We start from the raw sequence: 47,482 nt of genomic DNA, 5'->3' as shown, positions 1-47,482 counted from the left end.
CGCAAGGTCAACACGATGATCAGCACGATGAAGGCGAAGATGTCCTGATAATTGCTGCCCAGGAAGTTGCCAGTCAGGTCTCCGATGTAACCGGCACCCAGACTCTCGATCAGGCCCAGCAGGATGCCGCCCAGCATGGCGCCGTAGATGTTGCCGATACCACCCAGCACGGCCGCCGAGAAGGCCTTCAGGCCCGGCACGAAGCCCATGGCGAATTGCGCAGTGGAGTAATTGGCAGCCCACATCACGCCGGCAATCGCGGCCAGTGCGGCACCGATGGCGAAGGTGACGATGATGACGCGATTGGCGTCCACGCCCATCAAACCGGCGATGCGCGGGTTCTCGGCGGTGGCGCGCATGGCGCGGCCCATCTTGGTCTTCTCCACGATCAGCACCAGGCCGATCATCGCGGCCAGGGCCAGGATCAGCAGCATGATCTGGGTCGGCGAGATCAGGGCACCGGCGATGTTGACCGGGGTCGAGGGCATGATCTGCGGGAACGGCAGCGGGCTGCGGCCCCAGATCATCATGGCGAAGGTCTGCAGCAGGATCGATACGCCGATGGCGGTGATCAGCGGCGCCAGGCGCGGCGCATTGCGCAGCGGACGGTAAGCGATGCGTTCGATCAGCAAGCTCACGATCACGCACACCGGAATGGCTCCGACGATGGCGATGATCAGCTTGACGATGCCAGGCAGGTCAGGCGCGACCTGCTGCACCAATTTGAGGATCGACAGGCCGACCATGGCGCCCACCATCAGGATGTCGCCGTGGGCAAAGTTGATCAGGTTCAGCACCCCGTACACCATGGTGTAGCCCAGGGCGATCAGTGCGTACATGCTGCCTAGCACCAATCCGTTGATGATCTGCTGGATGAAAATGTCCATGAATAACTCTTCGATCTAAATGGAAACAAGAAAAACACGTGGCTCTGCACCAAAGCGGACACCGCGCGAAAGCATGTCGATTAGCAAAATCCGTTCCCGAAACCCGGGATCGCGTTATCACTCTTCATAAAAAGGGTGCACGCGTTCCCGGCGAGCAGGGCTCGCTGACGGAGGGAATGGAGGGAAATTCAGCCGCAGTAGCCGTGCGGGCGGCTTGGGCCGGGGCTGGCGCATCGACTGGGCGGGCGCCCGGGAGGTCTTCGCCGGAGGCACCGGGCGAGGCCGGTGGGCAGATGCTCGTACATATGGATGTCTCCCGTCTCTGGTTGACGCCGCGTTGGCGACGCCCTGCCCTCTTTGTGAGGGCTAGCGCTCGGCCGCCTTTTGGGCGGTCCGTCGATAATGGTGCGGAATTATACGCAGAAGATTCCAACAATCGAGCACAAACAATCGCCTGTTACAGAAGAAAGTGCGGTAAGACCAATGAATTGTCGGCGACTTCACAACACCTGTCGCGGAAATGAAGAAGGCCTGCATCAGCAGGCCTCTTTGCGCAAACGCCGGACGTGATTTTCGTCCGAATATTCACCCTTTGTCACAGGGCTGATTCAGGCTCATGCCGATTCGGCCGAGGGCGTGCGGGTACCCAAGCCCTTGGGCAAGGGGAAGGTGACGTTTTCTTCAATACCGTCCAGGACGCGCACGCTGCGCGCACCGATTTCCTTGATGCGATCGATCACGGCCTGCACCAGCACTTCCGGTGCCGATGCACCGGCCGTGACGCCGATGCGCTGGCGGCCTTGTACCCATTGCGGGTCGATCAGGGCGGCGTTGTCGACCATGAAGGCGGGCACGCCCTTCTTCTCGGCCAGTTCGCGCAGGCGGTTGGAGTTGGAGCTGTTGGGGCTGCCGACCACGATCACCACTTCCACCTGCGGGGCCATGAACTTCACGGCTTCCTGGCGGTTGGTGGTGGCGTAGCAGATGTCGCCCTTCTTGGGTTCGGCAATGGCCGGGAAGCGCGCGCGCAGGGCGGCGATGATGTCGGCCGTGTCATCCACCGACAGCGTGGTCTGGGAGACATAGGCCAGCAGTTCGGGATCGGCCACCTGCAGGCGCTGGACGTCTTCCACCGTCTCCACCAGATGCATGCCGGCCTCGGTCTGGCCCATGGTGCCTTCCACCTCGGGGTGGCCGGCGTGACCGATCATGATGATCTCGCGGCCCTCGCGGCGCATCTTGGCCACTTCCATATGCACTTTCGTGACCAGCGGGCAGGTGGCATCGAACACCGTCAGGCCGCGCTCGGCCGCCTCGGCCTGGATCGCCTTGGACACGCCGTGGGCCGAGAAGATGACCGTATTGCCGGCCGGCACGTCGGCCAGCTCCTCGATGAAGACCGCGCCCTTGGCCCGCAGGTCGTTGACCACGTAGGCGTTGTGCACGATTTCATGGCGCACGTAGATGGGTGCGCCGAACTGCGCCAGCGCACGTTCGACGATCTCGATGGCGCGGTCCACGCCCGCACAGAAACCACGGGGCTGGGCCAGCAGGATTTCAGATTCGGCTTGTTCCATGGTCATGGTCATTTCCTTGATTCTTCAAAACATTGCGAGGGCCAACTCGCCAAATGACGAGGCTCTTACAGGATTCCGATGATTTTTACTTCGAACTTCAGCGTTTGCCCGGCCAGCGGGTGATTGAAGTCGAAAATTGCGCCATCATCATCGATCGCTCGCAGGATACCGGCAAAACGGCCGCCACCGGGGGCAGCGAAATCGACCAGGTCGCCCACGCGATAGTCCTCATCCATGGAGGAATTCTCTTCCAGCGTGGCGCGCGAGATACGCTGGATCAGCTCTTCGCTGCGCTCGCCGAAAGCCTGGGCCGGGCTCAGTTCAAAGGTCTGCTGCGTGCCTTCGGGCAGGCCCAGCAGGCAGGCTTCGAGGAAGGGAGCCAACTGGCCCTGGCCGAACTGCAGGGTGGCCGGATTTTCGTTGAAGGTGCTGACGATGTCTTCGCCGTCCAGCGAGGCCAGGCGGTAATGCAAGGTGAGATAGGCGTTTTCGGTGACGACGGGGACGGTTGGGCTGGACATGGCTGGGAACGGGCTTGGAAGCGGGAAGGTGCACAAGAGCCCGCTATTGTAAGCCACGTTGGCCCGCTCTGCCGCTGTCAGCTGCATCCGGCTGCGCGGGTGGCGGGCGCATCGGACACTTCCTTGCGGCGGCGCAAGCGCACTGCGGCGGTGCCGGGCTTCTGTTGGACGGTTGCGGCGGGACCGGCTGCCGTCTTTCCTCTCGAACGCAATATGAAAGGAGATTCATCTCATGACCATGTCCATTGTCGATTGGCCCGCCGCACAGCGGCCACGCGAACGTCTGTTGGAGCTGGGCCCGGCCTGCCTCTCCGATGCGGAATTGCTGGCCATCTTTCTGCGCGTGGGCACGCCGGGCAAGAGCGTCATGGAACTGGCCATGGATCTGCTGCACCGCTTCGGCTCGCTCGAAGGCCTGTGCAAGGCCGTTCAGCGCGAGCCCAGTCTGGGCAACGGCCTCGGCCCGGCCAAATGCGCCCAGCTATCGGCCTCTCTGGAGTTGGCCAAGCGCGCCATCCACAGCGATCTGAAGCAGGCATCGGCCCTCAATTCCACGCGCGTCGTGGGCGAATACCTGAAGCTGACCTTCTTCGGCAAGGAACACGAATGTTTCGTCGCTCTCTTCCTGAACATGCGCAACAACCTGCTCGGGACGGAAGAATTGTTCAGGGGCTCGCTGAATCAGACCACGGTCCATCCCCGGGAAGTGGTCAAGATGGCGCTGCGTTACAACGCCGCTTCGGTCATCGTTGCCCACAACCACCCTTCAGGCGACCCGCGGCCCAGTGACTCCGATCTGCGCCTGACCAAGACACTCAAGCAAGCCCTGGAGCTCATCGAGGTGGAATTGCTGGACCACATCGTGGTGGCCGGAACACGCCTGTATTCCTTTGCCGACCACGGCAAGGTGTGAACCGTAACCAGCCAGATCGGCCGCAAAGCCTTTACAGGACTGGGATTGCGCCATTGAGGGTGACAGCGGAAAAACAATGTTTCTTCAATTGTTAAATCAATGAGCCACATCAAGACACAATTGTTTTTCGCAAGTCATTGAAAAAGCAGAGTTTTTTCCATATACTCTCGTTTTTCCCAAATTCGGAAATTTTTAAGGAGTCTCACATGGCACGTGTCTGCCAAGTCACCGGGAAGGGGCCGATGGTCGGCAACAACGTTTCCCATGCAAACAACAAGACCAAGCGTCGTTTTCTGCCCAACCTGCAGAACCGCCGCATTTTCGTCGAATCCGAGAACCGCTGGGTTTCGCTGCGTTTGTCCAACGCCGGCCTGCGCGTGATCGACAAGATCGGCATCGATGCCGTTCTGGCCGATCTGCGTGCTCGTGGCGAAAAAGTCTAATTAGCAGAGTAAAGGAAATCTATCATGGCGAAATCCGGCCGCGACAAAATCAAACTGGAGTCGACCGCAGGTACTGGTCACTTCTACACCACCACCAAGAACAAGCGTACTACGCCCGAAAAGATCAGCATCATGAAGTTCGATCCCAAGGCGCGCAAGCACGTCGAATACAAGGAAACCAAGATCAAGTAATTGATCCCGGTCTCCCGATGAAAGACCCGCAGAATACTCTGCGGGTTTTTTATTGCCTGCTCACGTTGAACGCATTGCGCCGGTCAGCCCGCTGCGCACCGCAGCCCTCCCCTCCCGTTTCGGTTTTTTGACAAAAACCTTCAGGCCTGTACTGGCCGATGACGAAAAAAATCCCCGCAGATCGCTCTGCGGGGATGTCTTCATGCTTTTCCTTCACTTCCGGCTTTTACCCCGGAGCAGCGGCCTGGTCAAAGCCGATCAGGCGTAGCTGCGCAGGCGCAGGGCGAAGTCACGCAAGGCCTTCACGCCGGATGCCTCGGCGCGGGTGCACCAGTCCTGCAGTTGCTGCAGCAGCTGTTCGCGGGTCGAGTGCGAACGCTCCCAGATGGCGCTCAGTTCGATGCGCATCTCATGCATGGTCTGCAGCGCCTTGCTGTGGGCGAACAGTTCCGACAGTTGCTGCTTCTGGCCATCTTCCAGACGGGCCGGCTCACGCTGCAGCAGCTTCCTGGAGGACTTCAGGAAGCGCGATTCCAGCTGGGCCTTCTCGATCAGGTGATCCAGCTCGTCCTTCCAGGCGCTCTTGAGCGAACGGGCGTACTTGGCGGTCACGTCGTAACGGTTGGCGATCACGGACTGCAGGGTATCGAAGTCGATCACCGATTTCTGGCTGTCGAACTTGGGCACCGGTGCCACCTTCTTGACCTTGGCCAGGCCGAAGGTCTCCAGGATGCGGATGTACATCCAGCCGATGTCAAATTCATACCACTTGGCCGAGAACTTGGCCGAGGTGCCGAAGGTGTGGTGATTGTTGTGCATTTCCTCGCCGCCGATGATGATGCCGATCGGGAACAGGTTGGTCGCTGCATCGTTGCAATCGTAGTTGCGATAGCCCCAGAAGTGGCCCAGGCCGTTGACCACGCCAGCCGCCCAGAACGGGATCCAGGCCATCTGCACGGCCCACACGGTCAGACCGATGGCGCCGAACAGCAGCACGTCGATGATCAGCATGATGCCCACACCCTGCCAGCCGTACTTGCTGTAGATGTTGTGTTCAATCCAGTCATCCGGAGTGCCGTGACCGAACTTCTCCATGGTCTCGGCGTTCTTGGACTCACTGCGGTACAGCTCGGCACCCTGCCACATCACCTTGTGGATGCCGCGGGTCTGCGGGCTGTGCGGATCTTCTTCGGTCTCGCACTTGGCGTGGTGCTTGCGGTGGATGGCGGCCCATTCCTTGGTCACCATGCCGGTGGTCATCCACAGCCAGAGACGGAAGAAGTGGCTGGGGATCGCGTGCAGTTCGAGCGCGCGATGCGCCTGGCAACGATGCAGGTAGAGAGTCACGCCCACGATGGTGATGTGGGTCATCACCAGTGTGTAAATGACAATCTGCCAACCGGACGCGTGCAGCAGGCCGTTGGCAACAAAGTCGAGGATCGCATCAAGGGTCATCAGTACAACTCCAAATAGAAAACAACTATCGGACTACAAAACAGGATTATTACTTGTTCCGTGAAAATGGTTTTATTTTCTTTTAATTGCCGGGCATTGTACGCGAATTCTGTGCCTCTGGGACATCAGGAATTTCCTGGCGCGTACTTTGGCGGAAGCTGCGCTCATCCATAATCCGGATGTCGCGCTTGGGATGGGCCACCTGGATGCCGTGTTGCTTGAAGGCAGCCCAGATGGCGCGATTGACGTCGGACAGCACATTGAGCCGTCCATTTTCCGGGTCTGTGATCCAGAACCCCAGTTCCAGATCCAGTCCGTCGGCCCCGATCTTGATCAGCAGGGCTTGCGGGGCGGTCTGCTGGGAGACCCGTTGTACCCCAAGTGCGGCCTGTTCCATGATGGACAAGACCGTTTCCACATCGTCCTGGTACAGAATTGTAAGCTGTGTAGCCAAACGTACAATGCGATGGGTCAAGGAATAGTTTTGTACCGGATTGGAGACAAATAGTTCATTTGGCAACACCGATTCGATCCCGTCCAGCCCTTCCAGGATGGTGTAGCGGGTATTGATCTGGGTGACCTTGCCAAAATATTTATCCACGGCAACCATGTCGCCGATGACCATACTGCGCTCCAGCAGGATCACGAAGCCGGAGACATAGCTGCTGGCAATCTTCTGCAAACCCAGGCCGATACCCACGCCCAGCGCACCACCGAAGACAGACAGCACGGTCAGGTCGATGCCGACCAGCGACAGGCTGACCAGGAAGGCAATCAGGATCAGCAAGGCCCGCATCATGCGCGCCACCACCGTGCGCAGGGAGGAATGCATGCCGCTGAACTTCATGAGGCGGTTTTCCACCACCGTGCCTATCCACAGGGCAATGATGAGCGTCACCAGCACGGAGGCCGCACCTTGCAACATCGTCAACAAGGACACCTTGTGGCGCGCCAGCGGGAAGGTCGTGGTATCCAGATAGTCGACGAAATCCGGCCACAGGCCGGTAATCCACAGCACCACGCACAGCCAGACCAGCAGCGCGATCACCTTTTCCGACAGGTGCAGCAGCGCGCCCACGGTCGCATCCTTCACGAAGATGCCGCGCAATACGTAGAAAACGAAACGCATCGCCACCTGGGCGATGGTCAGGGGGAACATGATTTCCCAGAGCGTGACGGCATGGTGGCCGCGCTTGAGAATGTAATAGGCTCCCGTCAACAGGCCCAGGGCCAGCAGCGGCGAGAGCACGCGGGCGAAGCTCTTGACGCCGATTTGCATGACCAGCGACTGCGCCTCGCCATCGCCCGGCAGCACGAAACGCGCACGCAGCCAGCGCGAGAGGCCGATGCCGCCCACCAGCGAAAGTGCAATCACCACCAGCTGGCGCAGCAGGTCGACGGTGCTGATATCGGTGAAGAGGGAAAGGAAATGATCGGTCATGGCTGGCCGGGTGAAGAATCAGGGCAAATCAGGGTGCCGCCTGGGCATCCTGGCGGTGGCGCTGCCAGTTGCTGGCGTAGCGCGCAGCCAGTGGCGGGTTCTTGCCCAGGATGAGCACGTTCTCGGCGTTCTTGTGCTGGGCCGACCAGGTGAAGTTGTAGCTGCCCGTGATGACGGTGGCCGTCGGCAAGGCCGCATCGATGATGATGACCTTGTTGTGGGCATTGCGGTAATCGGTTTCCAGCCAGACCGGAATGCCGGCCGCGCGCAGCTGGCGCAGGCGGTCTTCGGAATTCTTGTCGAGCTGGCCGGCATCCATCAGCACGCGCACATCGATGCCGCGCTTGCGGGCCGCCACCAGTTCATCCGTAATCGGACGACTGGTGAGCAGATAGGCTTGCATCAGGATCTGGCGCTGCGCAGAGTGAAGCTGGCCGACGATCAGCGCTTCGATGTCATCCCAGGGCGCAAAGGCGGTTTGCACCGTGCCCTGCGCTGCCATCACCGGCGGTGGCGGCAGCGCCTCCCTGGCCTGCAGGCCAGGAGCGGCCGCTGCCAGCAGGGCGGCGGCGAGGCAAGGCAGCAAGCGCCGGCGCATCATGCAGCGGCGCGGCGCTCCAGGACGGCAGCGAAGAAACCGTCCGTCTGGTGCTGGTGCGGCAACAGTTTCAGGTAGTCGCCGGTATCCAGCGCAATCTTCTGCTCGGCCAGCACTTCGCTCATGGGACGCAGCGTGAAGTCGGGATGCGAAGCCAGGAAGTCAGCGATGACTTCATCGTTCTCTTCTTCCAGGAAGCTGCAGGTGCCATACACCAGACGGCCGCCCGGACGCACCAGGCGCGCGGCGCTGGCGAGAATCGAGCCTTGCTTGGCGCGCATCTCGGTCAGCGTTTCCACGCTCTGGCGCCACTTCATGTCGGGATTGCGGCGCAGGGTGCCCAGGCCGCTGCAAGGGGCATCCACCAGCACGCGATCGAGCTTGCCAGCCAGGCGCTTGACCTTGGCGTCGTTCTCATGGGCGATCACCACCGGATGCACGTTGGACAGGCCACTGCGCGCCAGGCGAGGTTTCAGCTTGGCCAGGCGCTTTTCGGACACGTCGAAGGCATACAGGCGGCCGGTATTGCGCATCAGCGCGCCCAGTGCCAGGGTCTTGCCACCGGCACCGGCACAGAAATCGACCACCATCTCGCCGCGCTTGGCACCGACGATCTGGGCCAGCAGCTGGCTGCCTTCATCCTGCACTTCGATGGCACCGTCCTTGAACAGCGGCAGGTTCTGCAGGGCCGGCTTCTTGAACACGCGCAGGCCCAGCGGAGAATACGGGGTCGGCTCGCAGGCCACCGGGGCCTTGGCCAGTTCGGCGATGACGGTATCGCGGTCGGCCTTGAGGGCATTGACGCGCAGGTCCAGCGGAGCCGGACGGTTCATGGCATCAGCCAGTTGCAGGGTGGCTTCCTCGCCCATGCGGGCGACCAGCTTTTCCCACAGCCAGGGCGGCAGATTGCTGCGCATCTGGGGGGCCAGCTGGGTGCGGTCGATCTGGGCCACACGCTCCAGCCACTCGGCTTCGCCTTCCTGCAGGCCGGCGATGGATTCGGCACCGACCGCATCGGCCAGGCCCAGCAGGGCCAGGCGGCGCATCATCGGGCCACTGCCGGATTCGGCGAAGTTGGTCAGGACCGTCTTGTTGCGCAGCAGCCCGTAAACCGCTTCAGCGATCACGCCGCGCTCACGACTGCCCAGGCGCGGATTGTCGCGGAAGTAGCGCGACAGGGTGACGTCGGCCGGGCCGGTGAAGCGCAGCACTTCGCGCAGCAGTTCTTCGGTATGGGGGATGATCGCGGGAGGCAATCTCATGCTAGGTCCTTCAGATTCAATTCAATTCAAGATAAGGGTTGCGCGGCAGCGTTGGCTCGTTGCGCCTCAGGCTTCGGCGGCCAGGCGCGCGCGCGCGCCGTCCAGTGCCAGACGGCCTTGCACGAACCAGCGCACGGCGCGCGGATAGATCACATGCTCCTGTTCCAGGACACGCTCGGCGAGCGTCTCCTCGCTATCCTCTTCCAGCACCGGCACGGCGGCCTGGGCCACGATGGGGCCGTGGTCGAGGTCGGGCGTGACGAAGTGCACGGTCGCGCCGTGCAGCTTGACGCCGGCCGCCAGTGCCTGCCGGTGCGTCGCCAACCCGGGGAAACTGGGCAAGAGCGACGGGTGGATATTGAGCATGCGGCCCTGGTAATGATTGACGAACGGCGCCGTCAGGATCCGCATGAAGCCGGCCAGCACCACCAGGTCCGGCGCGAACGCGTCGATCTGCTCGCGCAGGGCGGCATCGAACTGGTCGCGCGTGGGATAGTCGCGGTTGGCCACGACGGCCGTGGCAATGCCGTGGCTGGCGGCGAATTCGAGGCCGCTGGCGTCGGCGCGGTTGCTGATGACGGCGGCGATTCGGGCAGGCCACCGCTCGGCCTGTGCAGCGCGGACGATGGCTTCCATATTGCTGCCTCGTCCGGAAATCAGGATGACAATGCTTCTCATGGTGTGCGCATTGTACCTGCTGACGGCCCCTCCGCCGCCGGTTTTCACGATGTGAAAGGTCCGGCGTGGCGTAAAAGGTTTATCAAAATGTGAAGAAAATTTACTGGAAGGAATAAAAAACGCGGAACGGCACCTTCTTCTCAGCCCAGTAATCGGCCGCATCGCGGAAGACGTCGAGCAAGGTCTCGCGCGCTTCCTTGTCGAATTTCTGGGTGTTGGGCAGTTGCTCCAGCACCACGACGAAACCGATCTGCTTGCCGGCCTTGTGGGTCAGGTCGGTCAGGCAGTCATGCAGGGCATCGAAGTTCTTGCCGAAGTGCCGGGGAAACTGGAAGGCAGTGGCGATGGTGGTCAGCACCTGCTGCTTGGTCACGGCCTCGGCGCAATAGGCATAGAGAAAGTGCTGCTGCAGGTGCGCGGCCTCCTGCTGCAGCTCGGTCACGCGGAAGGCGCGGATCGATTGCACGATATTGGGCGGCACCGTTTTGAACAAACTCATTTTGCCTTCAGTATTCATAGGCGGGGCTGTGTGGCTGTCGTGGTTGTCGTAATTGTCGTGATGGTGATGGCTGGCCTGCTGTGTGGCTTGCTGCAACAGGACTCGCGCGCCCTGCCCTGCGCTGTACAAGATCAGTCGCGTATCCGGCGGAAGGTCTTGTAATGGTCACTGGTGTAATAGTATTCGCCCGACGTGGCCGGTTCTCCCCCGCTGACGATGCGACGGGCCCCGCGATTGCGGGCGCGCGGCGTCTTGACCGTGTATTCGCGATAATACCCGCGCTTTTGCTTGGGCAAAACCCCTTCATAGTTGCCGAAGACCGCGCCATCCTTTTCATACGGGAAGGGCCCACCCTGACGGATCAGGGCCATGGTCTGCTGGGCTTCGCGCGGCAGCTGGTCAAGGTTGACCTCCGGCAAGTTGCCCGGCACCGGCCCCTTGGCTTGCACCGGCACGGACAGCATCAACGCCGTCAGCAGCACCAGCCAGTAACGGGTGAAGAAGGAAGAAATGAAGCGGGCTCGCATCTGCATCGTCTGCATTGATTCTGTTAATTGCAATTTTGTCAATTAATGGCAACAGCACTCGGTAGATTAACGCGTTGCTTTCGGCTAGGCAACCACGGCAGGCCAGGAACTTGACCGGCAGCAAATCAGGCAGAGGCTTGGAGCAGCTGGGCGGTATCCGGTTCAAAAAAGGCCAGCACCTCCTCGCGCTTGGCGTAGGTATCACTTTCGCCCAGAGCGATCAGCTCGCGTGTGAAGCTTTGTTCAAACAGCAGATAGGACGCCAGTGCCGAACCGCGCGCCTCGGTGGCCCCGATGCCACCCAGCATGGTGCGGATCGGGCGCGGCAGACTGCCGACGTGGCGGCTGGCGATGCTGTCGATGCGCTGCGAGGGCGAGATCACCAGGGTACGGATGGGTTTCAGGGGCGTATGCCGGCGCTGCTCCTCGTTCAGGACCGACAAGGTCTGGTTGACCCGGTTGATGCGTTCGATGTCGGCCGACAAGCCGTCGAGGAAAATGCCCGACATCGCATGTCCGGCCACCTGCGCCAGGCTGGGGTAATGCGGCGTATTGGTAGGGGCCTGCTCGCCCTTCTCGCCCATGCGTCCGGCACCGATGATGAGGACCTTGGTGGCACCGAGGTGGATGGCCGGGGAAATCGGGGCGATCTGGCGCATCGAGCCATCGCCGCAATACTCGCAGCGGCCGTCGATGTACACCGGAATGGCCGGAAAGATGAAGGGAATGGCAGAAGAGGCCAGCAGGTGATCGATGCCGATCTGATCCCGCATGGCCAGGCGCTGGGTGCGCCGCCACGGTTCGATCTCTTGCGCACACTGGTAGAAGGTGATGTGCTGGCCGCTGGTGTAGGACGAGGCAGTCACCGCCAGCGCATGCAACTGTCCTTCGGCCAGGGCAGCATCCAGCCGTGGCAGGTCCAGCAGGCGATGCAGCATGCTCACCAGCGGGGTGTTGTCCAGCAGGGAATTGGGCGGATTGGCGCGCCACTTGCGCAGCAGCCAGCCGAAGGAAAACAGCGACAGCCAGCGCGCCCCCGAGCGGATCACGCCCAGCGAATCGGCGCGGTACACCTGCTCCACCTGGAAATTGCTCCACACCGCCATCAGCTCGCGCACGGCTTCGCCGAAGTCGTCCGCCCGGCAGGCCAGGGCGGTGCCGTTGATGGCCCCGGCCGAGGTGCCGCAGATGATGGGGAAGGGATTGCTGTGTACCGGCCAGCCGGCTTCGAGCAGGATCATCGAGAGGGCGTTGAGCACACCCACCTGGTAAGCCGCCCGTGCGCCGCCGCCGGTCAGGATCAAGCCTGTTTTGTGTTCCATGGTCTCCATGAGGGGAGCTTATCAGTAGCCCCCTCACCGTGGACAAGAGAATTGGCAGGCAAATGCCGTCTATTTGGGCTGCATGCGGATGGCACCATCGAGGCGGATGGTCTCGCCGTTCAACATCACGTTCTCGATGATGGTGCGGGCCAGCTGTGCATATTCGGTGGCACGGCCCAGGCGCGGCGGGAAGGGGACGGCCTGCCCCAGCGAATCGCGCACTTCCTGCGGCATGGCCAGCATCATTGGGGTCTCAAAAATGCCCGGGGCGATGGTCATGACGCGGATGCCGCTGCGCGAGAGGTCCCGCGCCATCGGCAGGGTCATCGCGACGATGGCCCCCTTGGAAGCCGAATAGGCCGTCTGCCCGATCTGGCCATCGTAGGCGGCCACCGAGGCGGTGTGGATGATGATGCCGCGCTCGCCCTCTTCCTGCGCCTCGGTCTTGGCCATGGCATCGGCCGCAAAGCGGGCCATGTTGAAGCTGCCGACCAGGTTGATGTTGAGCGTCTTCATGAACAGCGCCATGCTGTGCGGGCCGTTCTTGCCGACCAGCTTCTCGGCCGGGGCGATGCCGGCGCAATTGACCAGTCCGCGCAGGCTGCCGGCCACTTGCGCGGCACGCACCACGGCCTGGGCATCGTCTTCCGAACTGACATCGCAGCGCACGAAGACGCCGCCCAGTTCGCGGGCCAGCGCACTGCCAGCCTCCTCGTTGAGATCGGCCAGCACCGGCTTGCCACCAGCGGCGGCGATCATGCGGGCAGTGGCCGCACCCAGACCGGATGCTGCGCCGGTGACGATGAATACATTTCCTTCGATACGCATGGAGTCTCCTGTTTTTTATCTGCGCGCAGCCAGGCGGATGGCCTGGCCGGCGAGCCAATGGTGATGGGATACATCAAGGGGCATTATTTGACGAATCGGCCAGCCTGGCAATGCAGGCTTTCCCTTCGCGGTGCGGGGATTATGCGCAGGTCGCCGCACGGCAGACTATCCGTGCGGCGACAATCAGGGCTGCAGTCAGATCGGGTCAGGACACCGTCGGCAGCAAGGGCACCAGCAGCAGCGCCACGATGTTGATGATCTTGATGAGCGGATTGACCGCCGGCCCGGCCGTATCCTTGTAGGGATCGCCCACGGTGTCGCCCGTGACGGCGGCCTTGTGGGCGTCCGAGCCCTTGCCGCCGTGGTGGCCGTCCTCGATGTATTTCTTGGCGTTGTCCCAGGCGCCGCCGCCGGTGGTCATCGAGATGGCCACGAAGAGCCCGGTGACGATCGTCCCCATCAGCAGCCCACCCAGCGCCGACGGCCCCAGCAGCAACCCGACCAGGATAGGCACGATCACCGGCAGCAGCGACGGCAGGATCATTTCCCGGATGGCCGACGAGGTCAGCATGTCCACCGCGCGGTCATATTCGGGACGCCCGCTGCCGTCCATGATGCCGGCGATGTCGCGGAACTGGCGACGCACTTCCACCACCACTGCACCGGCCGCGCGTCCCACCGCTTCCATCGCCATGGCACCGAACAGATAAGGAATCAGCCCGCCGATGAAGAGCCCGATGATCACCGCCGGGCTGGACAAGTCGAAGCTGGCGGTCTTGCCCACGGACTCCAGCGCATGCGTGTAATCGGCAAACAGCACCAGTGCGGCCAGTCCTGCCGAGCCGATCGCATAGCCCTTGGTGACCGCCTTGGTGGTATTGCCCACGGCATCGAGCGGATCGGTGATGGCGCGCACCGAATCGGGCAGCCCCGACATCTCTGCGATACCGCCCGCATTGTCAGTGATGGGCCCGTAAGCATCCAAAGCCACCACGATACCGGCCATGGACAGCATGGAGGTCGCCGCAATCGCAATGCCGTACAAGCCTGCCAGCCAGTACGACGCCAGGATCGCCGCGCACACCGCCAGCACGGGATAGGCGGTGGACTTCATCGATACCCCGAGACCGGCGATGATATTGGTGCCATGTCCGGTGGTGGAGGCTTCGGCGATATGGCGCACCGGCTTGAAGTCGGTGCCGGTGTAGTACTCGGTGATGTAGACCATGAGACCGGTGAGCACGATGCCCACCACGGCTGCGCCCATCAGGGGCGCGCGCAATTCAGGCGGTAACAGCAGCCAGGTGACCGCCGCAAAGCCGACCAACGACAAGCCAGCCGACCACCACAGCCCGGTATAGAGTGCCGACATGATCTTCTTGCCCGGCTGCGCCTTGACCATCGCGCAACCGACGATGGAAGCCAGGATCGACACCCCGCCCAGCGCCAGCGGATAGAGTACCGCGAGGGTTTCCAGGCCCTTGAGCATGAGGCTGCCCAAGAGCATGGTCGCCACCAGCGTAACGACGTAGGTCTCGAACAGGTCGGCGGCCATGCCGGCGCAATCGCCCACGTTGTCCCCGACGTTGTCGGCGATGACTGCAGGATTGCGCGGATCATCTTCGGGAATGCCTGCCTCGACCTTGCCCACCAGATCGGCTCCCACATCCGCGCCCTTGGTGAAGATGCCCCCGCCCAGCCGCGCAAAGATAGAGATAAGGGACGCCCCGAAAGCCAGTCCGATCAAAGGCTGGATGGCATCGTGCAGGCTGGCGGCACGTCCCTGTCCATAGACATAGAGGATCCAGAAGAACAGCGACACCCCCAGCAGTCCCAGCCCCACCACCAGCATCCCGGTGATCGCCCCGCCCCGGAAAGCCACGCCCAGCGCCTCGTTCATGCCGCGCGTGGCGGCCTGGGCAGTACGCACATTGGCGCGCACGGACACGTTCATCCCGATGAAACCGCAGGCGCCGGACAGTACCGCCCCCAGCAGGAAGCCGATCGCAGTGAGCCAGCCCAAACCGGGAATGAGCGCAATGAGGATCAGCAGCACCACCCCCACCATGGCGATGGTACGGTACTGCCGCGCCAGATAGGCCGCCGCGCCCTGCTGGATGGCCAGGGCGATTTCCTGCATACGGGGGTTGCCGCGGTCCTGCTTGAGAATCCAGCGTCGAGAAACCAGGCCATAGATCACCGCGACCAAGCCGCAGGCAATGGCAAACCACAGGGCAAGTGCCATCATCGTCTCCTTTGTTATCACGACTCATCAACAATCACGAACATCCGCCGCGCCGTCCGGGTGCTGCTGTTCCGGTTCGTCGCGGCCGATACTGCGCCTGCAAATTGCGTCGCCCTTTTTTATTGGAGTTGTTGTGCCTTGCCGGGCCGCCGGTGCCACGCCCTCGGGCGGGCATCACTGCCGGTGATCGGTTTACTTAGTTTTTGCTGACTGTCGAGCCAATGGCCTCCAGCGCGACAGCATAAAAAAAGCGGACCGAAGTCCGCTTCACTTTACTCCGCCAGGGCGGCAAATGCACGATCCCTGATTTCTTCCACCGGACCGACGCCGGCGATCTTGCGATACTTCGGCGCGCCAGGCTGGCCCGACTTGGCCCAATCACCGTAGTAGCCCACCAGCACTTCAGTCTGCTCGTGATACACGGCCAGACGCTTCTTGACGGTTTCTTCCTTGTCGTCGTCACGCTGGATCAGCGCCTCGCCGGTCAGGTCATCCTTGCCTTCGACCTTGGGCGGGTTGAACTTGACGTGATAGGTGCGGCCCGAACCCGGGTGCACGCGGCGGCCGCTCATGCGCTCGACGATGGCGCTGTCGGGCACGTCGATTTCCAGCACGTAGTCGATGGCCACGCCGGCTTCCTTCATCGCATCGGCCTGGCGCGTGGTGCGCGGGAAGCCGTCGAAGAGGTAGCCATTGGCACAGTCAGCCTGTTTCAGGCGATCCTTGACCAGGCCAATGATGATGTCGTCGGAAACCAGACCGCCCGCATCCATCACCTTCTTGGCAGCGATGCCAAGCTCGGTGCCCGCAGCCACGGCCGCGCGCAGCATGTCGCCGGTGGAGATCTGCGGAATGTTGAATTTTTCCTTGATAAAAGTGGCTTGCGTGCCTTTACCGGCACCAGGCGCTCCTAAAAGGATGAGGCGCATGTCGTTTCCTAAATTGAGGGTTTCTGAATATGAATGCTTGAATTCTTTTGCGACGTGATGGCAGAGGATCGCTACCATCTGGACGGTTATGCAGCTTGTTTGCGCGCCGTTTGCATCAGCTCTGGGACGAAACTTACCACAAAATCTTACCGAACCATGACAAACGCCTGATTTTTAAGCAGTCTCCGGACTCTGATTGTGTCGTGTCAGCTTGACATGGAACTTACAGCAGGCCGATCCGGCCGGCCTTGCGGCGGATCATGCCTGCCACGCAGACGAGAGATCAGAGCGCGGAGATGGTCTGCACCAGCGGGCTGTCCGGCGGCGCCTCGAAATGCTTGCGCACGCGCAACAGGTCTTCGGGGGTATCCACCCCGGCTTCGGGCACCATCGAGGTCACGTGCACGGCAATGGCGTGGCCATGCCACAGCACGCGCAATTGCTCCAGCGCCTCGATGCGTTCCAGCGGGGCCGGGGCCAGGGTCGGGTAGAGCTGCAGGAAACGGTTGCTGTAGGCATACAGGCCGATATGGCGCAGCGGCACGTATTCATTGGCGTGATCGGGACCGCTGGCGTCGGGCAGCGACTCACGCGACCTGGCAAAGGCATCGCGATGCCACGGAATCGTGGCGCGCGAGAAATACATGGCGCAGCCGTCCTTGTTGAGCACTACCTTGACCACGTTGGGATTGAAGGCATCCTCGGCAGTCCCGATGGCGTGCGCGGCCGTGGCCATGGGTACGCCGTCCTTGATGTGGGCGGCGGTGGCAGCAATCAGGCCCGGATCGATCAGGGGTTCATCGCCCTGCACGTTGACCACCACCTCATCCTCGGTGAGCCCCAGCGCGGCGGCCACTTCGGCGATGCGGTCGGTGCCGGAGGGGTGATCGGCGCGGGTCATGGCCACTTCGATGCCATGCTGCTCGCAGGCGGCGTGGATGTCGTGGTGGTCGGTGGCCACGATGATGCGGGTGGCCCCGGACAGCGCGGCCCGCTCGGCCACGCGCACGATCATGGGCTTGCCGCCGAGGTCGGCCAGCGGCTTGTTGGGCAGGCGCGTGGAAGCCAGGCGCGCAGGGATGATGACGGTAAAGGTCATGGAATCAACCGCAGCAGGAAGGCAGAAATCAGGAATCAAGAGACCGGGGACTCGCGTCAGGCCGCAGGCGCTGCCGGCACGGCCGTCAGTTCGCGCGCTTCATCGGCCCACATGATGGGGATGCCATCGCGGATGGGATAAGCCAGCTTGTCTGCCTTGCAGATCAGTTCCTGGGCTTTTTTGTCGTAGTCCAGCGGGCCCTTGCAGATGGGGCAAACCAGGATATCAAGCAGTCGGGCGTTCACGGAGTTTCTCCACTATATGTTCAGCCAGCGCGCCGTCAATGCGCGCCGAGACAGGCACGACCCAGATGCGCGGGTCGTTTCGGATGGCCTCGATAGCCCTGCATTTTACTGCATCCTTTTCCGTGATCAGGATGACATCGGCCGCAAGGCCTGCAAAAGGATCGATGGCGAAATCAAAATGGTCGGGCAAGGGATGGCGCGCAAAGGACAGACCCGCCGCTTCCAGCGTCGCAAAAAACCGCCCGGGATTGCCAATCCCCGCCACCGCCGCCAGCCGCACGCCACCCTCGCCCATCCGCTCCAGCGGCTTGTGCGCAGCGGGCGGGGCCAGTTGCACGGCCTGGTCCGCCTGCAGCCGCATGGCATGCGCGCCGCCGGATGCGCTGCCCTGCGCGCCGACATTGACCACCGAGAAATCCCGTCGGCGCGAAGCCGGCTCCCGCAGCGGTCCGGCCGGCAGCAGCCAGCCGTTGCCGACACCGCGCGCATCGGACAGCACGATCTCGATGTCGCGCGCCAGCGCGTAATGCTGCAAGCCATCGTCGGAAATGATCACATCCACCTCGGGATGCGCCGCCAGCAAGGCGCGCCCGGCCTCGGCCCGGCGCCGTCCGACCACCAGCGGCACGCCGGTGCGCTGGACGATCAGCAAGGGTTCGTCTCCCACCTGGGCCGCCGCCGCATCGGCCGTGACCTCCAGCGTCTGCCCGGCACCGCCGCCATAGCCGCGCGAAATCACGCCGGGATGCAGGCCTGCCGCACGCAAGGCCTCGATGAGCCAGATCGCAAACGGGGTCTTGCCGGTGCCGCCGACGAAGACGTTGCCCACCACGATCACCGGCACCGGCAGCCGTTCGGTGCGCTTGATGCCCAGCGCGAAGAGCGCGCGGCGCAGCGCTGCGAGCGCGCCAAAGAGCAGCGACAGCGGCCACAGCAGGCAGGCCAGCGGACCGCGCTGTTGCCAGGCGCGGGTCAGGATGGCTTCGGCAGTGGGCCTGGATTCGGCCATTTTCGGGTTCCAGTGAATAAAAAAAACGCGGGCCAGGCAGGACCTGGCCGGCGCGCCATCGCTGCTGGATGACATGAAGCTATTGGCAAATTTTGAGTGCGGCTCGCGGCCGGCTACTTGCTGCTCGACTGCGCCGCGAAGGTCAGCTTGGGATAACCCGCCATGCGTGCCGCCTCCATCACGTTGACCACGGTCTGGTGCGTGGCCAGCGCGTCGGCATTGATGATGATGACCGGACCAGCCTTGCTGCCGCTGCTGCGCACCGCAGCCTGCATCTCTTCCGACAGCCCCTGCGCATCGCGCGCGGCGATGCGCTTGTTGTTGATGGCGTAGCGGCCATTGGCGTCGATGGCGATGTTGATCTCGAAGGGCTGTTCCAGCGCCTTCTGGGCATCGGCCGTGGGCAACGTGACCTGCAGGGCGGTGAACTTGCTGTAGGTGGTGGTCACCATCAGGAAGATCACGATCACCAGCAGCACGTCGATGAAAGGGATCAGGTTGATCTCCAGGTCTTCGCGGGGACGGCCCTTGCGGAAGTTCATGCGTTTCTCCGGCGTGAAGGATCAGCGACGCACATCGTGGACGATGTCCACGAACTTGACGGCCTGCTGTTCCATGTCAACCACGAAGCCGTCGACCTGGGCGCGGAAGTGGCGATAGAACACCAGCGCCGGCATGGCAATGGCCAGGCCGAAACCCGTGTTGTAGAGCGCAATGGAAATACCGTGCGCCAGCTGCGCAGGATTGGTCCCGGCGGCGTTCTGCGACGCAAAGATCTCGATCATCCCGACCACCGTGCCAAACAGGCCCATGAGCGGCGCCAGCGAAGCGATCGTCCCCAGCGTGGTCAGGAAGCGCTCCAGGCGATGGGCGGCGGCCTGGCCGGCCTCTTCGATGGCTTCCTTCATCACTTCACGCGGGGCATCGACGTTGCGCAGGCCGGCAGCCAGTACCTGGCCCAGCGGCGAATTCTGTTCCAGCTTGTCGATGACGTCCTCGTTGACGCGTCCGCTCTGATAGACCCGGACCACTTCGCCCAGCAGGTCCGGCGGCAGGATGCGCGCGCGGCGCAGGTAGGCCAGTCTTTCGATGACCAGCGCCAGGCCGATGATGGAAGCGATCAGCAAGGGCCAGATCGGCCAGCCGGCGGCGAGGATGATGGCGAGCAAAACGTACTCCTAAGAAATGCGGATGAGCGGTGAATCTGGTGCAGCCGACGGCCTTTCCGGCACGCCCGTTTCTGCGGTGCAGAATGTAGCCGGTTGCGCGCGGCTCGGCAAGCGCAGCCAGCTTGGCTTTACAATGCGGCATTGTATCGCCCCTGGAGTCCCCGCGTCCCATGCCTGCCGACAAGTTCCCGCCCTTCCCCGCTGCCCGCCCGCGTCCGGAGGCCATGCCGGCCGCCGCCACTACCGACGGCGGCCCGCCCATCCTGACCGTCTCCGGCCTGAACCAGGCGGTGGCACGCATGCTGGAGCGCAATTTCCCGCTGATCTGGGTCAAGGGCGAGATTTCCAATTTCACCCGTGCGGCCTCCGGCCACTGGTATTTCAACCTCAAGGATGACGGGGCGCAGGTGCGTGCGGTCATGTTCAAGGGCCGCGCGCAATACGCCGGCTTCATGCCGCGCGAAGGCGACAAGGTCGAAGTGCGCACCCTGGTGACGCTCTACGCGCCGCGCGGCGATTACCAGCTCAACGTGGAAGCCATCCGTCGCTCCGGCGTGGGCGACCTCTACGCCGCCTTCGTGCAGCTGAAGGAAAGACTGGAACGCGAAGGCCTGTTCGACCGCGACCGCAAGCGCCCCCTGCCGGGCTTCCCGCGCCGCATCGGCATCGTCACCAGCCCGCAGGCCGCCGCCTTGCGCGATGTGCTGACCACCCTGCGCCGCCGCGCCCCGCATGTGGAAGTGATCCTCTACCCCACGCCCGTGCAGGGCGAAGGCGCAGCCCAGCGCATCGCCAATGCCATCCGCACCGCCTCCGCGCGCGCCGAATGCGATGTGCTGCTGGTGTGCCGTGGCGGCGGCAGCATCGAGGACCTGTGGTCCTTCAATGAAGAAGTGGTGGCGCGCGCCATCGTGGAGGCCAGCATGCCGGTGATTTCCGGTGTCGGCCATGAAACCGACTTCACCATCGCCGACTTCGCCGCCGACCTGCGCGCGCCCACCCCCACGGCCGCCGCCGAGCTGGCCGCCACTGCGCGCGAGGACTGGCTGGCTGAACTGCACGGCCACGCCAATGACCTCACGCGCGCCCTGCGCCGCAGCCTCACCGAAAAAGCGCAGACCGTGGACTGGCTCTCGCGCCGCCTGGTCAACCCGAGTGCGTATATACAGCATGAGCGCGTCAAACTGGCCGCACTGCAGACCCGGCTCGCCCACGCCACCCGCGTGCCGCTGACCCGCATGCGCCATCGCCTGCAGCAACTCGCCACCCACCTGTCGCACCAGATTCCCGACACTGCCCACGCCCGGCGCGACCTGCTGGACCTGACGCGGCGCCTGCAAGGAGCGCAGGCCGCACGGCAGTTGCGCCAGCGGCAGGCGCTGGCCGGGCTGAGTACGCAGCTGGAATTACTCAATCCGCAGCGCACGCTGGAGCGCGGCTACGCCATCGTCAGCGACCGCCAGGGCCGTGTATTGCACGCCCCGGCCGAGCTGGCCGCGCGCAGTGAGGTCACCATCCGCCTGGCCGAAGGCAGTGCCGAGGTCGGCATTGCCAGCGTGCAGCCACGGCTGGATTGAGGCGATGCTGTCGCCCTGCTTGACAGCTGTGGCAGACTTTTTTGGCATAAGCATTTTCCGGCGCAATACAGCGCGGCGCGCCGTATTACGGGTGGGACCATCGGAAGCCAGTGCGCGGATGAGCTGGAACGTCTTGCGGGGACTGGCATCTACGGTCTTGCCTGCGCTGGCGACCAGCGTCTCCCATTGGGAACCATTCGCATTGCCGCACTGGAGGCCGATGCGCGACTGACGCGCGCCAGATTTGACCGAGTGCAAAGAATTGTCTTCCGCTTTAGAATCGCAGGTTCGGAAAAGACCCCTTCGTAGCAAACCAACAAGACTGAAAGGATTCATCATGGCACATACCCTTCCGGCACTGCCTTACGATCTGGACGCGCTGGCGCCCACGATTTCCAAGGAAACCCTGGAATATCACTATGGCAAGCACCATCAGACCTATGTGACCAACCTGAACAACCTGATCCCGGGTACCGAATTCGAACACCTGTCCCTGGAAGAGATCATCAAGAAATCCTCCGGCGGCATCTTCAACAACGCTGCCCAGGTGTGGAACCACACCTTCTACTGGAACGGCCTGACCCCGAAGGGCCAAGGCGCTCCGAGCGGCGCGCTGGCTGACGCCATCAATGCCAAGTGGGGTTCCTTCGACGCCTTCAAGGCCGAGTTCACCAAGCAAGGCCTGGCCAACTTCGGTTCCGGCTGGACCTGGCTGGTCAAGAAGGCTGACGGTTCCCTGGACATCGTCAACACCACCGGTGCCGGCACCCCGCTGACCACCGACAGCAAGCCGCTGCTGACCGTGGACGTGTGGGAACACGCGTATTACATCGACTACCGCAATGCACGCGCCAAGTACGTCGAGAACTACTGGGGCATCATCAACTGGGACTTCGTGGCCAAGAACTTCGCTTGATCACCCTGCCTCCCGGCAAGAAAAAACCACGCGCGAGCGTGGTTTTTTCTTTTATCAACAAGCTTTTTCTTGTCTGTGAGATTTTCTGCTCCTTGCCCCGCAGGCCATCCACTACCGATATCTGGCATGGTCAGGCTTCGGTCCCATGTTAGAACTTGGTCAGGTCTGTGTCAGCCTGCCGCCGCTCGTATCAGGCACAATGTGAAGACCAATTTTTCGCATACCTACTGCGCCTGAGGGCGGCATTCGATGGAGTCCGGCAGTGCTATATTTAATCGGAAGCAAACTGGGAAAGGGCTGGCAGATATTTCTTGTCGTCTCCCTTGCCTGTCTGATATCGGCGTGCTCTCACCCAAAAGTCAGAAACAGCTTGGTCATAAGACATTCCTCCGAGCGCATCAAGACTCTTTATATCGATACCTCAGCCGCGCGCGGCCTCAGAGTTTCCAATACTTGGCCGCATGTAGAGCAATCCGGATTCGAGGAGGCGCTCGCACCGGCCTTCAGTGCCTACGGTGTAGAAGCGCGCCTCCTCCACATGGAGGACGAACTGCGCTTGCGACCAGTCACCCCTGGGGACTACCTGCTCAAAGTCAGTTTCAAGAGTGGATTCGTTGGCACCTCCGGCAGTGGCGCCTTCTTCGCACTGGAACTGACCGAGCTCACCAGCAATGACCCCATCTGGGCCGGTAATATATTCGTAGGCGGTAGTTCCACAATTCTTACAGAGAATCTCGGTAAAATCGTGGCAGGCAACATCGCCGAGGCGATGAATACAGACCATCTTTTCTCTGACCTGATTCTGGCATCCAGGCACGAACCGATCACGAATGGCAACAAGAAATCTCCACCACTGACGCCGGGGCAACTGGAGGGCTTCGCCAATTTCAAGAAGATGATTTCACCGAAGGCTTTCGTGGTCGGCGGCAACCGGTATTTTTATGCCTCCGGACAGACTGCCGACCAAGATCCACCTGCCGTTAGAGCACTGCAGCGTTGCGAGAGCGAACAACAACCCAATTGCCGTGTGATCTCAGACGGCTATCGCGTGTTTCCGTAGCTATCGCGTTAAGTGCTCAGCAAGTGCGTGCGTGGCTGTGCCACAATCACCGCTTCCCTGACTGCACTTATAAGGAGACCCTCATGGCCCACGTCACCCTGCACAACGCCGCCGGCTACGCCCAGGACATCAAGGCGCGCATCCACCAGATCAAGTCCGACGAACCCGAGAGCAATGGTGGCAAGGACACCGGTCCGGCCCCCTATGAATTGCTGCTGGCCGCGCTGGCCTCCTGCACCTCGCTCACGTTGCGCATGTACGCCGACCGCAAGGGCTGGGATCTGGGCAGCATCTCGGTGGACGCCCACTTCGGGCGCGACGACAGCGGCCTGGAAACCATCACCCGCAAGATCAGCTTCGGCAATGCCCTGTCGCAAGAACAGCTCACGCGCCTGGCCGAGATCTGCGAAAAGACCCCGGTCACCAAGACCATCCGCCAGGGCACCGCGATTCAGACATCGATGGCGTAACCTGCGGCGCGCCAGGCATCGATGCCGCCCGTGAGCGGCCGCACGCGCGTATAGCCGCGCCGCATCAGCTGGCGCGCCACCATGGCCGCCGAGGCCTCGTTGGGACAGGCGCAATACACCACCACCTCACCCTCGACGGGGCCATCGAAGACGAAGGTCTGGATCTCCTGGTTGGAAATCGTGACCGCACCCGGAATGCGGCCATCCTGCTGCGACATCGGCGAACGCACATCGATGATGGTGGGCGCATTGCCCTCTTCGAGCATGGTATTCAATTCATCCACTGAAATACGCGCCATCTCCAGCGACTTGCGGAAACGCCGGCGCTGCCACCATTTGTTGGCCACGAAGGCTGCCAGCGCCACGGCGATCAGGAGCATGCCGTAATGGCCCAATTGCGCCAGCACATTGAGCAGGTCATCCACGGCCGAGCTGAAGAGCGAACCGAGGAAAATCCCCAGTCCCGCCCACAGGGCGCTGCCCGCCGCATCCCACAGCAGGAAGCTGATGCGGCGCGTGCCCATGGTGCCGGAGAGCGCACTGGCAATCGAGGCGAAGCCCGGAATGAACTTGGCCAGCAAGAGCGAACGCGCGCCCCAGCGCAGGTAGATCGATTCGGTCTGACGCACACAGGAGTCCGGCGAGAGCGAAATACGGCACAGGCGCGACATGATCTGGCGGCCGTAGCGGCGGCCGGCAAGATACCAGCAATAGTCGGCAATGAGTGCCGCACTCACCGCCAGCAGCAGCAACAGCGCCGGCGAGTAGCGTCCGGTCGCCGAGAGCGCACCGGTGATGATCAGCGTGGGATAGGCCGGCACCGGCGCGCCCAGTTGCTCGACCAGCACGTTGACGAAAACGAGGATCAGACCGTATTGCTCGATCAGGTGGTAGAGGGTGTCCATGGACGGGCTGCCTTGATGTCTCGCCGCCTGGGAGGCGGCGACTGTTCCGCCGTGATGGCGGTGTGCAGGCTGCCATTATAGGCGTGTGGCCGGCCCCTCTGCTTGGACAAAACCGGCGCGCTCCACCCGCGTAAAAATGCGCCCGGCGCACCGTGAGATCACGGGCGGGCGGACGCAAACGAGGAAGACCTCGGAGAAATCAATCGCGCGCCGTGCTCACACCGCGTGCTTGGCCACCGGTTCTGTGCGGCCTTCAGCCGAACCGCCGCCGTCCTGCACCGACGGCCGGGTCCGTGCCAGAAATACCAGCACTGCCGCCACCAGCGAAGCCGCCGACAATGCATACAAGCCGCCCTGGATGGAACCGGTCTTCTGCTCCAGGTAACCGAAGGTAGCCGGTGCGAAGAAGCCGCCCAGGTTGCCCAGCGAATTGATCAACGCCAGCACCGCTGCCGCAATGCGCGCATCCAGATAGGCCTGCGGAATGGGCCAGAACAAGGACGAAGCCGCCTTGAAACCGATGCCCGCAAAGCACACCGCCACGAAGCCGATCACCGGACCGGCCGAAGCCGAGACCGCCATGCCGATGGCCGAAATCACCAGTGTGGTCGCCACCCAGAACTGCGGCTTCTTGTAGCGCGCGGCCAGCACGGCAAAGACATACATCGCCGCAATCGCCACGATCCACGGAATCGAGTTGAACAGGCCGACCTGGAAATCATTGAAATGGCCCATCTTCTTGATGATGGTCGGCAGCCAGAAGGTGGCGCCATAGATGGTCAGCTGGATGGCGAAATAGATCAGGCAGAACAGCACGATCTGCGGATCACGCAACAAGCTCAGCGCCGAGACGTGCGGCGGACGATTGGCCGCACGCTGCTCCTGTTCGGCCGCGATGACCGTGGCCAGCGCCTCGCGTTGTTCCGGCGAGAGCCACTTGGCATCGCGCGGCGTGGAGTCCAGCACCTTCCACACCACCACGCAGAACAGCATCGACGCACCGCCCTCGATGAGGAACATCCATTGCCATCCATGCAGTCCGCCACCTTCAATCAACAGCAGCGCGCCGGTGATCGGACCGGAGAGAATCGATGCAATCGCCGAGCCCGACAGGAACACCGCCATGGCCCGGCCACGCTCATGATTGGGCAGCCATTGCGTGAAGTAATACACCACGCCGGGGAAGAAACCGGCCTCGGTCACGCCCAGCAAAAAGCGCATGAAATAAAAGCTGGTCTCGCTATGCACGAAGGCCATGCAAGCCGCCACCAGGCCCCAGGTGAACATGATCCGCGTGAGCCAGGCGCGGGCCCCATAGCGTTGCAGCAGCATGTTGGAAGGGACTTCGAAGATGGCATAGCCGACGAAGAACAGCCCCGCGCCCAGGCCAAAGGCTGCTGCGCCGATGCCGAGATCGGTCGCGAGATGACTGCGCACGAAACCGATGTTGACGCGGTCGATGTAGTTGATGATGAACATGGCCACGAACAGCGGCAGGATGCGCCACTTGATCTTGCTCACCGCCGAGGTGAGGACCTGGTTCGTTGCGGGGGAGGACTGGGATGGATTCACGGGTTGTCTCCTCGTATGAGCCCGTACTGCCGGTTGATGAAAGAAAGTGCAGGCCGCCGACGCGTCGATCGCGCTCTTCTCGCAGCCTCGTCAAAACAGATGAAGACCCTTGCTCAACGCACCAGGCAAGGTTTCTTGGGATCGAATTTCCAGCCAGGGATCAGGTATTGCATGGCCACCGCATCATCGCGCGCGCCCAGCCCCATGTTGCGGTAGGTCTGGTGCGCCGCCTCGACCTGCTCCATATCCAGCTCCACGCCCAGCCCCGGCTTGGCCGGCACCTTGACCTTGCCGCCCACGATCTGCAGCGGTTCGCGCGTAAGGCGCTGGCCGTCCTGCCAGATCCAGTGGGTATCGATGGCGGTGATCTTGCCGGGTGCGGCCGCGGCCACGTGAGTGAACATGGCCAGGGAAATATCGAAGTGGTTGTTCGAATGCGAACCCCAGGTCAGCCCCCATTCATGGCACATCTGCGCCACCCGCACCGAACCCTGCATGGTCCAGAAATGCGGATCGGCCAGCGGGATATCCACCGATTGCAGCGAGATCGCATGGCCCATCTGGCGCCAATCGGTCGCTACCATGTTGGTAGCGGTCTGCAGGCCGGTGGCACGGCGGAATTCGGCCATCACTTCGCGGCCCGAGTAGCCGTCCTCAGCACCACAGGGATCTTCCGCATAGGCCAGTACATCATGCTGGTCGCGGCACAGGCGAATGGCATCCTTGAGCAGCCAGCCGCCATTCGGATCGAGCGTGATGCGTGCCTTGGGGAAGCGCTCGGCCAGGGCGGTGACGGCGGCGATCTCCTCCTCGCCGCGCATCACGCCCCCCTTGAGCTTGAAGTCATTGAAACCGTAGCGCGCATAGGCCGCCTCGGCCAGGCGCACCACCGCCTCCGGCGTGAGCGCGGCTTCGTGGCGCAGGCGCAGCCAGTCATCGTCCGCATCCGCCGCGGCCAGGTACGGCAGGTCAGTCTTGCGGCGATCGGCCACGTAGAACAGATACCCCAGCATCTCCACCTCATCGCGCTGCTGGCCCTCGCCCAGCAAGGCCGCCACCGGCACGTCGAGGCACTTGCCCAGCAGATCCAGCAGGGCCGCCTCCAGCGCGGTGACGGCGTGGATGGCGATGCGCAGGTCAAAGGTCTGCAGGCCGCGTCCACCCACATCGCGGTCGGCGAAAGCGGTACGCGCACGATTGAGGATGGCCTGCACATTGCCGATGGACTGGCCCACCACCAGCGAGCGCGCATCGTCGAGCGTCTGGCGGATACCCTCCCCGCCCGGCACTTCGCCCACGCCGGTGTTGCCGGCACTGTCGGTGAGGATGACGATATTGCGCGTGAAATACGGACCATGCGCCCCCGAGAGGTTCAAGAGCATGCTGTCATGCCCGGCCACCGGGATGACGCGCATGTCGGTCACGCGCGGCGCGCCCTTGTGCTGGGATGACGACGATGTCGGGGACGATGCGGAAGCTGGGTTCTGGGTCATGGCGGGTTTTCTCCGGAAACGGAAACGATCAGACTGCAAATTGGTAGCGGTACCAAATTTGAATTGAATGCATGGTAGCGGTACCAATTTTGACTGTCAATGGGGAAGCGTTGATTGCCTCAAGGCATCAGCACATCAGGAAGGATGAGGAAAGATCAGAAAAGATGAGGCGCTTCGGCGAAAACTCAGGCGCTGTCGCGCGCGATGATGGAGAAGCCGACATCGACAATACGCTCGCTGACTTCGCCGCCCGAGGCGCGCTCGATGATGAAGCGCGCGGCGCGCTGCCCGATGCCGGTGCCATCGATGCGCACCGTGGTCAGACGCGGCTGCAGGTCGCGCGAGAATTCCAGATCGCCGAAACCGACCACGGCCAGTTGGCCGGGAATGGCGATGCCGCGGCTCTGCGCTTCGATCATCACGCCCAGCGCCAGCAGGTCGGAGCTGCAGAAGATGGCATCCAGATCAGGCTGCGCCTGCAGCAGTTCGGCCAAGCCTTGGCGGCCTTGCCCCAGCGTAGTCGGGGCGACGACGTGATACATGGGAACCTCGCCCCTGCCCTGCTGCATGCCCAGCGCCGCGCACTCCTGCGCGAAGGCATTCATGCGCCGCTGGCTGCGCTCATCGCGTCCGCCCACCACGGCCACCTTGCGGCGTCCGCGCGCATGCAGGTAGCGCGCCACCTCACGGCCGATGGCTTCGTGCGAGAAGCCCACCAGCATGTCGATGGGGGTCGGTGTCAGGTCCCAGGTCTCCACCACCGGGATACCGCTGGCCAGCAGCCGCTTGCGCGCTTCTGCCGAGCGCATGATGCCGGTCAGCACCACGCCATCGGGACGGCGCCCGATGATGGCTTCCAGCAGCGCATCTTCGCGCGAATTCTCGTAGCCGCTCTGGCCCAGCATGACCTGGTAGCCGGCCGCAGCCAGCGTTTCGGTCAGGGTATGGACGATTTCCTGGAACACCGGACCGATGACGGTCGGCACCACCACCGCCACCAGCCGGCTCTTGTTGGAGGCCAGTCCGCCGGCCAGCAGGTTGGGCACGTAACCGGTTTTCTCGACCGCCTCACGCACCTTCTGCAAGACCTTGGGCGAGACTGCCGACGGTGTATTGAGCGCACGCGATGCGGTGATCGGTGCCACGCCCGCCAGCTGCGCCACATCGCGCAACGTGATGCCACCGGCGCTCTTGCGGGCAGCACGGCGGCGCGGTTCGGCGCTGTCGTCGTCGCGCTCGGCACTGGTGATTTGCATCGGAGAATCTGGAGGAGGCATACGCTTTTCGGACATGGCGGCATTCTAGCATTGCGGCTGGTAGCGTTACCAAGCTGGCAAGCTGGGCGTCAGCTTTGGCAGTTGCCTCGGACAGCGTCTCGGAAAGACGCAGTGGACGATGCGCATCGCCTCACACGTCGCAGGGAAGAGCGAGGCAGACCGGCAAATGCCGCGCATGCATTATTGACTTGAATTCAACAATGATTTGTCCGTGCGGCACTTCAAGCGAAAAAGGAATTGTCCGATACTCAATCGCTCTGATCCTGATCGCCCCGGCAGCACTGGCCTGCCGGGCCTCATCATCAACGCAAAGGACAAGTCATGCACACCTCCACCCTCCCCGCCCTGGGCCTGGGCACCTTCCGTCTCAAGGACCAGCAGGTCATCGATTCGGTCCGCAACGGCCTGGACCTCGGCTATCGCCACATCGATACCGCGCAGATCTACGGCAACGAAGCCGAAGTCGGCCAAGCCATGGCCGACAGCGGCGTGGCCCGCGATGATCTCTTCGTGACTACCAAGATCTGGACCGAGAACCTCTCCCGCGACAAGCTCCTCCCCAGTCTCAAGGAAAGCCTGCACAAGCTGCGCCTCGATCAGGTCGACCTGACGCTGATCCACTGGCCTTCTCCCCAGGATGAACTGCCGGTGGCCGACTACCTGCAGGCACTGGCCGAGGCCAAGGCACAGGGGCTCACGCGCCTGATCGGCATTTCCAACTTCACCATCGCGCACATGGAGCAGGCCATCGCCGCGGTCGGTGCGGAAGCCATTGCCACCAATCAGGTCGAGATCCATCCCTTCCTGCAGAACCGCAAGGTGATCGATTTTGCCCGTGCCAAGGGCATCCACCTGACAGCCTACATGCCGCTGGCGTATGGCAAGGTGATGGAGGACGCGACGCTGCTGGAGATCGCCGCCCGCCATGGAGTGTCGGCCGCACAAGTGGCGCTGGCCTGGTCGCTGCAGCAGGGCTTTGCGGTGATCCCCTCCTCGACCCGACGCGAGAACCTGGCCGCCAATTTGCAGGCGCAACAGTTGACGCTCTCCGAGGCGGAGATGCAGGCCATCGCTGCGCTCGACCGCGGCGAGCGGCTTGCCAATCCGGGATTTGCGCCGCAGTGGGATTGAACGCTGCTGCCCGCTGCGTGCAGCAGCAGAACGGATCAGGGCTTGCGCTGATCGCGGTTCTGCAACTGCAATTGCAGGCGCTCGATGGCACTGCCGACCGGGATGAAGAAGTTCATCCCGGCCAGTCCCTTGGCCCCCAGCCCGGCCACGGTGATGCCGATCACCTGGCCTGACTTGTCCAGCAAGGGACCGCCGCTGCTGCCCGGCAGGATCGCCACATCGCTCTGCAGGAAATCCAGATCGCGCACCTTGCGCACGCCACTGAGGATGCCGCGCGTGAGCGTGGTATTGAAGGCATCGCCCAGCGGAGAACCCAGCGCATACACATCCTCGCCGATGCCCGGCTCGCCCATGCGCAGCGGCATTGGCCGCACACCCGGCGCTTCGGTCTTGAGCAGCGCGATGTCACGCGCCGCATCCACCCGCACGACTTCAGCAAGCAGTTCTCGTCCGGTCGGCAGGCGCACCCGTACCGCGCGCGCCTGCCCGATCACATGCTGGTTGGTCAGCAGCCAGCCGGAACTGCCGATGTAGAAACCGGTACCGGAGCCGCGCTCGGTCAGCACCGTGACCACCGCCGAACGCAACTCCGGCATCACCCTGGCAATTTCGCCATTGCCCCGTTCGGCGGGCTGGTTGTCGATGGCCAGCGGGCTGCCTGCCGGCATGGCCTCCGGTGCGCGCGCAACGTCGCTGCCGGCACCGCCAATTGCAGCCGCGGCCAGGCTGTCATAGGGCGATTGCAGCGCCAGCGCAAAGCGGGGATCGGCCAGCAGATTGCGGACCGCCGCGCCGAAGGCTTCCATCGGAATCGGCGGCACGCTGCCATCAAGACTGCGCTCACGCGAACGGAATACGCCTTCGCTCATGCCGCGATAGATCACCTTGCGCTGCTCCGGCGCGAACACCTGCCATTCCAGGCGGAGATAGGCCTCGCCGGTCCAGCTGTCGCCGCCCTTGGCGCAGAGATTGGTCTGGAACTGGCTGATGATCACGCCTACCTGGAGGTTGAAGTCGGCCGGCCGGGCGCGTTCGCGGGCAGCGTCTTGTTCCCGGAACAGCGGTTCGGCCGGGGACGCCGGCACCGGATAGCCGTGCTGCTGCAGCTCGCTGCGAAAGCGCAGGAACAGCGCATTGGTCGGCAACATCACTTCGGCACTGTTCTGGTTCCAGACGATCTCGTTCCTGCGGGTACAGAACAGCCCGCCCTGCAGTTGCCCGATGATCTGGTTGCCCTGGCTGCCCTGCTCGAAGCGGCGCTGCGCAGCCGCGAGGTAGGCTGGCCGCGCGGCGGCTTGCCGCGGCATCAGCAGCGGGGTCTTGTCTTCGACGGTGGGCATGATCGCTTCGGCGGCCTGCACGCCACGCATCAGGGAGAGAGTGCAAGCGAACAGCGCGAGCTGAAGAGGCAGCCGCGCCAGACGGCGCTGCAGGAGCAGCCGGAGAGTCTTGTTCATCATCGAGCTAGGAAAATGGGCCAGCGCCCCGGCTGGCGAAAGAGCGCATTCTGGCATGCTGCCGACGGTCTCCGCGATTGTCCCAAATGCCCGATATAGGAAAAAAAGGCCAGCTTCCACAAGAAAGCTGGCCTTCTCCAAAAGACACAGGTGAAATGATTTACGCGCTGGCCGGTTGCGGCTGCGATCCCTGATGTCCCTTGATGCGCAACACCAGCACCGCGCCGATCAGACAGGCCACGCCCATCATGATCGACGACAGCGTGTAATTGCCCAGCGTCGCCCGCATGTAGCCGGCCACCGTGGTGGCAGTAGCGGCGCCGAGCTGGTGCCCGGCCACGATCCAGCCGAACACGATGGGCGCGGCCAGGCGGCCGAAGACGTCATTGGCCAGGCGCACGGTCGGCGGCACGGTGGCGATCCAGTCCAGGCCATAGAAAATCGCGAAGATGGCCAGTCCGTAATACTGCAAGCCGAAGGCATACGGCAGGAAGATCAGCGCCAGTCCGCGCAGGCCGTAATACCAGAACAGCAGCACGCGCGGATTGTAGCGGTCCGAGAGCCAGCCCGAGAGCGTGGTACCGACCAGGTCCAGCATGCCCATGGCCGCCAGGATGGAAGCGCCTTTGACTTCATTGATGCCGTAGTCATTGCACATGGCGATGAACTGCGTGCCGATGTAGCCATTGGTGGAGAGCCCGCAGACGAAGAAGCTCATGAACAGCAGCCAGAAGTCCGGCATGCGCACCGAAGTCCGCAGCGCATCCAAGGCGATGGCCAACGGATTGCGCTTGGAGCGGCCATCATCGGCGGTCTCGCTGGTCTGGCCGAGCATCTTCTGGCCGATGGCCGCCGGGCCTTCCGGCAGCAGCAGCCATACCAGCGGAATGGCCAGCAGCGCCACCGCCGACACCAGGAAAGCCACCGAGCGCCAGCCGTAGCTGCCGACCATGGAGGCCATCAGCGGCAGGAACACCATCTGCCCGGTGGCCGCACTGGCGGTGAGCAAGCCCATGGCCAGGCCGCGCCGGGTCTCGAACCAGCGGCTGACGATGGTGGCCCCCAGAGTGTTAGCCGCCACGCCGGTACCGGCACCGACCAGCAAACCCCACGACAGCAGCATGTGCCAGGGCATGTGCATGAGGGTCGACAGGGCCGTGCCGCTGGCCAGCAGCACCAGCGCCCCCAGCACCACGCGGCGGATGCCGAAGCGCTGCATGGCTGCCGCCGAGAACGGGCCGATCAGGCCATATAAGGCGATGTTGACCGAGATCACCACCGAGACGGTGGAGCGGTTCCAGCCGAACTCCTGTTCCAGCGGCAGGATCATCACCGAAGGCGTGGCGCGGATGCCGGCCGAACACAGCAGCACGAGGAAGATCACGCCCACCACCACCCAGGCATAGTGGAAGCGGGGCGTGACGGCGTTGGCCAGCGATTGGGTCAGTTTGTTCATGGCGATCCTGTCGGGAGGGCAGTGCGAGCTTGTTGGATGGGTGGGAGCGAATCGTCGGGTGAAGCAAGGTTCATTGCACCTTCAAACCGGGCCTGCTGGCGCGTCAGGCGTCCTGCAGGCGGGCATAGGCGTCTTCGATGAGGTCATTGAATTCGCGCGCGAGCTTGGGACCGAGACGGCGGTCGATTTCGTCCTGGGCACGCCGCCAGCGCGGCCGGGCTTCCTCCAGCTTGGCGCGGCCGGCGCGGGAGAGTTGCAGGGCGAAGGAGCGCTTGTCCAGCAGGGCATCGTCGGGCAGGTCGACGGTCTCGATCCAGCCGGCGGCCACCAGGGGTTTCAGGGCGCGGCTCAGGGTGCTGCGGTCCATGCCCATGTCCTGCGCCAGCACGATGTTGGCGATCGGTCCCTTGCGGCCAATGCGGCTCAACAACGAATACTGCGTGATGCTCAGTTCGCTGTCCTGCAGGTGATGGTCATAGATGATGGTGATCCTGCGGGTGAGACGACGCAGGGGGGCGCAGGTGCAGATGTCCTTGCTCATGGGGAATCCGGTTGGCGAGGGATGACAATCCGGCGTCAACGAGGCCGCGCCGGGGATCGCACAAAACAATGCATATGCATCGATGTATGCGCATCATAGGGAGTGCACTGAGTGAAGTCAAGCGAGACCAGGGCATCTCCACGGCACGGGAATGCACGTGCGCAACAGCGGGCCATAAAAAAAGCCTGCTCGCGCAGGCTTCTCCGAGGGGGATTGCGGCTTACACCAGCGTATCGTCGTATCCCCCGCCGTCATCCACATCGAAATTGCTCAGATCGGCAAGATCGCTGCTGCTACCGGAGTCGCTGCCACTGTCATTGCTGGCGAAATCCGATTTGCGATCCCCATCACTGCCGTAATAGTTGTTGACGGTAGTGTTCTCGATATTTTCCACCGGCGCGCTCAAGCCGTTCTGATGCGCCAGTCCCGATCCGCTGTTGCCATTGAAGAGGTGCTCGATGCCTTGATACAGGAAGGCGCCACCGGCCACGCCCGCTGCGGTCGCCGCCACGGTGCCGAGCATGCTGCCCATGCCGCCGCCAAAGAACCCGGATGAAGGCGCTGCCGCCGGGGCTGCCTGATAGGCAGGCACGGCCTGCTGGGGCGCGGGATAGGGCTGTGCAGGGGCCGGCATATAAGCCGGGACCGCAGGCTGCGGGCGTGCCGAGGCTGCCGCGGGCGCATTGCCCCAGGCGTTGCCATCGAGAAAGCCCGAGCTCCGCGCGCCACCTGCAGCATTGGCCTGCAACGACTGCACCTGGTTCTGCAGGGCCGCCACTTGGGCCTTGGTCGCGTTGAGGGCCTGTTCCATCAACAAGGCCCGTTGCACCAGCAGATACGCCGCATCGGGCTGGCGCGCCACCGCCGCCTGGATCATGGCATCGGCCTGGGCATCCTTGCTGATGCCCTGCACCTGCGTCAGTTGCTGGAGAAAATCCTGAAGGGCTTGGGTTTCTTGCGGACTCATGATGACGCTCCCAACGAAAATGAAAAATCAAAAAAACGATGAACACGCTTGAATCGCGATTGAAACGCAGACTGTAGACACAACGCGTCCAACCGCTCCCACCGATGACTGGCATCAGACTCATCAGCAGGCTCAATGGCATTATGCGCGCGCCTTGCTTGCAGATTTGTGTCAACAATCGTCAACTTGGAAACAGCTTGTAACAGCCACCGGCGCCCCCTTGATATCAAACGGCATCGCCGCAAAAAACCCGAAGCGTGAATTTTTAGGTAATATCCCCCTCCCCGCACCCGTTCCGGCGGCCACAAGCCCGGAGCAGGCGGAGGCAGGCGCGGACTATCGGCCACCATCACTGGAGGCCGCTTTCCGTACCCCACTCCGGACCGACGAGAAACACCATCCTTCCCGATCGGCCCGCCGCATTCAAGACCAGGAAACCAGAACAGTACAAGCTGGCCGCAGCAACGCAAGTCGTTGCGCAGACCGCTTTTTCAAGACCGTTTTTCATCCCTCAACCAGACCATGACCCAACAAATTTCTGCCGCCGAGCAACTCCTGCGTGACGCCGCCCGCGAATACCACCGCACCCCGTCGCGCGGCAAGATCGAAGTCCGCCCCACCAAGCCGCTGTCTAACCAGCGCGACCTGTCGCTGGCCTATTCGCCGGGCGTGGCCTATCCCTGCCTGGACATCGAAGCCGATCCGCTGAAGGCCTTCGACTACACCTCGCGCGGCAACCTGGTGGCCGTCATCAGCAACGGCACCGCCGTCCTCGGCCTGGGCAACATCGGTCCGCTGGCCTCCAAGCCGGTGATGGAAGGCAAGGGCTGCCTGTTCAAGAAATTTGCCGGCGTCGACGTGTTCGACATCGAACTGGCCGAGAACGACCCGGACAAGCTGGTCGAGATCATCGCCGCACTGGAGCCGACCCTGGGCGGCATCAACCTGGAAGACATCAAGGCCCCGGAATGCTTCTACATCGAGCAGAAGCTCTCGGCCCGCATGAACATCCCGGTCTTCCACGATGACCAGCACGGTACCGCCATCATCTCCTCGGCCGCCCTGCTGAACGGCCTGGAACTGGTCGGCAAGGACATCGGCGCCGTCAAGATCGCCGTCTCCGGCGCGGGCGCAGCCGCCATCGCCTGCGTGGAAGTGATGATCGGCCTGGGTGTGAAGCGCGAGAACGTCTACATGGTCGACAGCAAGGGCGTCATCTACGAAGGCCGCCCCGGTGGACTGGACGCCTCCAAGCAGCGCTACGCCATCAAGACCGAGGCGCGCACCCTGGCCGACGTGGTCAATGGCGCCGACGTCTTCCTGGGCTGCTCGGCCCCTGGCGTGCTGACCGCCGAGATGGTCAAGACCATGGCCGACAAGCCCATCATCCTGGCGCTGGCCAACCCGGAACCGGAAATCCGCCCCGAGCTGGCCAAGTCGGTCCGTCCGGACTGCATCATCGCCACCGGCCGTTCGGACTACCCGAACCAGGTCAACAACGTGCTGTGCTTCCCCTACATCTTCCGTGGCGCGCTGGACTGCGGTGCCACCAAGATCACCGAAGCCATGAAGCTGGCCTGCGTGCGCGAGATCGCCGACCTGGCCAAGGCCGAGACCAGCGCCGAAGTCAGCGCCGCCTATCCCGGCAAGGAACTGGTGTTCGGTGCCGACTACCTGATCCCGACCCCGTTCGATTCGCGCCTGATCCTGAAGATCGCCCCGGCCGTGGCCAAGGCGGCTGCCGAGTCCGGCGTGGCGACGCGTCCCATCAAGGACTACGCCGCCTACCGCGAAGAACTGACCCGCTTCATCTACCAGACCGGCATGTTCATGCAGCCCGTCTTCAACACCGCCAAGGTCGCGCCGCAACGCGTGGTCTACGCCGATGGCCAGGATGAGCGCGTGCTGCGCGCCGTGCAGTTCGTGGCGGACGAAGGCCTGGCCGCACCGATCCTGGTCGGCCAGCCCGCCGCCATCGAAGCCGGCATCAAGAAGGCCGGCCTGCGCATCAAGATCGGCCAGAACGTGCAAGTGATCGACCCGGCCAGCGACGCCCGCGTGGCGCAATACGCCGCCCAGTACAAGGACGGCAGCGAAGCCGACGTGCGCGCCAGCGGCAGCCTGCTGGCGGCGCTGATGGTCAAGGCCGGTGACGCCGACGCCATGCTGTGCGGCCTGGATGGCAACTACGACGGCCACCTGGCCCATGTGGAAAAGGTGATTGGCCTGAAGGACGGCGCGCAGGAATTCGCCGCCCTGAACGCGGTGCTGCTCCCGGAACAGACGCTCTTCATCACCGACACCTACGTCAACGACACCCCGGACGCCGAGCAGCTGGCGCGCATCGCCAAGGCAGCCGCCGAAGAAGTGGCGCGCTTTGGTGTGCCGCCGAAGGTGGCCTTCCTGTCGCACTCCAACCATGGCAGCTCCTCGCGTCCCTCGGCCCGCAAGATGGCTGCCGCGCATGAAGCCTTCAAGAAGCTGGCACCGGAGGTCGAATCCGCCGGTGAACTGCACGGCGACGCCGCCCTGTCGGAAAAGATCCGCAACAATGCGGGCCTGGCCGACAGCGGCCTCACCGGTGCCGCCAACGTGCTGGTCTGCCCCAACCTGGATGCCGCCAACATCCTCTTCAACGTCTTGAAGACCAGCAGCGGCCAGGGCACCACCATCGGCCCCATCCTGCTGGGTGCGGCGGCCCCCGTGCACGTGCTGACCCCGTCTAGCACCGTGCGCCGTGTCATCAACATGACCGCGCTGGCAGCGGCCAAGGCACAGGACGGCAAGTCCAAGGCCTGAGTCCCGCAGGTAGCATGAACAACGCCCCGCTGTCGTGAGATAGCGGGCGTTTTGTTTTGGGACAAAACTTCACGCTGGCGCACACCGGTCAGCCGCAGCGCGCCGTCATGGCCTCATCGTGCGAAATAAAGATCATGCAGGTGATCCAGCGCCACCTCGCTGGCCTTCTGCGACAGGATCACCTTGCCGCCCTGCATCAGGTAGACGTGATCAGCCACGCCCACGGCGCGTTCGGTGTTCTGTTCCACCAGGATGATGGTGCGGCCCTCTGCCTTCAATCGCGCCAGGATCTCGAAGAGTTCGTTGACCACCACCGGGGCCAATCCCAATGAGGGTTCATCGATGATGAGCAGCTTGGGTTCAGACATCAGCCCGCGCGCCATCGCCAGCATCTGCGCCTCGCCACCCGAGAGTGACCCGGCCAGCTGGCGGCGACGTTCGCGCAGCTTTGGGAACATGGTGTAGGCGCGCTCCAGGTTGTCCTTCACGCGCGCGCGGTGCTGCGGGGCGAAGGCACCGACGATGAGGTTTTCCTCGATGCTCATGGCGCGGAAGATCATGCGCCCTTCCGGGATCATCGCCATCGAGACCTTGGACATTTCCCAGGTCGGCATGCCATTGAGCACTTTGCCATCCAGCGTGACCTGGCCCTGCCCGATCGGAATCAGGCCCATGATGGCGCGCAGCAGCGTGGTTTTGCCGGCACCGTTGGGCCCGATGATGGTGGTCAGCTGGCCCTGCCCCACCGTCAGCGAGACATCCCACAGCACATTGATGGCACCGTAGCCGGCGCGCAGGTTGGTGACTTCAAGCATTCACGCTCCCGTATAACTCTTGATGACTGCAGGATCATTGAACACCTGCGCCGGCGCGCCCTCGGCGATGAGCTGGCCGAAATTGAGCACGGCCACGCGCGGGCACAGGTTGCTGATGGTCTCGATGTCGTGTTCGATGATGACGATGCCCACCGCAAAGGCCTCATGCAGGCCCTTGAGCATCTGCATGAAGCGGCGCTTGCCATTGGTCTCCAGCCCGGCCAGCACTTCATCGAGCAGCAGCAGCTTGGGCTGGGTGGCGAGCGCCTTGGCCACTTCCAGCGCTTTCAGTTCGGTCAGCGCCAGTTCGGTGGCGGCATCGCGCTCGGCCTTTTCGGCCAGGCCGGTGAAGGCCAGCACTTCGTCGATCTTGGCCGCATCCACCTTGCCGGTGGCAAAGCGCTGCGCCACGATCAGATTCTGCCGCACCGTCAGTTCATGCATGGGCTGCGGAATCTGGAAGGTGCGGCCGATGCCCAGCCGCGCACGGCGGTGCAGCGGCGCATGCAGGATATCGGCGCCATTGAAGCGGATGCTGCCGCTGGTCGGACGCACCAGTCCGGAGATGGCATTGAAGAGCGTGGTCTTGCCCGCGCCATTGGCGCCGACCAGTCCGACCACGTCGCCGGTGCCGACCTGCAGCGTGACTTCATCGACCGCCGTCAGGCCGCCGAAGCGCACCGAGACTTTTTCAAGTTGCAGCATGCTTGCCTCCTGCGGATTTGCCTTTGCCCAGCTTGCGCAGCAGTGGCAGCAAGCCGTCCGGACTGAAGACGATCATCGCCACCAGCAAGGCCCCCAGCACCAGCTGATGGCCGGAAGGAATGATGTTCTTGAACACCAGCTGATCCAGCAGGTAGACCACCACCGCCCCGACCACCGGTCCGGTGATGCTGCGATAACCTCCGAAGATGGCAGCCACGATGGGGATGGTGACCCACAGGGCGCTGAAGGCATAGTCCGGTTCCAGGAAGCTGATGTAGTGCGCATTGAAGGCACCGACCACGCCGCACATGAAGGCCGACAGCAGCAGCATCATGCCCTTGAGCACAGTGCTGTTGACGCCCACCACGCGGGTCGCGTCCTCGCTCTCGTGCATGGCGCGCAGGGCCAATCCATAGTGGCTCTCGCGCACTCGCGCATATACCAACGCGAATACCGCCACGATCAGCAGGATCACGAAATACGCGCCGATCTTGCTCGACAGGTCGACGCCCATCACCGTCGGCAGGCGCGCAATGTTGGAGAGCCCGCCCGAGCCGCCGGTCATCGAGGTCCACTCGGTGGCCAGGATGCGGAAGATGTGTGCATACGCCAGAATCGCCAGCGCGAAATACGGACCGCGCAGTCGTAATACCGGCAACATCGCCAGCGCCGCGACCAGTGCGCCGACGCCGCCCAGCAGCATCCCCAGCAATACCGGCACGCCGAATTTCATGCTCAATACCGCCGAGGTATAAGCCCCCACACCAAAGAAAGCCGCGTGACCGAAACTGATCATGCCGCCCAGGTTGCCCAGCAGCGCCCACGACAGCGCGATGCCGCCGATGACCATCGCGGCCACCAGCAGGCTCATCACGTAATGGTCCTGCGCCAGCAGCAGCGGTGCGCCGATCAGCATCAAGGGCAGCAGCAGTGCGGGCAGCTTGTTCTTGTTCATCGTCATGATTTCATCCCCTTCTTGCACGCACGCCGAACAAGCCGTTGGGCATGATGAACAGCACCAGCAGGAACAGCCCCATGCCCGCCAGTTCCTGCAGGGCCGAGCTGGCCAGGGTCACGGTCAGCGCCTCGGCCACGCCGAGCAGGATCGCGCCGATCAGCACGCCCGGAATCGAGCCCACACCGGCCAATACAGTAATAATGAAAGCCTTGACCGTGAGCACCCCGCCATAAGCTGGGCTGATAACACCGTAACTGAACAAGGCCACCCCGGCGAAGGACGCTAGGATGCCCGCCACGATGAAGGACACCAGTTCGGTATAGCCGGGATTGATGCCCATGAGCTTGGCCGCATCGCGGTTGCTGGAGACGGCACGCACCGCGCGGCCATACCAGCTGCGCGAGAGCCACCACCAGAGCGCAGCCATCATCAACAGGCTCACGCCGAAGAACAGCACTTCGCTGCGCATGCTGTAGAAGGGGCCGAGCACGAAGGCTTCCTGCAGCCATTCGGAACTGGTGGAACGGATGTCGGCCTTCCAGATCAGCAGCATGCCGTTGGTGAGGATGACACCGATGCCATAGGTGAGGATGAGCGAATTGATCTCGCGGTCCTTCTTGATGCGGCTGACCACGAAATACACGATGGCCGAGGTCAGGCACACCACCACCAGCGCGATGGGGATGGCCAGTACCGGGTTCAGGCCCAGGCCCGATTCCACCGAGTAGGCGATATAGGCCGCCAGCAAGACCAGCTCGCCCTGCGCCAGGTTGATGACCCGCATGGCACCGAACACCAGCGCCAGGCCCAAGGCAATGAGAGCGTAGGAGCCCCCCTGCAGCAGCCCCGAGTACAGGGCTTGCAGTATCAGTTCATTCATGTCTGCATTCCGTTGGAGTGGGCAACGGCGCGCCCGCCCGTGCAGCGTGCGCGCCGCCCGGGCATTACCAGGGCACGGCCGGATAATTCATCTTGTTGGTAGCAGCCGCCTTGGGCCAGACGATGGCGACCTTGTCGCCCTGGTGCTGGCCCATGTGGTGGGTGAAGTTCAGGTTGTCGCCATTGGCACCGAACTGCACGCGGCCGATCAGGGTTTCACGATCGGTCTTGCGCATTTCTTCGGCCACGCCATCCTTCTTGAGCGTGCCCTTGTCGGCGGCGCGGGCGATGGCTTCGAACAGCAGCATCGATTGCACGTAGCCGAACTGGCCCAGGTAGTCAGGGTCCTTCTTGTAGAGGCGGCGATAGGTTTCTTCAAAGAGCTTGCCATCGGCCGTGGTGAACTGCGCCGGATACGGCAGCAGCGCCGTGCCATACACATTGGGCACCAGGTCCGGGAAGTCCTGCGCCATCTTCGGGGTGGCCAGCGACCACACGCCGACCATGGCCTTGACCGCCGGCTTCAACACGCGCGCTGCACGCAGGATGCCGACGTAGTCATTCTCGTAGCCGATCATGGCGATGACTTCCGGCTTGTCCTGCAGCTTGATCTTGTTGACGATGGGCTTGAAGTCGCTGATGGCCGGATCGAAGGCGTGCGCGGTCACCTTCAGTCCCTTGGCACCCCAGGCTTTTTCCAGGTCCTTGGCCAGCGCAGCCGTGGCTTCCTTGGTGGAATAGACAATGGAGACCGAGCGTGCATTCATGTCGTCCAGCAGGCCCACCATGGCCTTCTGGTAGCCGGCCACGTTGTTGATGCGGAAGAAGTTCTTGCGGCCGCTGTTGACCAGGTTGTCGTCCACGCCGCCGGAGGTCATGTAGACCAGTCCCGCCTTGCCTGCCGCATCGGCGGCCGGTGCGATGTTGTTGGAGCCGTAGCCGCCGGTGATGGCCAGCACGCCTTCGCCAGCCAGCTTCTCGACGGCGGCAATGGCCTTGGCCGGGGCCGATTCGTCATCGATGGTGACCAGCTTGATCTTGTGCTTGCCGTTGGTCTTGTTGAAGACATCGGCCGCCACGTTGATGCCCTCCTGCATGCCCGAGCCCACGCGTGCCAGGCTGCCGGTCAGCGGAATTTCCACCCCGACCTTGAGTTCGTCGGCGGCCGCGCTGCCCGCGCCACCGGCCAGTGCCGAGGCCACACAGGCCAGCAGGGCCAGTCGCTTGATGCCTTGATGCTTGTTCGTCATTGTCTCCACCTTTTTCCTCTGAGTGAATCTGAGTGATGTTGATGTCTGTCCTGGCCGGGGACGTCCCGCTTCAGCGATGGATGCCAGGCGCACGACGCTGCCTGCGAACGTGCGCATCCCGGCCGGACGGCACCGGACACCCATGGCTGAAACGGGTCTGCATGACCCCGATGGCGCTGACTTCTGTTTTTTGTTGTGATGGACCTGCGGTACTGCCTTGCTGCGCACCGCTCATGCCTGCGGCATGGCGGCGCGTCTGTCTCCGTGCTCGTTGTTGCTCGTTGTGACTTGTTCGTTGCTGCCTGCCGCTCAATGGCGGCCCATGCTCGCTTCCACCGTGCGCACCACGTTCACCAGGCGCGGGCCGAGGTCTTCCATCAGCATCTCGCGCGTCAACATGAAGGCCGGGCCGCCGCAATTGAAGGCCATGATCTTTTCTTCGTTGGCATCGATCATGGGCACGCCCACGGCGCTGATGGTCTTTTCCCATTCGCCGACGGAAATGCAGAAACCATGATCCTGGTAATCCTTGAAGGCCTGCTCGATGCCGGCCTTGACCTTGGGCCATTGCTCTTCATTGCGCAGGCGGATGTGGTCCATCAGGAAATCGCGTTCGTTCTGGGGCAAGGCGCACAGCAGCGCGCGGCCCATGGAGGTGGTGGCCAGCGGAATGCGCGAGCCGACGTCGCGGCGCAAGGTCACGGCGGACTGGCCGCGCGTGGCTTCGATGTAGACCATGCTGAGGCGATCGCGGATGCCCAGCGCCACATTGCACTGCGAATAGTCGGCCAGCTCCTGCATGGCCGGACGCGCCAGCTTGCGCACATCCATGCCGGAGAGCAGCGAGTAGCCCAGCGCGAGCACGCCGGAGCCGAGCTGATAGCGGCCCTGGTCTTCGGAATATTCGAGATAGCCCAGCCGGGTCAGGGTGTGCGTGAGGCGCGAGATGGTCGGCTTGGGCAGGCCGGTGCGCTTGGCCAGTTCGGTGTTGGTGAGGTAGATCTCCCCGGGGCGGAAACACCGCAGGATCTCCAGTCCACGCGCCAGAGCATTGACGAACTGCCGGTCGTGGCTCTCATCCTCACCCTTGAACGACACAATCTCATCCATCCGTCACATCTCCGCGTGGCAGGGCCGTGCCGCATGGTCACGTCGCCCCTCATTGGCTGTGGAATGTACACACCTGAAATCGCAGTGTCAATTATTTGCGAACGCGTGTTCCGCTGTGCAAAACAAGTAGTCCGGATGTGGTGTTTCAACAGCGCCAACAGAGGCCCCCGGCTCAACCTGCCTTTTTCGCCATCGGCCGCAAACGCCCGCCCCGCCTGACCCTTGCTGACAATTGTGCAGATCGGGACGCTGCGGTATGCACGGTTTACACATCCGGCGCAAATGCGGTATCGTTGCCGACAAAAGCCATTTGCGAACTTGAGTTTCGCTATGCGAACCAACTAGAACAGGAGACTGCTGCATGTCCAAGCAATCCACGGCGGCGGGAGAAACGCCCCCGGTCCATCTGGCGCGTGAAGGCGCCATCCTGGTGGTGACCATCGACAACCCGCCGGTCAATGCGCTGGGGGTGGCGGTGCGCCGGGGCCTGATGTCCGCCATCGAAGAGGGCGAGGCCGATGCAGGCGTGGCCGCCATCCTGGTGACCGGCGCGGGCCGCAACTTCATCGGCGGGGCCGACATCCGCGAATTCGGCAAGCCGCCGCAATCGCCCCTGCTGACCGAACTGTGCAATCGCATCGAAGTCTGCAGCAAGCCGGTGCTGGCGGCCATCCACGGCGCGGCCTTGGGCGGCGGGCTGGAAGTGGCGCTGGCTGCGCATTACCGCGTGGCCCTCGGCAACGCCCGCCTGGGACTGCCCGAAGTACAACTGGGCCTGCTGCCCGGTGCCGGCGGCACCCAGCGCACGCCGCGCCTGATCGGTGCGCAGGCCGCGCTGGACATGATGCTGACCGGACGCCATCTCAGCGCCAAGGAAGCCCTTTCGCTCGGTCTGGTAGACCAGCTGGCCGAGGGCGACAGCGCCGACCAGGCACGCGCGGCCGGCCTGCGCGAACTGCAGGCCCTGCTGGAGACGCACGCACCGGTACGCCGCAGTCGCGATGGCAAAGGGCTGGCTGATACCGCCACCACGCAAGCGGCTATTGCGGCCGCACGCGCCGAGGCCGGCAAGAAATCGCGCGGCCTGTTCTCCCCGTACAAGATCATCGATGCGGTGGAAGCCGCCACCACTCTCCCCTTCGACGAAGGACTCGCACTGGAACGCCAGTTCTTCCTGCAATGCCTGGACAGCCCGCAACGCGCCGGCCTGATCCACGCCTTCTTCGCCGAACGCGAAGTCCAGAAAGCCCCCGAGACCCGCAACGCCCAGCCGCGCCGCATCGAACGGATCGGTGTGGTCGGCGGCGGCACCATGGGTGCGGGCATTGCCGTGGCGGTGCTCGATGCCGGTTTGCCGGTGACCATGATCGAACGCGACGACGAAGCGCTCGCACGTGGACGCAGCCATGTGGAAAAAACTTACGACGCCCAGGTGGCCAAGGGCCGTCTCACGCAAGAAGCCCGCGATGCCGTACTAGCGCGCTTGCAGGGCAGCACCCGTTATGAAGACTTGTCCGCCGCCGATGTAGTGATCGAAGCCGTCTTCGAAGATCTGACGGTGAAGCAAGCCGTCTTCGCCGAACTGGACCGCGTCTGCAAACCCGGCGCCGTGCTGGCGACCAACACTTCCTACCTCGACATCGATGCGATTGCCACCAGCATCTCCCGTCCTGAGGACGTGATCGGCCTGCATTTCTTCTCCCCGGCCAATGTGATGAAGCTGCTGGAAATCGTGGTGCCGCGCCAGGTCGCAGGCGACGTGGTGGCCACCGCTTTCGAACTGGCCAAGCGCCTGCGCAAGGTGCCGGTGCGCGCCGGGGTCTGCGATGGCTTCATCGGCAATCGCATCCTGGCCGTGTATCGCCAGGCGGCCGATGCCCTGATGGAAGATGGCGCGTCGCCCTATGAGATCGATGCCGCGGTGCGCGACTTCGGTTTTGCCATGGGGCCGTACCAGGTGGTGGACCTGGCCGGTGGCGACATTGGCTGGGCCACCCGCAAGCGCCGCGCCGCCACGCGCGATCCGCGTGCGCGCTACGTCCACATTGCCGACCGCCTGTGCGAGCGCGGCTGGTTCGGCCAGAAGAGCGGACGCGGTTTCTATCGCTATCCGGATGGACCGCGTAGCGGCGCGCCGGACCCGGAAGTGCTCGCGCTCATCGACGAAGAACGTGCGCGTGCCGGCATCACCCCGCGCAGCTTCAGCAAGGAAGACATCCAGCGCCGCTACCTGGCGGCCATGATCAATGAAGGTGCCAATGTCGTGCACCAGCGCATTGCGCTGCGTCCGCTGGATGTGGATGTCACCTTCCTCTATGGCTACGGTTTCCCGCGCCATCGTGGCGGTCCCATGAAATACGCCGACATGGTCGGCCTGCCCAATGTGCTGGCCGACATCCGCGCCTTTGCTGCAGAAGACCCGCTGTTCTGGACGCCCTCGCCGCTGCTGGTGGAACTGGTCGAACGCGGCGCCAATTTTGAATCGCTGAACCAGGCCGGCTGAACGTTCGACCGCACTCACCGGAGACCGCGCGTATTGCCGGTCTCCCCCTTGCACCATCCTTCCAGGAGAATTCCATGATGCGGGAAGCCGTCATCGTATCCACTGCGCGTACTCCCTTGACCAAGGCCCATCGCGGCGAATTCAACGTCACGCCCGGCCCGACCCTGGCGGCCTTCGCCGTGCGCGCCGCCGTCGAACGTGCGCGCATCGATCCGGGCCAGATCGAGGATGCCATCCTCGGCTGCGGCTATCCGGAAGGCACCACCGGGCGCAACATCGCGCGCCAGGCCATCGTGCGTGCAGGTCTGCCCATCAGCATCGCCGGTACTACCGTCAATCGTTTCTGTGCCTCGGGCCTGCAGGCCATTGCGATGGCGGCCGGCCGCATCGTGGTCGATGGCGCCGATGCCATGATCGCAGGCGGTGTGGAAAGCATCTCGCAGATCCGCAGCCGCAGCGCCACCGATAGCGGCGACAGCGGCATGGACCCGTGGATCGTCGAGCACAAGCCCGAGCTCTACCTGCCCATGATCGAGACCGCCGACATCGTGGCCGCGCGCTACTGCATCTCGCGCGAAGACCAGGACCGCTTCTCCGAAGCCAGCCAGCGCAAGACCGCCGAAGCGCAGGAAGCCGGACGCTACCGCGACGAGATCGTGGCCTGCACCACCACCATGCAAGTGACCGACAAGGCCAGCGGCCAGACCAGTCTGCGCGAGGTTACGGTGGAGGCCGACAACTGCAACCGTCCCGGCACCACTTATGAGGCGCTGGCCAAGCTGGCCCCGGTGATGGGCGCGGACAAGTTCATCACCGCAGGCAATTCCTCGCAGCTCTCCGACGGCGCTTCGGCCTGCGTGATGATGGAAGCGCGTGCCGCAGAACGTGCGGGATTGCCGGTACTGGGCGCGTTCCGTGGTCTTGCCGTGGCTGGTTGCGGGCCTGATGAAATGGGCATCGGCCCGGTCTTTGCGGTGCCGCGCCTGCTTCAGCGGCACGGCCTGCGCATGGAAGACATCGGCCTGTGGGAACTCAACGAAGCCTTCGCCTCGCAGGCCCTGTACTGCCAGCGCCGCCTGGGCATTCCGGAAGAACTGCTCAACGTCAACGGCGGCGCCATTTCCATCGGCCATCCCTTCGGCATGACCGGGGCCCGTCTGGCCGGCCACGTGCTCATCGAGGGCAAGCGGCGCGGTGCGCGCTACGCCGTGGTGACCATGTGCATCGCCGGCGGCATGGGCGCGGCCGGCCTGTTTGAAATCTATTGAAGCGCAGCGTCGCTTCGCCGCATCCCCAAGGAGACTGGAATGGATCTGAATTTCACCCCGGCCGAAGAAGCCTTCCGCGACAGCGTGCGCGCCTTCCTCGCCGAGAAGCTGCCCAAGGCCTTGTCTGACAAGGTGGCCAGCGGCAAGCACCTGAGCCGCGACGAGATGGAACAATGGCATGCCATCCTCAACGAGCGCGGCTGGCTGGCCAATCACTGGCCCAAGGAATATGGCGGCACCGGCTGGACCGTGATCGAGAAATTCATCTTCGAACATGAGTGTTGCCTGGCGCATGCGCCGCGCGTGGTGCCCTTCGGCGTCAACATGCTGGGGCCGGTGTTGATCAAATACGGTAACGAGGCCCAGAAGCGGTACTGGCTGCCGCGCATCCTCAGTGGCGAGGACTGGTGGTGCCAGGGCTATTCGGAACCGGGCGCGGGTTCCGATCTGGCGGCCGTGAAGACGCATGCGGTACGCGACGGCGATCATTACATCGTCAACGGCCAGAAGACCTGGACCACGCTGGGCCACTAC

Annotated in this window: 46 protein-coding genes (1 of these 46 only partly in view); 12 read left to right on the top strand and 34 right to left on the bottom strand. The window is 63.3% G+C overall.

The genetic code is table 11. The features are described from left to right. The 3 genes from JOD78_RS13640 to JOD78_RS13630 all read right to left on the bottom strand — a co-directional run. A partial coding sequence (locus JOD78_RS13640) for a branched-chain amino acid ABC transporter permease (RefSeq protein WP_145605090.1) occupies positions 1-887 on the bottom strand: 887 nt, incomplete at its 3' end. Positions 888-1,501: 614 nt separating this feature from the next. Further along, a complete protein-coding gene (gene ispH, locus JOD78_RS13635; RefSeq protein WP_034338194.1) occupies positions 1,502-2,470 on the bottom strand; it encodes a 4-hydroxy-3-methylbut-2-enyl diphosphate reductase in 969 nt (322 codons plus the stop codon). Positions 2,471-2,529: 59 nt separating this feature from the next. Beyond that, positions 2,530-2,985, bottom strand: coding sequence for a peptidylprolyl isomerase (locus JOD78_RS13630; RefSeq protein ID WP_039785208.1), 456 nt, complete (start codon positions 2,983-2,985; stop codon positions 2,530-2,532). Positions 2,986-3,217: 232 nt separating this feature from the next. On the opposite strand from JOD78_RS13630, the gene radC reads away from it, so the two are divergent. The 3 genes from radC (at position 3,218) to rpmG (ending at position 4,533) form a co-directional block, all read left to right on the top strand. Continuing rightward, positions 3,218-3,898 (top strand): DNA repair protein RadC, encoded by a 681-nt coding sequence (radC, locus tag JOD78_RS13625; RefSeq protein WP_083859776.1) that lies wholly within the window; start codon positions 3,218-3,220, stop codon positions 3,896-3,898. A gap of 206 nt (positions 3,899-4,104) precedes the next feature. Continuing rightward, positions 4,105-4,341 carry a 50S ribosomal protein L28 gene (rpmB, locus tag JOD78_RS13620; protein WP_006463730.1) on the top strand — a complete coding sequence of 79 codons (237 nt, stop codon included), beginning with the start codon at positions 4,105-4,107 and terminating at the stop codon, positions 4,339-4,341. A 24-nt stretch (positions 4,342-4,365) separates the two neighbouring features. Continuing rightward, positions 4,366-4,533, top strand: a complete 168-nt coding sequence (gene rpmG / locus JOD78_RS13615) for a 50S ribosomal protein L33 (protein WP_006463731.1) — start codon at positions 4,366-4,368, stop codon at positions 4,531-4,533. A 60-nt stretch (positions 4,534-4,593) separates the two neighbouring features. Here rpmG and JOD78_RS13610 read toward each other — a convergent pair whose 3' ends face one another. The 17 genes from JOD78_RS13610 to JOD78_RS13530 all read right to left on the bottom strand — a co-directional run bounded on the left by JOD78_RS13610 (position 4,594) and on the right by JOD78_RS13530 (position 19,839). Beyond that, complete coding sequence (locus JOD78_RS13610; protein ID WP_166675601.1) at positions 4,594-4,737, bottom strand: hypothetical protein; 144 nt, start codon at positions 4,735-4,737, stop codon at positions 4,594-4,596. Positions 4,738-4,791: 54 nt separating this feature from the next. Next, on the bottom strand, positions 4,792-5,988 hold the full coding sequence (locus JOD78_RS13605; RefSeq protein WP_121044028.1) for an acyl-CoA desaturase: 1,197 nt from the start codon (positions 5,986-5,988) through the stop codon (positions 4,792-4,794). Positions 5,989-6,070: 82 nt separating this feature from the next. Continuing rightward, positions 6,071-7,429 carry a mechanosensitive ion channel domain-containing protein gene (locus JOD78_RS13600; protein ID WP_034332740.1) on the bottom strand — a complete coding sequence of 453 codons (1,359 nt, stop codon included), beginning with the start codon at positions 7,427-7,429 and terminating at the stop codon, positions 6,071-6,073. Between the two features lie 28 nt (positions 7,430-7,457). Further along, a complete protein-coding gene (locus tag JOD78_RS13595; RefSeq protein ID WP_034332738.1) occupies positions 7,458-8,030 on the bottom strand; it encodes a phospholipase D family protein in 573 nt (190 codons plus the stop codon). Continuing rightward, the gene (locus tag JOD78_RS13590; RefSeq protein ID WP_034332736.1) at positions 8,027-9,289 is read right to left on the bottom strand and encodes an RsmB/NOP family class I SAM-dependent RNA methyltransferase; all 1,263 of its coding nucleotides are present in this window, start codon (positions 9,287-9,289) and stop codon (positions 8,027-8,029) included. The genes JOD78_RS13595 and JOD78_RS13590 overlap by 4 nt, the downstream gene beginning before the upstream one ends. Before the next feature lie 66 nt (positions 9,290-9,355). Further along, complete coding sequence (purN, locus tag JOD78_RS13585) at positions 9,356-9,967, bottom strand: phosphoribosylglycinamide formyltransferase (RefSeq protein WP_199725111.1); 612 nt, start codon at positions 9,965-9,967, stop codon at positions 9,356-9,358. A 100-nt stretch (positions 9,968-10,067) separates the two neighbouring features. Continuing rightward, on the bottom strand, positions 10,068-10,565 hold the full coding sequence (locus JOD78_RS13580) for a barstar family protein (RefSeq protein WP_227022803.1): 498 nt from the start codon (positions 10,563-10,565) through the stop codon (positions 10,068-10,070). Between the two features lie 32 nt (positions 10,566-10,597). Then, positions 10,598-10,993: a ribonuclease gene (locus JOD78_RS13575; RefSeq protein WP_121044780.1), complete on the bottom strand. Its 396-nt coding sequence runs from the start codon at positions 10,991-10,993 to the stop codon at positions 10,598-10,600. Positions 10,994-11,118: 125 nt separating this feature from the next. Then, positions 11,119-12,324 (bottom strand): patatin-like phospholipase family protein, encoded by a 1,206-nt coding sequence (locus tag JOD78_RS13570; RefSeq protein WP_034339323.1) that lies wholly within the window; start codon positions 12,322-12,324, stop codon positions 11,119-11,121. Positions 12,325-12,384: 60 nt separating this feature from the next. Next, positions 12,385-13,143 carry an SDR family NAD(P)-dependent oxidoreductase gene (locus tag JOD78_RS13565; protein ID WP_121044031.1) on the bottom strand — a complete coding sequence of 253 codons (759 nt, stop codon included), beginning with the start codon at positions 13,141-13,143 and terminating at the stop codon, positions 12,385-12,387. A gap of 205 nt (positions 13,144-13,348) precedes the next feature. Next, positions 13,349-15,388 carry a sodium-translocating pyrophosphatase gene (locus tag JOD78_RS13560; RefSeq protein ID WP_209568264.1) on the bottom strand — a complete coding sequence of 680 codons (2,040 nt, stop codon included), beginning with the start codon at positions 15,386-15,388 and terminating at the stop codon, positions 13,349-13,351. A gap of 272 nt (positions 15,389-15,660) precedes the next feature. Continuing rightward, positions 15,661-16,317: an adenylate kinase gene (gene adk, locus JOD78_RS13555; RefSeq protein WP_034339334.1), complete on the bottom strand. Its 657-nt coding sequence runs from the start codon at positions 16,315-16,317 to the stop codon at positions 15,661-15,663. Between the two features lie 283 nt (positions 16,318-16,600). After that, on the bottom strand, positions 16,601-17,416 hold the full coding sequence (kdsB, locus tag JOD78_RS13550) for a 3-deoxy-manno-octulosonate cytidylyltransferase (RefSeq protein WP_134221618.1): 816 nt from the start codon (positions 17,414-17,416) through the stop codon (positions 16,601-16,603). A 56-nt stretch (positions 17,417-17,472) separates the two neighbouring features. Further along, positions 17,473-17,661 carry a Trm112 family protein gene (locus JOD78_RS13545; protein ID WP_034339340.1) on the bottom strand — a complete coding sequence of 63 codons (189 nt, stop codon included), beginning with the start codon at positions 17,659-17,661 and terminating at the stop codon, positions 17,473-17,475. Beyond that, the gene (lpxK, locus tag JOD78_RS13540; RefSeq protein ID WP_209567727.1) at positions 17,642-18,670 is read right to left on the bottom strand and encodes a tetraacyldisaccharide 4'-kinase; all 1,029 of its coding nucleotides are present in this window, start codon (positions 18,668-18,670) and stop codon (positions 17,642-17,644) included. The genes JOD78_RS13545 and lpxK overlap by 20 nt, the downstream gene beginning before the upstream one ends. A 113-nt stretch (positions 18,671-18,783) precedes the next feature. Next, positions 18,784-19,212 carry a biopolymer transporter ExbD gene (locus JOD78_RS13535; protein WP_209567729.1) on the bottom strand — a complete coding sequence of 143 codons (429 nt, stop codon included), beginning with the start codon at positions 19,210-19,212 and terminating at the stop codon, positions 18,784-18,786. Between the two features lie 21 nt (positions 19,213-19,233). Further along, entirely contained in the window at positions 19,234-19,839 is a 606-nt protein-coding gene (locus JOD78_RS13530) for a MotA/TolQ/ExbB proton channel family protein (protein ID WP_034339345.1), read from the bottom strand. Positions 19,840-20,009: 170 nt separating this feature from the next. Between JOD78_RS13530 and xseA the strand changes: the two genes are divergently transcribed. The 4 genes from xseA to JOD78_RS13510 all read left to right on the top strand — a co-directional run bounded on the left by xseA (position 20,010) and on the right by JOD78_RS13510 (position 23,862). Continuing rightward, on the top strand, positions 20,010-21,416 hold the full coding sequence (gene xseA, locus JOD78_RS13525) for an exodeoxyribonuclease VII large subunit (RefSeq protein WP_209567731.1): 1,407 nt from the start codon (positions 20,010-20,012) through the stop codon (positions 21,414-21,416). A 337-nt stretch (positions 21,417-21,753) separates the two neighbouring features. Further along, positions 21,754-22,332 (top strand): superoxide dismutase [Fe], encoded by a 579-nt coding sequence (gene sodB, locus JOD78_RS13520; protein ID WP_034339352.1) that lies wholly within the window; start codon positions 21,754-21,756, stop codon positions 22,330-22,332. 262 nt (positions 22,333-22,594) lie between these two features. Next, a complete protein-coding gene (locus tag JOD78_RS13515; RefSeq protein WP_134040328.1) occupies positions 22,595-23,392 on the top strand; it encodes a hypothetical protein in 798 nt (265 codons plus the stop codon). A gap of 83 nt (positions 23,393-23,475) precedes the next feature. After that, positions 23,476-23,862, top strand: coding sequence for an OsmC family protein (locus JOD78_RS13510; protein ID WP_121044046.1), 387 nt, complete (start codon positions 23,476-23,478; stop codon positions 23,860-23,862). Here JOD78_RS13510 and JOD78_RS13505 read toward each other — a convergent pair. The 4 genes from JOD78_RS13505 to JOD78_RS13490 all read right to left on the bottom strand — a co-directional run bounded on the left by JOD78_RS13505 (position 23,844) and on the right by JOD78_RS13490 (position 29,088). Further along, positions 23,844-24,767 (bottom strand): DedA family protein/thiosulfate sulfurtransferase GlpE, encoded by a 924-nt coding sequence (locus JOD78_RS13505; RefSeq protein WP_204725030.1) that lies wholly within the window; start codon positions 24,765-24,767, stop codon positions 23,844-23,846. The genes JOD78_RS13510 and JOD78_RS13505 overlap by 19 nt on opposite strands. A gap of 216 nt (positions 24,768-24,983) precedes the next feature. After that, on the bottom strand, positions 24,984-26,339 hold the full coding sequence (locus tag JOD78_RS13500) for an MFS transporter (RefSeq protein ID WP_121044052.1): 1,356 nt from the start codon (positions 26,337-26,339) through the stop codon (positions 24,984-24,986). A gap of 113 nt (positions 26,340-26,452) precedes the next feature. Further along, on the bottom strand, positions 26,453-27,832 hold the full coding sequence (gene gudD, locus JOD78_RS13495) for a glucarate dehydratase (RefSeq protein WP_209567733.1): 1,380 nt from the start codon (positions 27,830-27,832) through the stop codon (positions 26,453-26,455). Positions 27,833-28,017: 185 nt separating this feature from the next. Then, positions 28,018-29,088 (bottom strand): LacI family DNA-binding transcriptional regulator, encoded by a 1,071-nt coding sequence (locus JOD78_RS13490; protein ID WP_209567735.1) that lies wholly within the window; start codon positions 29,086-29,088, stop codon positions 28,018-28,020. A 342-nt stretch (positions 29,089-29,430) separates the two neighbouring features. Here JOD78_RS13490 and dkgB point away from each other — a divergent pair, with 342 nt between their 5' ends. After that, positions 29,431-30,240 (top strand): 2,5-didehydrogluconate reductase DkgB, encoded by an 810-nt coding sequence (gene dkgB / locus JOD78_RS13485; protein ID WP_121044060.1) that lies wholly within the window; start codon positions 29,431-29,433, stop codon positions 30,238-30,240. A 35-nt stretch (positions 30,241-30,275) separates the two neighbouring features. Here the strand turns inward: dkgB and JOD78_RS13480 are convergent, their stop codons facing one another. The 4 genes from JOD78_RS13480 to JOD78_RS13465 form a co-directional block, all read right to left on the bottom strand. After that, positions 30,276-31,697, bottom strand: coding sequence for a serine protease (locus tag JOD78_RS13480; protein ID WP_245202104.1), 1,422 nt, complete (start codon positions 31,695-31,697; stop codon positions 30,276-30,278). 160 nt (positions 31,698-31,857) lie between these two features. Further along, on the bottom strand, positions 31,858-33,153 hold the full coding sequence (locus tag JOD78_RS13475; RefSeq protein WP_209567739.1) for an MFS transporter: 1,296 nt from the start codon (positions 33,151-33,153) through the stop codon (positions 31,858-31,860). A gap of 103 nt (positions 33,154-33,256) precedes the next feature. Beyond that, a complete protein-coding gene (locus JOD78_RS13470) occupies positions 33,257-33,694 on the bottom strand; it encodes a MarR family transcriptional regulator (protein WP_121044069.1) in 438 nt (145 codons plus the stop codon). Positions 33,695-33,914: 220 nt separating this feature from the next. Beyond that, entirely contained in the window at positions 33,915-34,661 is a 747-nt protein-coding gene (locus JOD78_RS13465; RefSeq protein WP_209567741.1) for a DUF2076 domain-containing protein, read from the bottom strand. A gap of 522 nt (positions 34,662-35,183) precedes the next feature. On the opposite strand from JOD78_RS13465, the gene JOD78_RS13460 reads away from it, so the two are divergent. Then, the gene (locus JOD78_RS13460) at positions 35,184-37,460 is read left to right on the top strand and encodes an NADP-dependent malic enzyme (RefSeq protein WP_209567743.1); all 2,277 of its coding nucleotides are present in this window, start codon (positions 35,184-35,186) and stop codon (positions 37,458-37,460) included. 113 nt (positions 37,461-37,573) lie between these two features. Here JOD78_RS13460 and JOD78_RS13455 read toward each other — a convergent pair whose 3' ends face one another. The 6 genes from JOD78_RS13455 to JOD78_RS13430 form a co-directional block, all read right to left on the bottom strand. After that, positions 37,574-38,275 carry an ABC transporter ATP-binding protein gene (locus JOD78_RS13455; protein ID WP_134137130.1) on the bottom strand — a complete coding sequence of 234 codons (702 nt, stop codon included), beginning with the start codon at positions 38,273-38,275 and terminating at the stop codon, positions 37,574-37,576. Further along, complete coding sequence (locus JOD78_RS13450; protein ID WP_039786000.1) at positions 38,276-38,980, bottom strand: ABC transporter ATP-binding protein; 705 nt, start codon at positions 38,978-38,980, stop codon at positions 38,276-38,278. Continuing rightward, complete coding sequence (locus JOD78_RS13445) at positions 38,967-39,941, bottom strand: branched-chain amino acid ABC transporter permease (RefSeq protein ID WP_121044092.1); 975 nt, start codon at positions 39,939-39,941, stop codon at positions 38,967-38,969. The genes JOD78_RS13450 and JOD78_RS13445 overlap by 14 nt, the downstream gene beginning before the upstream one ends. A 4-nt stretch (positions 39,942-39,945) precedes the next feature. Further along, positions 39,946-40,818, bottom strand: coding sequence for a branched-chain amino acid ABC transporter permease (locus tag JOD78_RS13440; protein ID WP_034340218.1), 873 nt, complete (start codon positions 40,816-40,818; stop codon positions 39,946-39,948). A gap of 64 nt (positions 40,819-40,882) precedes the next feature. Next, positions 40,883-42,067, bottom strand: a complete 1,185-nt coding sequence (locus JOD78_RS13435; RefSeq protein ID WP_121044095.1) for an ABC transporter substrate-binding protein — start codon at positions 42,065-42,067, stop codon at positions 40,883-40,885. A 309-nt stretch (positions 42,068-42,376) separates the two neighbouring features. Further along, positions 42,377-43,177: an IclR family transcriptional regulator gene (locus JOD78_RS13430; RefSeq protein WP_008326330.1), complete on the bottom strand. Its 801-nt coding sequence runs from the start codon at positions 43,175-43,177 to the stop codon at positions 42,377-42,379. Between the two features lie 361 nt (positions 43,178-43,538). On the opposite strand from JOD78_RS13430, the gene JOD78_RS13425 reads away from it, so the two are divergent. From JOD78_RS13425 to JOD78_RS13415, 3 genes are all read left to right on the top strand, one after another. Continuing rightward, entirely contained in the window at positions 43,539-45,680 is a 2,142-nt protein-coding gene (locus tag JOD78_RS13425) for a 3-hydroxyacyl-CoA dehydrogenase NAD-binding domain-containing protein (RefSeq protein WP_209567745.1), read from the top strand. Between the two features lie 77 nt (positions 45,681-45,757). Next, entirely contained in the window at positions 45,758-46,948 is a 1,191-nt protein-coding gene (locus JOD78_RS13420) for an acetyl-CoA C-acyltransferase (RefSeq protein WP_209568266.1), read from the top strand. 39 nt (positions 46,949-46,987) lie between these two features. Continuing rightward, positions 46,988-47,482, top strand: the start of a protein-coding gene (locus tag JOD78_RS13415) for an acyl-CoA dehydrogenase family protein (protein ID WP_209567747.1). 702 nt of this gene lie beyond the right edge of the window; the window shows 495 of its 1,197 coding nt (coding positions 1-495); it begins with the start codon at positions 46,988-46,990; its stop codon lies off the right edge, out of view.

Source organism: Herbaspirillum sp. 1130 (genome assembly GCF_017833835.1).
Classification (GTDB): domain Bacteria; phylum Pseudomonadota; class Gammaproteobacteria; order Burkholderiales; family Burkholderiaceae_D; genus Herbaspirillum; species Herbaspirillum huttiense.
This window is presented reverse-complemented; position numbering and strand designations above follow the sequence as displayed.

Excerpts from the sequence above, each read along its gene's own strand:
- JOD78_RS13575 (WP_121044780.1), bottom strand. The coding sequence starts at position 10,993 with ATGCGAGCCCGCTTCATTTCTTCCTTCTTCACCCGTTACTGGCTGGTG.
- purN (WP_199725111.1), bottom strand. The coding sequence starts at position 9,967 with ATGAGAAGCATTGTCATCCTGATTTCCGGACGAGGCAGCAATATGGAA.
- JOD78_RS13460 (WP_209567743.1), top strand. The coding sequence starts at position 35,184 with ATGACCCAACAAATTTCTGCCGCCGAGCAACTCCTGCGTGACGCCGCC.
- JOD78_RS13610 (WP_166675601.1), bottom strand. The coding sequence starts at position 4,737 with ATGAAGACATCCCCGCAGAGCGATCTGCGGGGATTTTTTTCGTCATCG.
- dkgB (WP_121044060.1), top strand. The coding sequence starts at position 29,431 with ATGCACACCTCCACCCTCCCCGCCCTGGGCCTGGGCACCTTCCGTCTC.
- JOD78_RS13570 (WP_034339323.1), bottom strand. The coding sequence starts at position 12,324 with ATGGAGACCATGGAACACAAAACAGGCTTGATCCTGACCGGCGGCGGC.
- JOD78_RS13510 (WP_121044046.1), top strand. The coding sequence starts at position 23,476 with ATGGCCCACGTCACCCTGCACAACGCCGCCGGCTACGCCCAGGACATC.
- JOD78_RS13425 (WP_209567745.1), top strand. The coding sequence starts at position 43,539 with ATGTCCAAGCAATCCACGGCGGCGGGAGAAACGCCCCCGGTCCATCTG.
- JOD78_RS13630 (WP_039785208.1), bottom strand. The coding sequence starts at position 2,985 with ATGTCCAGCCCAACCGTCCCCGTCGTCACCGAAAACGCCTATCTCACC.
- JOD78_RS13465 (WP_209567741.1), bottom strand. The coding sequence starts at position 34,661 with ATGAGTCCGCAAGAAACCCAAGCCCTTCAGGATTTTCTCCAGCAACTG.
- JOD78_RS13440 (WP_034340218.1), bottom strand. The coding sequence starts at position 40,818 with ATGAATGAACTGATACTGCAAGCCCTGTACTCGGGGCTGCTGCAGGGG.
- JOD78_RS13600 (WP_034332740.1), bottom strand. The coding sequence starts at position 7,429 with ATGACCGATCATTTCCTTTCCCTCTTCACCGATATCAGCACCGTCGAC.
- ispH (WP_034338194.1), bottom strand. The coding sequence starts at position 2,470 with ATGACCATGGAACAAGCCGAATCTGAAATCCTGCTGGCCCAGCCCCGT.
- JOD78_RS13480 (WP_245202104.1), bottom strand. The coding sequence starts at position 31,697 with ATGAACAAGACTCTCCGGCTGCTCCTGCAGCGCCGTCTGGCGCGGCTG.
- JOD78_RS13430 (WP_008326330.1), bottom strand. The coding sequence starts at position 43,177 with ATGGATGAGATTGTGTCGTTCAAGGGTGAGGATGAGAGCCACGACCGG.
- adk (WP_034339334.1), bottom strand. The coding sequence starts at position 16,317 with ATGCGCCTCATCCTTTTAGGAGCGCCTGGTGCCGGTAAAGGCACGCAA.
- sodB (WP_034339352.1), top strand. The coding sequence starts at position 21,754 with ATGGCACATACCCTTCCGGCACTGCCTTACGATCTGGACGCGCTGGCG.
- JOD78_RS13450 (WP_039786000.1), bottom strand. The coding sequence starts at position 38,980 with ATGCTGCAACTTGAAAAAGTCTCGGTGCGCTTCGGCGGCCTGACGGCG.
- rpmB (WP_006463730.1), top strand. The coding sequence starts at position 4,105 with ATGGCACGTGTCTGCCAAGTCACCGGGAAGGGGCCGATGGTCGGCAAC.
- kdsB (WP_134221618.1), bottom strand. The coding sequence starts at position 17,416 with ATGACCTTTACCGTCATCATCCCTGCGCGCCTGGCTTCCACGCGCCTG.
- JOD78_RS13565 (WP_121044031.1), bottom strand. The coding sequence starts at position 13,143 with ATGCGTATCGAAGGAAATGTATTCATCGTCACCGGCGCAGCATCCGGT.
- xseA (WP_209567731.1), top strand. The coding sequence starts at position 20,010 with ATGCCTGCCGACAAGTTCCCGCCCTTCCCCGCTGCCCGCCCGCGTCCG.
- lpxK (WP_209567727.1), bottom strand. The coding sequence starts at position 18,670 with ATGGCCGAATCCAGGCCCACTGCCGAAGCCATCCTGACCCGCGCCTGG.
- JOD78_RS13470 (WP_121044069.1), bottom strand. The coding sequence starts at position 33,694 with ATGAGCAAGGACATCTGCACCTGCGCCCCCCTGCGTCGTCTCACCCGC.
- JOD78_RS13535 (WP_209567729.1), bottom strand. The coding sequence starts at position 19,212 with ATGAACTTCCGCAAGGGCCGTCCCCGCGAAGACCTGGAGATCAACCTG.
- JOD78_RS13455 (WP_134137130.1), bottom strand. The coding sequence starts at position 38,275 with ATGCTTGAAGTCACCAACCTGCGCGCCGGCTACGGTGCCATCAATGTG.
- JOD78_RS13595 (WP_034332738.1), bottom strand. The coding sequence starts at position 8,030 with ATGATGCGCCGGCGCTTGCTGCCTTGCCTCGCCGCCGCCCTGCTGGCA.
- JOD78_RS13490 (WP_209567735.1), bottom strand. The coding sequence starts at position 29,088 with ATGCAAATCACCAGTGCCGAGCGCGACGACGACAGCGCCGAACCGCGC.
- JOD78_RS13605 (WP_121044028.1), bottom strand. The coding sequence starts at position 5,988 with ATGACCCTTGATGCGATCCTCGACTTTGTTGCCAACGGCCTGCTGCAC.
- radC (WP_083859776.1), top strand. The coding sequence starts at position 3,218 with ATGACCATGTCCATTGTCGATTGGCCCGCCGCACAGCGGCCACGCGAA.
- JOD78_RS13560 (WP_209568264.1), bottom strand. The coding sequence starts at position 15,388 with ATGGCACTTGCCCTGTGGTTTGCCATTGCCTGCGGCTTGGTCGCGGTG.
- JOD78_RS13475 (WP_209567739.1), bottom strand. The coding sequence starts at position 33,153 with ATGAACAAACTGACCCAATCGCTGGCCAACGCCGTCACGCCCCGCTTC.
- gudD (WP_209567733.1), bottom strand. The coding sequence starts at position 27,832 with ATGACCCAGAACCCAGCTTCCGCATCGTCCCCGACATCGTCGTCATCC.
- JOD78_RS13445 (WP_121044092.1), bottom strand. The coding sequence starts at position 39,941 with ATGACGATGAACAAGAACAAGCTGCCCGCACTGCTGCTGCCCTTGATG.
- JOD78_RS13435 (WP_121044095.1), bottom strand. The coding sequence starts at position 42,067 with ATGACGAACAAGCATCAAGGCATCAAGCGACTGGCCCTGCTGGCCTGT.
- JOD78_RS13505 (WP_204725030.1), bottom strand. The coding sequence starts at position 24,767 with ATGGACACCCTCTACCACCTGATCGAGCAATACGGTCTGATCCTCGTT.
- JOD78_RS13590 (WP_034332736.1), bottom strand. The coding sequence starts at position 9,289 with ATGAGATTGCCTCCCGCGATCATCCCCCATACCGAAGAACTGCTGCGC.
- rpmG (WP_006463731.1), top strand. The coding sequence starts at position 4,366 with ATGGCGAAATCCGGCCGCGACAAAATCAAACTGGAGTCGACCGCAGGT.
- JOD78_RS13420 (WP_209568266.1), top strand. The coding sequence starts at position 45,758 with ATGCGGGAAGCCGTCATCGTATCCACTGCGCGTACTCCCTTGACCAAG.